General features: G+C 62.4%; 51 protein-coding genes, 1 tRNA gene and 1 pseudogene (2 of these 53 running past the window's edge). 28 read left to right on the top strand and 25 right to left on the bottom strand.

Annotation, left to right across the window (positions count from 1 at the left end; translation table 11 throughout):
• From K3725_RS08130 to K3725_RS08105, 6 genes are all read right to left on the bottom strand, one after another.
• Window positions 1-581, bottom strand: partial view of a SufD family Fe-S cluster assembly protein gene (locus K3725_RS08130; RefSeq protein WP_260018279.1) — the start only. Its footprint begins 700 nt before the window's first position; only the first 581 of its 1,281 coding nucleotides appear in the window; its start codon is at window positions 579-581; its stop codon lies off the left edge, out of view.
• Window positions 582-1,337 (bottom strand): Fe-S cluster assembly ATPase SufC, encoded by a 756-nt coding sequence (gene sufC / locus K3725_RS08125; RefSeq protein WP_260018278.1) that lies wholly within the window; start codon window positions 1,335-1,337, stop codon window positions 582-584.
• 76 nt (window positions 1,338-1,413) lie between these two features.
• Complete coding sequence (locus K3725_RS08120) at window positions 1,414-1,728, bottom strand: heavy metal-binding domain-containing protein (RefSeq protein ID WP_008560327.1); 315 nt, start codon at window positions 1,726-1,728, stop codon at window positions 1,414-1,416.
• Window positions 1,729-1,995: 267 nt separating this feature from the next.
• On the bottom strand, window positions 1,996-3,519 hold the full coding sequence (sufB, locus tag K3725_RS08115; RefSeq protein WP_260018277.1) for a Fe-S cluster assembly protein SufB: 1,524 nt from the start codon (window positions 3,517-3,519) through the stop codon (window positions 1,996-1,998).
• A 14-nt stretch (window positions 3,520-3,533) separates the two neighbouring features.
• Window positions 3,534-4,577: a cysteine desulfurase family protein gene (locus K3725_RS08110; protein ID WP_260018276.1), complete on the bottom strand. Its 1,044-nt coding sequence runs from the start codon at window positions 4,575-4,577 to the stop codon at window positions 3,534-3,536.
• 129 nt (window positions 4,578-4,706) lie between these two features.
• Window positions 4,707-5,165, bottom strand: coding sequence for an Rrf2 family transcriptional regulator (locus tag K3725_RS08105; RefSeq protein WP_260018275.1), 459 nt, complete (start codon window positions 5,163-5,165; stop codon window positions 4,707-4,709).
• A 186-nt stretch (window positions 5,166-5,351) separates the two neighbouring features.
• On the opposite strand from K3725_RS08105, the gene K3725_RS08100 reads away from it, so the two are divergent.
• From K3725_RS08100 to K3725_RS08090, 3 genes are read left to right on the top strand one after another with little or no spacing between them, the layout of a single operon-like run.
• Window positions 5,352-6,005, top strand: coding sequence for an alpha/beta hydrolase (locus tag K3725_RS08100; RefSeq protein ID WP_019296279.1), 654 nt, complete (start codon window positions 5,352-5,354; stop codon window positions 6,003-6,005).
• Window positions 6,005-6,247: a hypothetical protein gene (locus K3725_RS08095; RefSeq protein WP_260018274.1), complete on the top strand. Its 243-nt coding sequence runs from the start codon at window positions 6,005-6,007 to the stop codon at window positions 6,245-6,247. Before K3725_RS08100 ends, K3725_RS08095 begins: the two co-directional genes overlap by 1 nt.
• Window positions 6,244-7,413: an HD domain-containing protein gene (locus tag K3725_RS08090; protein WP_260018273.1), complete on the top strand. Its 1,170-nt coding sequence runs from the start codon at window positions 6,244-6,246 to the stop codon at window positions 7,411-7,413. Before K3725_RS08095 ends, K3725_RS08090 begins: the two co-directional genes overlap by 4 nt.
• 32 nt (window positions 7,414-7,445) lie before the next feature.
• Here the strand turns inward: K3725_RS08090 and K3725_RS08085 are convergent, their stop codons facing one another.
• On the bottom strand, window positions 7,446-8,228 hold the full coding sequence (locus K3725_RS08085; protein ID WP_260018272.1) for a class II glutamine amidotransferase: 783 nt from the start codon (window positions 8,226-8,228) through the stop codon (window positions 7,446-7,448).
• Window positions 8,229-8,479: 251 nt separating this feature from the next.
• On the opposite strand from K3725_RS08085, the gene K3725_RS08080 reads away from it, so the two are divergent.
• Complete coding sequence (locus tag K3725_RS08080; protein ID WP_065267269.1) at window positions 8,480-8,815, top strand: multidrug efflux SMR transporter; 336 nt, start codon at window positions 8,480-8,482, stop codon at window positions 8,813-8,815.
• A gap of 93 nt (window positions 8,816-8,908) precedes the next feature.
• Window positions 8,909-10,729 carry a translational GTPase TypA gene (typA, locus tag K3725_RS08075; RefSeq protein ID WP_260018271.1) on the top strand — a complete coding sequence of 607 codons (1,821 nt, stop codon included), beginning with the start codon at window positions 8,909-8,911 and terminating at the stop codon, window positions 10,727-10,729.
• Between the two features lie 55 nt (window positions 10,730-10,784).
• Here the strand turns inward: typA and K3725_RS08070 are convergent, their stop codons facing one another.
• From K3725_RS08070 to recA, 4 genes are all read right to left on the bottom strand, one after another.
• A complete protein-coding gene (locus K3725_RS08070) occupies window positions 10,785-11,168 on the bottom strand; it encodes a hypothetical protein (protein WP_260018270.1) in 384 nt (127 codons plus the stop codon).
• A gap of 243 nt (window positions 11,169-11,411) precedes the next feature.
• Entirely contained in the window at window positions 11,412-11,699 is a 288-nt protein-coding gene (locus K3725_RS08065; RefSeq protein ID WP_260018269.1) for a DUF1330 domain-containing protein, read from the bottom strand.
• Between the two features lie 77 nt (window positions 11,700-11,776).
• Entirely contained in the window at window positions 11,777-14,428 is a 2,652-nt protein-coding gene (gene alaS / locus K3725_RS08060; RefSeq protein ID WP_260018268.1) for an alanine--tRNA ligase, read from the bottom strand.
• 156 nt (window positions 14,429-14,584) lie between these two features.
• Window positions 14,585-15,652: a recombinase RecA gene (gene recA / locus K3725_RS08055; RefSeq protein ID WP_260018267.1), complete on the bottom strand. Its 1,068-nt coding sequence runs from the start codon at window positions 15,650-15,652 to the stop codon at window positions 14,585-14,587.
• Between the two features lie 192 nt (window positions 15,653-15,844).
• On the opposite strand from recA, the gene K3725_RS08050 reads away from it, so the two are divergent.
• The gene (locus K3725_RS08050) at window positions 15,845-16,444 is read left to right on the top strand and encodes a sulfotransferase family 2 domain-containing protein (protein WP_260018266.1); all 600 of its coding nucleotides are present in this window, start codon (window positions 15,845-15,847) and stop codon (window positions 16,442-16,444) included.
• 35 nt (window positions 16,445-16,479) lie between these two features.
• On the opposite strand, the gene K3725_RS08045 is transcribed toward K3725_RS08050, so the two are convergent.
• The 3 genes from K3725_RS08045 to guaB all read right to left on the bottom strand — a co-directional run bounded on the left by K3725_RS08045 (window position 16,480) and on the right by guaB (window position 21,560).
• The gene (locus tag K3725_RS08045; RefSeq protein WP_260018265.1) at window positions 16,480-18,795 is read right to left on the bottom strand and encodes a PAS domain-containing hybrid sensor histidine kinase/response regulator; all 2,316 of its coding nucleotides are present in this window, start codon (window positions 18,793-18,795) and stop codon (window positions 16,480-16,482) included.
• Window positions 18,796-18,887: 92 nt separating this feature from the next.
• Window positions 18,888-20,063 (bottom strand): RsmB/NOP family class I SAM-dependent RNA methyltransferase, encoded by a 1,176-nt coding sequence (locus K3725_RS08040; protein ID WP_260018264.1) that lies wholly within the window; start codon window positions 20,061-20,063, stop codon window positions 18,888-18,890.
• Window positions 20,064-20,111: 48 nt separating this feature from the next.
• Window positions 20,112-21,560, bottom strand: a complete 1,449-nt coding sequence (gene guaB, locus K3725_RS08035; protein ID WP_260018263.1) for an IMP dehydrogenase — start codon at window positions 21,558-21,560, stop codon at window positions 20,112-20,114.
• Between the two features lie 186 nt (window positions 21,561-21,746).
• On the opposite strand from guaB, the gene K3725_RS08030 reads away from it, so the two are divergent.
• The 4 genes from K3725_RS08030 to K3725_RS08015 all read left to right on the top strand — a co-directional run bounded on the left by K3725_RS08030 (window position 21,747) and on the right by K3725_RS08015 (window position 25,882).
• A complete protein-coding gene (locus tag K3725_RS08030) occupies window positions 21,747-22,913 on the top strand; it encodes a CaiB/BaiF CoA-transferase family protein (protein ID WP_260018262.1) in 1,167 nt (388 codons plus the stop codon).
• 146 nt (window positions 22,914-23,059) lie between these two features.
• Entirely contained in the window at window positions 23,060-25,108 is a 2,049-nt protein-coding gene (locus K3725_RS08025) for an ASKHA domain-containing protein (protein ID WP_260018261.1), read from the top strand.
• Between the two features lie 73 nt (window positions 25,109-25,181).
• Window positions 25,182-25,255: transfer RNA gene (locus K3725_RS08020), tRNA-Gly, on the top strand.
• Window positions 25,256-25,399: 144 nt separating this feature from the next.
• Window positions 25,400-25,882 (top strand): hypothetical protein, encoded by a 483-nt coding sequence (locus K3725_RS08015; protein WP_260018260.1) that lies wholly within the window; start codon window positions 25,400-25,402, stop codon window positions 25,880-25,882.
• A 47-nt stretch (window positions 25,883-25,929) separates the two neighbouring features.
• Here K3725_RS08015 and pgi read toward each other — a convergent pair whose 3' ends face one another.
• From pgi to zwf, 3 genes are read right to left on the bottom strand one after another with little or no spacing between them, the layout of a single operon-like run.
• On the bottom strand, window positions 25,930-27,537 hold the full coding sequence (pgi, locus tag K3725_RS08010) for a glucose-6-phosphate isomerase (protein WP_260018259.1): 1,608 nt from the start codon (window positions 27,535-27,537) through the stop codon (window positions 25,930-25,932).
• A gap of 17 nt (window positions 27,538-27,554) precedes the next feature.
• Complete coding sequence (gene pgl, locus K3725_RS08005; protein WP_260018258.1) at window positions 27,555-28,226, bottom strand: 6-phosphogluconolactonase; 672 nt, start codon at window positions 28,224-28,226, stop codon at window positions 27,555-27,557.
• Complete coding sequence (gene zwf / locus K3725_RS08000) at window positions 28,223-29,698, bottom strand: glucose-6-phosphate dehydrogenase (protein ID WP_260018257.1); 1,476 nt, start codon at window positions 29,696-29,698, stop codon at window positions 28,223-28,225. Before zwf ends, pgl begins: the two co-directional genes overlap by 4 nt.
• 139 nt (window positions 29,699-29,837) lie before the next feature.
• Between zwf and K3725_RS07995 the strand changes: the two genes are divergently transcribed.
• Together K3725_RS07995 and K3725_RS07990 are read left to right on the top strand one after the other, a co-directional pair.
• Window positions 29,838-30,791 carry a radical SAM protein gene (locus tag K3725_RS07995; RefSeq protein ID WP_260018256.1) on the top strand — a complete coding sequence of 318 codons (954 nt, stop codon included), beginning with the start codon at window positions 29,838-29,840 and terminating at the stop codon, window positions 30,789-30,791.
• Between the two features lie 73 nt (window positions 30,792-30,864).
• Window positions 30,865-32,424 (top strand): caspase family protein, encoded by a 1,560-nt coding sequence (locus K3725_RS07990; protein ID WP_260018255.1) that lies wholly within the window; start codon window positions 30,865-30,867, stop codon window positions 32,422-32,424.
• 20 nt (window positions 32,425-32,444) lie between these two features.
• Here K3725_RS07990 and K3725_RS07985 read toward each other — a convergent pair whose 3' ends face one another.
• On the bottom strand, window positions 32,445-32,714 hold the full coding sequence (locus K3725_RS07985; protein ID WP_065267285.1) for an usg protein: 270 nt from the start codon (window positions 32,712-32,714) through the stop codon (window positions 32,445-32,447).
• Between the two features lie 194 nt (window positions 32,715-32,908).
• On the opposite strand from K3725_RS07985, the gene gyrA reads away from it, so the two are divergent.
• On the top strand, window positions 32,909-35,647 hold the full coding sequence (gyrA, locus tag K3725_RS07980; protein ID WP_260018254.1) for a DNA gyrase subunit A: 2,739 nt from the start codon (window positions 32,909-32,911) through the stop codon (window positions 35,645-35,647).
• 138 nt (window positions 35,648-35,785) lie between these two features.
• Window positions 35,786-36,136, top strand: coding sequence for a DUF6614 family protein (locus K3725_RS07975; RefSeq protein WP_260018253.1), 351 nt, complete (start codon window positions 35,786-35,788; stop codon window positions 36,134-36,136).
• A gap of 195 nt (window positions 36,137-36,331) precedes the next feature.
• On the opposite strand, the gene K3725_RS07970 is transcribed toward K3725_RS07975, so the two are convergent.
• The 3 genes from K3725_RS07970 to K3725_RS07960 are packed head-to-tail and all read right to left on the bottom strand — an operon-like array spanning window position 36,332 to window position 39,763.
• On the bottom strand, window positions 36,332-37,801 hold the full coding sequence (locus tag K3725_RS07970) for a carboxypeptidase M32 (RefSeq protein ID WP_260018252.1): 1,470 nt from the start codon (window positions 37,799-37,801) through the stop codon (window positions 36,332-36,334).
• A gap of 3 nt (window positions 37,802-37,804) precedes the next feature.
• On the bottom strand, window positions 37,805-38,950 hold the full coding sequence (ctaA, locus tag K3725_RS07965; protein ID WP_260018251.1) for a heme A synthase: 1,146 nt from the start codon (window positions 38,948-38,950) through the stop codon (window positions 37,805-37,807).
• Window positions 38,951-39,010: 60 nt separating this feature from the next.
• The gene (locus K3725_RS07960; RefSeq protein WP_039183257.1) at window positions 39,011-39,763 is read right to left on the bottom strand and encodes an RNA methyltransferase; all 753 of its coding nucleotides are present in this window, start codon (window positions 39,761-39,763) and stop codon (window positions 39,011-39,013) included.
• A gap of 166 nt (window positions 39,764-39,929) precedes the next feature.
• Here K3725_RS07960 and K3725_RS07955 point away from each other — a divergent pair, with 166 nt between their 5' ends.
• Window positions 39,930-40,562 carry a thiamine phosphate synthase gene (locus tag K3725_RS07955; protein WP_260018250.1) on the top strand — a complete coding sequence of 211 codons (633 nt, stop codon included), beginning with the start codon at window positions 39,930-39,932 and terminating at the stop codon, window positions 40,560-40,562.
• Window positions 40,563-40,574: 12 nt separating this feature from the next.
• On the opposite strand, the gene K3725_RS07950 is transcribed toward K3725_RS07955, so the two are convergent.
• Window positions 40,575-41,726, bottom strand: a complete 1,152-nt coding sequence (locus K3725_RS07950; protein ID WP_260018249.1) for a HupE/UreJ family protein — start codon at window positions 41,724-41,726, stop codon at window positions 40,575-40,577.
• On the opposite strand from K3725_RS07950, the gene K3725_RS07945 reads away from it, so the two are divergent.
• The 4 genes from K3725_RS07945 (at window position 41,725) to K3725_RS07930 (ending at window position 45,192) form a co-directional block, all read left to right on the top strand.
• Entirely contained in the window at window positions 41,725-42,534 is an 810-nt protein-coding gene (locus K3725_RS07945; RefSeq protein ID WP_260018248.1) for a DUF4198 domain-containing protein, read from the top strand. The two genes, K3725_RS07950 and K3725_RS07945, sit on opposite strands and share 2 nt — an antisense overlap.
• Window positions 42,535-42,575: 41 nt before the next feature.
• Window positions 42,576-43,484: a PfkB family carbohydrate kinase gene (locus tag K3725_RS07940; RefSeq protein WP_260018247.1), complete on the top strand. Its 909-nt coding sequence runs from the start codon at window positions 42,576-42,578 to the stop codon at window positions 43,482-43,484.
• Window positions 43,481-44,395, top strand: a complete 915-nt coding sequence (locus K3725_RS07935; protein ID WP_260018246.1) for a pseudouridine-5'-phosphate glycosidase — start codon at window positions 43,481-43,483, stop codon at window positions 44,393-44,395. The genes K3725_RS07940 and K3725_RS07935 overlap by 4 nt, the downstream gene beginning before the upstream one ends.
• 80 nt (window positions 44,396-44,475) lie before the next feature.
• Window positions 44,476-45,192 carry a DUF502 domain-containing protein gene (locus K3725_RS07930; RefSeq protein ID WP_260018245.1) on the top strand — a complete coding sequence of 239 codons (717 nt, stop codon included), beginning with the start codon at window positions 44,476-44,478 and terminating at the stop codon, window positions 45,190-45,192.
• Here K3725_RS07930 and K3725_RS07925 read toward each other — a convergent pair.
• Window positions 45,189-46,217: a patatin-like phospholipase family protein gene (locus K3725_RS07925; protein WP_260018244.1), complete on the bottom strand. Its 1,029-nt coding sequence runs from the start codon at window positions 46,215-46,217 to the stop codon at window positions 45,189-45,191. The genes K3725_RS07930 and K3725_RS07925 overlap by 4 nt on opposite strands.
• Window positions 46,218-46,318: 101 nt before the next feature.
• Window positions 46,319-47,092 carry a 3-hydroxybutyrate dehydrogenase gene (locus K3725_RS07920; RefSeq protein ID WP_260018243.1) on the bottom strand — a complete coding sequence of 258 codons (774 nt, stop codon included), beginning with the start codon at window positions 47,090-47,092 and terminating at the stop codon, window positions 46,319-46,321.
• Between the two features lie 428 nt (window positions 47,093-47,520).
• Here K3725_RS07920 and K3725_RS07915 point away from each other — a divergent pair, with 428 nt between their 5' ends.
• The 5 genes from K3725_RS07915 (at window position 47,521) to K3725_RS07895 (ending at window position 51,655) form a co-directional block, all read left to right on the top strand.
• Window positions 47,521-49,236 (top strand): extracellular solute-binding protein, encoded by a 1,716-nt coding sequence (locus K3725_RS07915; RefSeq protein WP_260018242.1) that lies wholly within the window; start codon window positions 47,521-47,523, stop codon window positions 49,234-49,236.
• 73 nt (window positions 49,237-49,309) lie between these two features.
• Window positions 49,310-50,143: a helix-turn-helix domain-containing protein gene (locus K3725_RS07910; RefSeq protein WP_260018241.1), complete on the top strand. Its 834-nt coding sequence runs from the start codon at window positions 49,310-49,312 to the stop codon at window positions 50,141-50,143.
• A 21-nt stretch (window positions 50,144-50,164) separates the two neighbouring features.
• Window positions 50,165-50,641 (top strand): arsenate reductase ArsC, encoded by a 477-nt coding sequence (locus K3725_RS07905; RefSeq protein ID WP_260018240.1) that lies wholly within the window; start codon window positions 50,165-50,167, stop codon window positions 50,639-50,641.
• Window positions 50,638-51,294, top strand: a complete 657-nt coding sequence (locus K3725_RS07900; RefSeq protein ID WP_260018239.1) for an MIP/aquaporin family protein — start codon at window positions 50,638-50,640, stop codon at window positions 51,292-51,294. Before K3725_RS07905 ends, K3725_RS07900 begins: the two co-directional genes overlap by 4 nt.
• A gap of 169 nt (window positions 51,295-51,463) precedes the next feature.
• Complete coding sequence (locus K3725_RS07895) at window positions 51,464-51,655, top strand: hypothetical protein (RefSeq protein ID WP_409201592.1); 192 nt, start codon at window positions 51,464-51,466, stop codon at window positions 51,653-51,655.
• A 9-nt stretch (window positions 51,656-51,664) separates the two neighbouring features.
• Here K3725_RS07895 and K3725_RS07890 read toward each other — a convergent pair whose 3' ends face one another.
• A complete protein-coding gene (locus K3725_RS07890) occupies window positions 51,665-52,288 on the bottom strand; it encodes a helix-turn-helix domain-containing protein (RefSeq protein WP_039145837.1) in 624 nt (207 codons plus the stop codon).
• A 64-nt stretch (window positions 52,289-52,352) separates the two neighbouring features.
• Here K3725_RS07890 and K3725_RS07885 point away from each other — a divergent pair, with 64 nt between their 5' ends.
• The 4 genes and pseudogenes from K3725_RS07885 to K3725_RS07870 all read left to right on the top strand — a co-directional run.
• The gene (locus tag K3725_RS07885; protein WP_260018238.1) at window positions 52,353-53,858 is read left to right on the top strand and encodes a class I adenylate-forming enzyme family protein; all 1,506 of its coding nucleotides are present in this window, start codon (window positions 52,353-52,355) and stop codon (window positions 53,856-53,858) included.
• Between the two features lie 5 nt (window positions 53,859-53,863).
• Window positions 53,864-54,520, top strand: coding sequence for a DsbA family oxidoreductase (locus K3725_RS07880; RefSeq protein ID WP_260018237.1), 657 nt, complete (start codon window positions 53,864-53,866; stop codon window positions 54,518-54,520).
• Between the two features lie 151 nt (window positions 54,521-54,671).
• Window positions 54,672-55,895, top strand: a complete 1,224-nt coding sequence (locus tag K3725_RS07875) for a multidrug effflux MFS transporter (protein WP_260018236.1) — start codon at window positions 54,672-54,674, stop codon at window positions 55,893-55,895.
• Window positions 55,896-55,954: 59 nt separating this feature from the next.
• Window positions 55,955-56,388 (top strand): annotated as a pseudogene (locus K3725_RS07870) (tetratricopeptide repeat protein); its annotated part runs 385 nt beyond the window's last position; the annotation flags it as partial.

Below are 56,388 nucleotides of genomic sequence, written 5' to 3'. Positions count from 1 at the left end.
AGAACAGTTACCTCTGCACCGCTTTCCACGCGGATCACATGGTGCAGGATCGCGTCGGAGTTTTCGTCCGAGTGCACATAGGTGAAGTTCAGCGGTTTGGAGACCTTACCGGTCACCCGGATCGCCACGCCATCGGTGGCAAAGGCGGTGTTCAACGCCGCCAGCGGACGTTCCACCGGGGTCTGGCCGCGCGCCTCAAGAACGCCGTACAAGTCTTTGGCCCAATGGATGTCTTTGCAGCAGATATCCTCGATCCGGTCGATGGTCAGGCCTTCAAGCTCCAGATCATCGGAGGCTTCCGCGTCGAACACGCCATCCACAAAGACGATATTCAGACGCTCAAACGCGTTGAACATCGGTGCTTGGTCAGCGTGAAACACAGCCGCCTTGGGCGCATCCGCCTGCACCAGCGTGTCCGGCTTGGTGTATTTCCAGTATTCGTCGCGGCGCGACGGCAGACCCATGGTCTGGACCCGCGACAGCGCGGCCTGGCGGGCCGCCTTGAGGCAGCCGCTCTCTGGCAGGGTCAGCGCCGACAGCCGCGCCTCAGTTGCACTTTGCTTGACTTCAGGCAGGGCCATTTACGCCTCCTCTGCCAGGATGCCGGCGTAACCGTTGTTCTCAACTTCCAGCGCCAGCTCCGGGCCGCCGGTCTTGACGATGCGGCCGTTTGCCAGGATGTGCACCACGTCGGGTTTGATGTGGTCCAGCAGGCGCTGGTAGTGGGTGATCACCAGGAAGCCGCGGCCTTCGTCGCGCAGGGCGTTGACGCCTTCGGCCACCAGCTTCATTGCGTCCACGTCAAGGCCGGAGTCGGTCTCGTCCAGAATGCAGAGCTTCGGCTCCAGCATCGCCATCTGCAGGATCTCGTTGCGCTTCTTCTCACCGCCGGAGAAGCCGACGTTGACCGGGCGCTTCAGCATTTCGGCGTCGATCTTCAGGGTCTTCGCCTTGGCACGCACTTCCTTCAGGAAGTCGGAGGCCGACAGCTCTTCCTCGCCGCGCGCCTTGCGCTGTGCGTTCACCGCGGTGCGCAGGAAAGTCATGTTGCCGACACCGGGGATTTCCACCGGGTACTGGAACGCCAGGAACATGCCCGCCGCGGCGCGCTCTTCCGGCTCCAGCTCCAGAATGTCTTCGCCATTCAGGGTGGCGGAGCCTTCGGTCACTTCATAGCCATCGCGGCCCGACAGCACATAAGACAGGGTGGATTTGCCCGAGCCGTTCGGCCCCATGATGGCATGCACCTTGCCGGCCTCGACCTTGAGATCCAGACCTTTCAGGATCTGCTTGTCTTCATCTTCAAGCTTGACTTGCAGGTTCTTGATTTCGAGCATTTTCTTCCTCGTCTCACATGTCTGGCGGGCCTATGGCCCGCGATATTCCCATGGCCCCTGCGGGGCCGATTCATTCCTAACCCAGCACCACCGCGGTGCCGCTGGCCGAGACCATCAGCATGGACTGCCCGACCACTTCGTAATCCAGGTCAACGCCCACCACGGCGTTTGCGCCCTTGGCCCGGGCGCGGTCTTCCAGCTCCGCCAGCGCCGTTTCGCGCGCATCCTGCAGCTTGCTTTCATAGGCGCCGGAGCGGCCGCCGACGATGTCGGTGATAGAGGCAAAGACATCTCGCACCACATTGGCGCCCATGATCGCCTCACCCACCACGATGCCCTTGTATTCGGCAATCTGGTAGCCTTCGACATTTGGTGTGGTTGTTACGATCATTTCTTCCAATACTCCAAAACTTTCGATCCCTGTTGCGAGGTGAAAAGCCACAAGAGAACGAATGGTCCACCGAACACCGCCAAACTTAAGAGACCGGCAGCAACACCGTTAACAGCAAAGGCTGCTACTACAAGGATTGCAAAAATTGCGAATAGAGGGCCTGCAATTCGGCGCAAAAACCAAATGAACGCGACAGCGCGAAACCTTCCTTCGCGTTGTACTCAAAGGTTTTAACCTCTGCATCTGTCCTCTTATCCACGCTCACGCTTACCCCACAGACCCTTCCAGCGAGATCGCAACCAGCTGCTGCGCTTCCATGGCGAACTCCATCGGCAGCGCCTGCAGCACGTCTTTGCAGAAGCCGTTCACCACCAGGGCCACCGCCTCTTCCTCGTCCATGCCGCGCTGGCGGCAGTAGAACAGCTGGTCGTCATCCACCTTGGAGGTGGTCGCCTCGTGCTCCACGCGCGACGAGTTGTTCTTGACCTCGATATAGGGAACCGTGTGCGCCCCGCATTTGTCACCGATCAGCAAGCTGTCGCATTGGGTGTAGTTGCGCGAATTCTTGGCCTTCGGGTGCATCGACACCAGCCCGCGGTAGGTGTTCTGCGCCTTGCCGGCGCTGATGCCCTTGGACACGATGCGCGACTTGGTGTTCTTGCCCAGATGCACCATCTTGGTGCCGGTGTCAGCCTGCTGCATGTTGTTGGCGATAGCGATCGAGTAGAACTCGCCCTGGCTTTCCTCGCCGCGCAGGATGCAGGAGGGGTATTTCCAGGTCACGGCAGAGCCGGTTTCCACCTGGGTCCACATCACCTTGGCGCGGTCGCCGCGGCAGTCGGCGCGTTTGGTCACGAAGTTGTAGATGCCGCCCTTGCCGTTCTCATCACCCGGATACCAGTTCTGGACGGTCGAGTATTTCACCTCGGCGTCTTCCTCGATGATGATTTCCACCACCGCGGCGTGCAGCTGCGCTGTGTCGCGCTGCGGCGCGGTGCAGCCTTCCAAGTAGCTGACATAGCTGCCTTTATCGGCGATGATCAGGGTGCGTTCGAACTGGCCGGTGTTTTCCGCGTTGATGCGGAAATAAGTCGACAGCTCCATCGGGCAGCGCACGCCCGGCGGCACATAGACAAAGGAGCCGTCCGAAAACACGGCCGAGTTCAGCGTCGCATAGAAGTTGTCGGAGACCGGAACAACGGTGCCGAGGTATTTCTTCACCAGTTCGGGGTGCTCGCGGATCGCCTCGGAGATCGAGCAGAAGATGACACCTGCTTCTTTAAGCTCCTTCTGGAAAGTGGTGCCGACGGAAACGGAGTCGAACACCGCATCCACGGCAACCTTGCGGCCTTCTTCCGGAGTCTCGCCTGAGCCTTCGACGCCAGCCAAAATCATCTGCTCTTTCAGCGGGATACCCAGCTTTTCGTAGGTCGCCAGCAGCTTGGGGTCGACCTCATCCAGCGACTTGGGCTTGGTTTCCATCGATTTCGGGCGGGCATAGTAATACTGGTCCTGGAAGTCGATTTCCGGATAGCTGACCATTGCCCAGTTCGGCTCGTCCATCTGCTCCCAGCGCTCAAAGGCCTGCAGACGCCATTCGGTCATCCATTCAGGCTCTTCGTTCTTTTCCGAGATCAGCTTGACGATATCGGGGTTTACGCCCTTGGGCGCGTATTCCATCTCGATATCGGTTTCCCAGCCGTATTTATAAGCACCGCCGACCTCGCGCACCGCATCAACGGTTTCCTGGTCAACACCTTCCTTGACTTGGGTCTGGTCCAAAGCGGCCATTGTCATCTCCTCACTCACGCCGCGCGGGCGCGATGTTTCTTTTCTTTTTGCAGCCACGCCTCGGCAAAGCGCAGCACATCTTCTTCCGTTGTCTCGGGCCCCAGCGACACCCGTACGGCGCCTTGGGCTGTGGCCTCGTCATATCCCATCGCGGTCAGCACCGAGCTGGCGCGCACCTTGCCGCTGGAGCAGGCACTGCCGGCACTGATCGCAAAACCTGCAAGGTCCATCTGCATGACCTGGGTTTCGCCCTTCCAGCCCGGCGTTGCAAAACACAGGGTGTTCGGCAGCCGCCTCTGATCCTTCCCGACAAAAATAGTATGGCTTGCGCCAGACACAAGCGCCTTTTCTAGAATATTTCTAAGTTCTGCAACCCTGTCCCAGACACCATTTGCCAGATCTTTTGCGGCTGCTTCAGCTGCGGCTCCGAAGCCCGCGATTCCAATGACATTTTCGGTTCCGGACCGGCGCCCCATTTCCTGACCGCCGCCCCTGATCTGGGCCGGCAGATCGGTGCCGCGTTTCATCACAACAGCGCCAATGCCCTTTGGGCCACCAAGCTTATGCGCTGAAATCAGTGCCATTTGGGCCCCCAGCCAATTGAAAGCTACTGGAAGTTTGCCAAAGGCCTGGGTCGCATCAGTGACCGACAGCCCTTCCGGCAAGCTCTGCACAATGCCGGTCTCAGAATTGGCAAGCTGAAGTGTGGATTGCGCGGGGTCGCTAATTTGAACACTCCCCTCGCCCGAGACCTGCAAGTCCTCGACAGTCCAAGCCCGCACCGCATCATGCTCCACCGGCGCGCCATGCAGGCCGCGTCCGGCCAGTGCCAGCGCCGCGCCTTCGGTTGACCCGGAGGTGAACACGATATCCGCCCCGTCCGCGCCAAAGGCCGCAGCCAGCTGCGCCCGCGCCTTTTCCACCAGCGCCTTAGCGGCCCGGCCCTCGGCATGCACCGACGACGGGTTGCCGCAGACCTCCATCGCCGCAATCATCGCCGCCTTCGCCTCAGGGCGCAGCAGTGCAGTGGCATTATGGTCGAGGTAAACACGTTTCATAGAGTCATCTTTTCGCGGGCAGCTGCCGCGTCATAAGCCGCTGTGCAGCAATTGGCAAAGCTTCCGCGCAGTTTTTGTGCGGATTGCGCCCCGACTTGATAGGCTGATGTGTGCTGCTTGTCCCCCACCTCAGTCATCCACCACCGCAAACAGGCTGGGCACAGCCGGGCAAGGAGCCAGATCGTTCTTAATCACATCCGACAGACGGGTCTGGTGCAGGAACACATATACATGCGCGCTCAGGCCCTCCCACAGGCGGTTGGTCAGCGATTGCGCACGGCTGCCGGACAGGGCGCCGGAGGCGCCTGCCCCCTTGTGCATGGCATCCACCGTTTCATCCACGGCCGACAGAACATCCACGATCCGCACTTCTGACGGGGGTTTGGCGAGGCGGTAACCGCCGCCCGGGCCGCGCACCGACTCGACCAGCCCGGCGCGGCGCAGCTTCACAAACAACTGCTCAAGATACGGCAGCGAGATATCCTGGCGCTTGGAGATATCGCCAAGCGGCACCAGATCGCCCTGCGGCTGCAGTGCGATATCCGCCAGCGCAACCATCGCATAGCGCCCTTTGGTGGAAAGCTTCATAATTTATCCCTCGAAACCAGGGCGCGAGTGCGAAAACATTGACCTTCCCTCCGACTGTGCGTATCTCAGCCTGACGGTGTATGGCGAGGCCAGCGCCCGTGATTAGAACTGTTCTAAGATGCCTGACCGAACCCGTCAAGTATTCTGCCGGCAGACCCGACAACGAGAGTAGGATTTTAACCGCCCATGCCCGAGGTCATCTTTCCTGGACCCGAAGGCCGCCTCGAAGGCCGCTATCACCCGCAAAAAGAAAAAGACGCCCCGATCGCCATCGTGCTGCACCCGCATCCGCAGTTTGGCGGCACCATGAACAACAAGGTGGTCTATAACCTCCACTATGCGTTCTACAACATGGGCTTCACGGTTCTGCGGTTCAATTTCCGCGGCGTCGGCCGCAGCCAGGGCGAATACGACCAGGGCGTGGGCGAGCTTTCAGATGCGGCCTCGGCGCTGGATTACCTGCAGTCGATGAACTCCAACTCCAAGCATTGCTGGGTTGCGGGCTTCTCTTTCGGTGCCTGGATCGGCATGCAGCTCTTGATGCGCCGACCGGAAATCACCGGTTTCATTTCTGTTGCGCCGCCAGCCAACATGTATGACTTCTCCTTCCTGGCACCCTGCCCGTCCTCGGGCCTGATCATCAACGGCACCGCCGACCGTGTGGCACCGCCCGCGGACACTGCCAGCCTGGTCGGAAAGCTGCATGAGCAGAAGGGCATCACCATCACCCATACTGAGGTGGAAGGCGCGGATCACTTCTTCCAGGAACCGCATATGGACACGATGATCGGCACGGTTTCCGATTACGTGAAGCGCCGCCTGACAGAGAACACCCGCTGATGGGCACAATCGAAACGCTGGCCCAGAAACTGGCGGTCGATACCCTCAAGGTACAGGACGCCAGTGGCGAAGAGCGGTTTTATGTGGAGGTGGGCCAAGTTCTTGGCGCCGCCTCCCAATCGCTTGAAGAGGCATTTCTGACCGAAATCCGCGTGCGCCTTGCTGAACGCAAGGCGCGCGACTTCCTCAACAAGAAAGTCGCCGACCTGCAAGCCCAGCTTGGCGCGAAAGGTGACGCGTGAGCGCCCGCCTGGAGGCACAGTTTGCCTTTCTGCTGGAAGCCGACAAGCTGCGCCGGGTTGAGCGTCAGAACCTGATCATCGATTGCAGCCGTTGCGAGAACTCCGCTGAACACAGCTGGCACCTGGCGCTTTATGCGCTGGTTCTTGCTCCCTTTGCTGCGCCGGAAGTGGACGTGCTCCGCGCCATCCGGATGCTGCTGCTGCACGATCTGGTCGAGATCGACGCAGGCGACCACCCGATTACCGATGACGTCGACTGGCAGGCGGTGGCAAAGGCAGAGCAGGCGGCGGCGCAGCGGCTGTTTGGGCTGCTGCCAGCCGATCAGGGCGCTGAATTCTTGTCCCTTTGGCACGAATTCGAAGCCGCAGAAACGCCCGACGCTCAATTTGCCAAACGGGTGGATCACTGCCAGCCGATCTTTCAGACGCTCTATGGCGTTGCTCCGCTGGACTGGCATGTTGACGTGGTCCGGCAGAACCTGTTCGGCGGCCGGGCGGCAGCACTGGAACAGCACCTGCCTGAAGCCTTCCACCACGCGCTTTCGCTGCTGGGGGAGGACACTGGCTATGACTGCAGTCGGCTGACCGCCCGCCTGCCCTTCCTCAATGAGGCCGACAAGCTGAAGCTGGTCACCCGCGCGTCCAAGCTCGGCGACGGGTCGCGGCATGAGAACTCGGCAGAGCACAGCTGGCACATCATGCTGTATGCTTGGGTGCTTGCGGAACACAGCACTGCGCCGGTTGATGTGGATCGTGTCCTGCAAATGCTGCTGCTGCACGACCTGGTGGAAATCGACGCTGGCGATGCGCCGATTCACGGGGTGATTGATCCCGCAGCGCTTGCTGCCCTGGCCGCCGAGGAACTGGCTGCTGCCGACCGCCTTTTCGGCATGCTTCCCGCCGTGCAAGGCCAGCCCATGCGGGCGGTCTGGGAGGAGTTCGAGGCCGCGGAAAGCCCGGATGCGGTCTTTGCAAAGTCCGTCGACCGGGTTCAGCCGGTACTCCTGAACCTGCTGAACGGCGGTGGCAGCTGGGTCGACTATGACGTCAGCCTGCCGCAGCTGGAGGCTCGAGTCGGCGTCAAAGTCAGCCGCGGCGCGCCGGAAGTCTGGACCCATGTCCGCGCGCAGATCGCACCATGGTTCCGCGAAGCAGGCCGCCTGTAGACAGTAAGGCAGCCCCGCTACGGGGCTGCGCTTTATTGCAGAAAGGGCTGAAACGGCTGTGTTTCCGCACCCCTGGACGTCAGCGTCAGGAATTCCCCGGGTTTCAGCTCATTCCAAGCCTCCCCGGTGTCTTCCAGCGGCTCCGACACCACGGCCCAGCCTTGCATGCTCTGGCTCCACCGGTAGTAGACGGAAGGCGCAATGCTGTCCGAGGAATAACGGGCAGCGTATAGTGCGGTACCATCCGACATCGCAACCGAGAGCCGCATGTGCGGCGTGGTGCCCCGCGCCCGCGACAAGCCTTCCATCCGCGCCACCGCACGTTCCAGCGCCCCTTTCGGATCCGCGTCCAGCCCCTCACGCAAGGCCAGCAGAAACAGCACTTCGCTGTCGGTTGCGCCCTTGCGGTGCTCATACAGTTCATCCGGGATGCACATATCGGCATGGCGGCGGAATGTCTCGAACCCGCCGACCTGCCCGTTGTGCATGAAGCTCCACTTTCCGGCCGTAAACGGATGGCAGTTGTTGCGGCTGGTGGCAGAGCCGGTGGAGGCCCGCACATGGGCCAGGAACAACCTGGATTGCACCTGGTGCACCAACGCACTAAGGTTACAGTCAGACCAGGCCGGATAAACATCGCGGTACAGTCCCGGCTCAGCCCGCTGGCCGTACCAGGCAATCCCGAACCCGTCGCCATTGGTGGCAGTCTTGCACTCCACCGCTTTCTGGCTTTGCGCAATCAGCGAATGCGCAGGTATTGATATGATGTCTTCCAGGAAAACGTCGGCACCCGTGTAAGCAGCCCAGCGGCACATATGGAAATCCCCATTTCGATTCCAGGAATCAGACCACTATTTCGGTCCAACCCTTATTATTGGGACGATCTCCTAATAATTGACCAATTAATAGTAAAGTGTGCCTGCGCACAGTGACGTGTTCATTCAGCGGCGCTTGCGGAAACCGGCCTGCCGCTGCCGCATCGGGACTTCCCCGGCCCAACCAGATCGGATAGGCGGGTGGTTAGACCTGCGGGTTTGCCCGCGGCCAGCGTTAGAGGGAGGCAGAGATGCCGGTTCACTACGTCTACCTGATCATCGCGGTGGCAGCAGAGACCATCGGCACCACTGCGCTGCAGGCCAGCCAGCAGTTCAGCAAACTTGGCCCGTCTCTGATCGTGCTCGTCGCCTATGCCTTTTCTTTCTACATGATGGGGCTGACGCTCAAATTTATGCCCGTGGGCATTGTTTACGCCATCTGGTCCGGGCTTGGCATTCTGCTGATTGCAGTCATTGCGTTCATCGTCTTCGGGCAAAAACTGGACCTGCCTGCCGTCATCGGCATGGTGCTGATCATGTCCGGAATCGTCATAATCCACCTGTTTTCCAAGTCCTCGGGTCACTGATCGCCATTTGAAGCGGCCCGCGGCGGTTTTCCTCTGGCCTTTGTGCGGGGTTCGGGCTATGCGCGGCCCAACTTCCTTACAAAGGCGAACGTCATGGATATGCGCAACATTGCGATCATTGCTCACGTTGACCACGGCAAGACCACCCTGGTTGACGAGCTGCTGAAACAGTCCGGCGCCTTCCGCGAAAACCAGGCTGTGGCGGAACGCGCCATGGACAGCAATGATCTGGAGCGCGAGCGCGGCATCACCATTTTTGCCAAACCGACCTCGGTGGAATGGCACGGCACCCGTATCAACATCGTCGACACCCCCGGCCACGCCGATTTCGGCGGCGAAGTTGAACGGATCCTGTCGATGGTCGATGGCGTGGTGCTGCTGGTGGACGCCGCCGAAGGCCCGATGCCGCAGACCAAATTCGTGACCTCCAAGGCGCTGGCCCTGGGTCTGCGTCCGATCGTGGTTCTGAACAAGGTCGACAAGCCGGACGCCGAGCCTGACCGCGCGCTGGACGAATGCTTTGACCTCTTTGCCTCGCTGGACGCCACCGAGGACCAGCTGGACTTCCCGCATATGTATGCCTCCGGCCGGAACGGCTGGGCCGACAATGAGCTGGACGGCCCCCGCAAAGACCTGAGCGCGCTGTTCAACCTGATCGTGAACCACGTGCCTGAGCCCAAGCAGGTGAAGAAGCAGAACGACGATTTCCGCATGCTGGCAACTACCCTGGGCAGCGACCCGTTTGTCGGCCGCATCCTGACCGGCCGGGTTGAATCCGGCAAGCTCAAGGTTGGCGCCACGGTGCAGGCGATCTCCCGCATCGGCCAGAAGATCGAGCAGTTCCGCGTCACCAAGATCCAGGCCTTCCGCGGCCTGGCCCAGCAGGACATCGAAGAAGCACAGGCAGGCGACATTGTCTCCATCGCCGGCATGTCCAAGGCCACTGTGGCCGACACCATCTGCGCTCTGGCCGTGGATGAGCCGCTGGACGCGCAGCCAATCGACCCGCCGACCATCACCGTGACCTTCGGCATCAACGACAGCCCGCTGGCGGGCCGCGACGGCAAGAAGGTTCAGTCCCGCGTCATCCGCGACCGCCTGATGAAAGAGGCCGAATCCAACGTCGCCATCAAGATCCAGGACACTCCCGGCGGCGAGGCGTTCGAGGTCTCCGGCCGCGGCGAACTGCAGATGGGCGTTCTGATCGAGAACATGCGCCGCGAAGGCTTTGAACTGTCGATCTCGCGCCCGCAGGTGATCATGAAGGAAGTCGACGGCACCCGCATGGAGCCGATCGAAGAAGCCACCATCGACGTCGATGACGAATACTCCGGCGCGGTGATCGAGAAGCTGACTGGCACCCGCAAAGGTGAGCTGGTCGAGATGAAGCCCGCAGGCGCAGGCAAGACCCGCATCATCGCTCACGTCCCCTCGCGCGGCCTCATCGGCTATCACGGCGAGTTCCTGACCGACACCCGCGGCACCGGCGTGCTGAACCGCGTGTTCCACGGCTGGGCGCCGCATAAGGGCGCAATCCCGGGCCGCCGCGCCGGTGTGCTGATCTCGATGGAGAACGGCCAGTCGGTGGCCTATGCGCTGTGGAACCTGGAGGAGCGCGGCAAGATGATGATCGGCGCCCAGGCCGACGTCTACACCGGCATGATCATCGGTGAGCATTCGCGCGACAACGACCTGGAGGTGAACCCGCTCAAGGGCAAGAAGCTGACCAACGTGCGGGCCTCCGGCACCGATGACGCGGTCCGGCTGACCACCCCTATGTCGCTGTCGCTGGAGGAGGCCATCGCCTACATCAACGATGACGAGCTGGTTGAGGTGACTCCGAACACCGTGCGCCTGCGCAAGCGCTACCTGGACCCGCATGAGCGCAAGCGGATGTCCAAGGCCAGCCAGTAAGAACAACAAAGGCCGCTCAGCAGAGCGGCCTTTTCCTTGACAGGCCAGCCGCCCCTCAGACCCGGATATCCATAATCGGCTTTGACGGGTCATGGCCGGCCGCAGCCAATTGCGTCCTCAGTTCTGCGCGGAATTCATCATCTGACGATGTATTGCTCAAAACATCCTCCAGCACTTTCAAAGCGTCTTCATTGATACCGCTCGTGCCGCCGCCTTTGGGCTGCTGATTAAGCGCGGACTGCAATTCGGCATTACGCCCCCGGCCTGCATCCGGCACAGCCAAAACCACCATGGACGCCGCCGCGCTGCTTGGTATTTGGGAGGCAGGTTGCGCGGAAAACAGTCTCTCGTCCGAGCGTTGGGCCTGCTGAGCTTGCAGCGCCTGCTGCGGGCCAGGTTGCGGACCCGGCTGTGCACCGGAGATAATGTGAACAATCATGGCACGGCTTCCATCTTGCGTTGACCATGATCCAGCAGATCACAAGCTCATCCGCATAACTTTCTTGGGAAAACTCCCGTGAATTCGCCGTTCTGGTCTCTCGCTATCAACACGGCAGCACACACACCGCAATGGTGTTCAGACGCTCATGCAACCCTTCCCCTCTAACACGAAAACCCCATTTGGCAGAACGCCAAATGGGGTCAATTTTTGTCAAACAGAATATCTCTGCCTGCCCGGCGCTTACTCGCTGGTTTCCACCACCATCAATTCGCGCTCAGACGCGCCGCGCGCGTGGTTTAGCGCCTCCTGGTATTCCGGGCTGTGATAACAATCCACCGCAGCTTCGACACTGGGGAATTTCGCCACCACATTGCGCGGGCGCTCCTTGCCTTCCAGCTGCACGAACCGGCCGCCGCGGGCGATGAATTCGCCGCCATGCTTGGCAACGGCAGGACCAGCCAATTCGGCATATTTGCCATAGGCGTCAGCGTCGGTAACGGTCACATGTGCAATCCAAAGTGCGGGCATCGGAGCCTCCCTAGTGATGATCTTTCCGGCAGCTTAGGCAGATTGCCGGAAAGACCAAGTGTTTTTTGACCAAATGGTCAGCCGGCCAGAAGTGCCTCCGCAGCTTTGATGGCTTCCTCGGCGCCGGAGAAATCCTTACCGCCACCCTGTGCCATATCCGGACGGCCGCCGCCGCCCTTGCCGCCTACGGCAGGAACCGCGGCCTTCAGCACGTCAACGGCAGAGATGTCGCCGGTCAGATCGTCAGTGACACCGGCTGCCACGGCCACCTTGCCGTCTTCTTCGGCGATCAGCAGGATCACCCCGGAACCGATGTTCTGCTTGTGCTTGTCGATCAGCCCGCGCAGGTCCTTGCCGGAAACGCCCTGAAGCGCCTGTGCCAGGAACTTCCTGCCATTCACGTCCTTGGCCTCGGCTCCGCCGCCGGAACCACCGCCCATGGCGATCTGCTGCTTGAGGTTGGAAATCTCGTTCTGCAGCGCCTTGCGCTCATCCATCATTGCCTTCAGGCGGTCCAGAACCTCCGCGGGCTGTGCCTTCAACGCACCTGCGACTTCAGCCATCCGGCCCGCTTCACGCTCCAAGTGCTCAACCGCCGCCGCACCGGTCAGCGCCTCGATCCGGCGCACGCCGGCAGAGGACGCGCTGTCACCCAGGATGACAAATGTGCCGATGTCGCCAGTCTGCTTCACATGGGTGCCGCCGCACAGCTCGATCGAGTAGGTATCGCCGTCGTGGCCCTTGCCGGTCGGTGCGCGGCCCATGGAGACAACGCGGACCTCTTCGCCGTATTTCTCGCCGAACAGCGCCTGGGCGCCGAGCTCGCGCGCGTCATCCGGGGTCATGATCCGGGTCGACACGGGAGTATTTTGACGAATAAAATCATTCACTTCCGAGCCAACCTTGGCCAGTTCGTCCGCGCTCATCGCCTTGTTGTGGCTGAAGTCGAACCGCAGCCTGTCTTCTGCGTTCAGCGACCCCTTCTGCGCCACATGCTCCCCCAGCGCGTTGCGCAGCGCTTCGTGCAACAGGTGGGTGGCCGAATGGTTGGCACGGATCTTGCTGCGGCGTGCGTGATCCACTTCCATCGCCGCGCCCTTGCCCACGGAAATCTCGCCTCCGGTCACTTCGGCAATGTGCAGGAACAGGCCCTCCACCTTCTTGGTGTCGGTGATGCGGGACGCGCCGCCCTCAACTGTCAGCACACCTGTGTCGCCCACCTGGCCGCCGCTTTCACCGTAGAACGGTGTCTGGTTCAGGATAACCTGCACGGTGTCGCCCTTGGCCGCAGATTGCACCTGGGCGCCGTCCTTGACGATGGCGACGATCTGGCCCTCGGCCTTCTCGGTTTCATAGCCGAGGAAGTCAGTTGTACCGGCGGCGTCCACGATGTCGAAGTAGACCTTCACATCCGCCGCTTCGCCCAGGCCAATACCGCCTGCGCGGGATTTCTCTTTCTGCTCTTTCATCGCAGCGTCGAAACCGCCGGTGTCGACCTCGATCTCCTTGGCGCGCAGGGCGTCCTGGGTCAGGTCGAGCGGGAAGCCGTAGGTGTCATAGAGCTTGAACGCAGTCTCGCCCGGCAGAACGTCGCCCTTGCCCAGACCGGCGGAGGCTTCGTCCAGCAGTTTCAGACCCCGGTCCAGGGTTTTGAGGAAACGGGTTTCCTCCTGCTCAAAGGTCTCCTCGATCAGTGCCTGGCCCTGGCCAAGCTCCGGATAGGCCGCACCCATTTTCTGGACCAGCGACGGCACCAGCTTGTGCATCACCGGATCGGTGGCGCCCAGCAGGGACGCATGGCGCATTGCGCGGCGCATGATCCGGCGCAGCACATAGCCGCGGCCTTCGTTCGAGGGCAGCACGCCTTCGGCAATCAGGAAGGAGCAGGACCGCAAGTGATCGGCGATCACCCGGTGATGCACGTTCTGGTCACCAAACGGATCGGTGTTGGTAACGTTGGCCGAGGCTTCGATCAGCGACTTGAACAGATCGGTTTCATAGTTGTCGTGGGTGCCCTGCAGCAGCGCTGCAATCCGCTCCAGCCCCATGCCGGTGTCGATGGACTGCATCTCCAGGTCCACCATCGAGCCGTCCGCGAACTTCTCGTTCTGCATGAAGACGAGGTTCCAGATCTCGATGAAGCGGTCGCCATCTTCCTCCGGCGAGCCCGGAGGGCCGCCCCAGATGTGGTCGCCATGGTCGTAGAAAATCTCGGTGCAGGGGCCGCAGGGGCCTGTGTCGCCCATCTGCCAGAAATTGTCGGAGGTCGCGATGCGGATGATCCGCTCCTCCGGAACGCCCATCTTCTTCCAGATATCAAAGGCTTCGTCGTCGGTATGATAGACGGTGGTGTACAGCCGGTCTTTCGGAATGTCGAATTCCTTGGTGATCAATTCCCAGGCAAAGGGGATCGCCTCATGCTTGAAGTAGTCGCCAAAGGAAAAGTTGCCGAGCATCTCGAAGAAGGTGTGATGACGCGCGGTGTAGCCAACGTTGTCGAGGTCATTGTGCTTGCCGCCGGCGCGCACGCATTTCTGCGAAGTGGTCGCACGCTTGTAGTCGCGGGTTTCCACTCCGGTAAAGCAGTTCTTGAACTGGACCATCCCGGAGTTGGTGAACATCAGGGTCGGGTCGTTGCGCGGCACCAGCGGGCTGGAGTCGACAACTTCATGCCCCTGTTTGGCAAAGTAGTTCAGAAAGGTAGAGCGGATATCGTTGAGCGTCGGCATGTGCGGGATCTCTTGCGGGCTTAAAACAAGCGTTCCGGGCAGGTTTACCCCCGCGCCCGGGCGCTGTCCACAGCGGTAAGCGGCATCGCCTGCGAAAAAGGGCGCAGCCTGCGCTACGCCCTCACCCTTTCGGGATTTGATCAGATTTTCCGGCGCTTAAGCCTCAAGTATGTCATCTGCATCGCCCACGTCAGGGCGCTCGAACTCCAGGCCATGCGATGCGCGGATCTTGTCCTCGATGTCGAAAGCGATGGCCGGGTTTTCCCTCAGGAAAGTCTTGGCGTTCTCACGCCCCTGCCCGATCCGCTCGTCCCCGTAAGAGAACCAGGCGCCGGACTTGTTGACGACACCGGCGGCCACGCCCAGATCCAGCAGTTCGCCCATCTTGGAGATGCCTTCGCCATACATGATGTCGAATTCCACCTGCTTGAAGGGCGGTGCCACCTTGTTCTTCACCACCTTGACGCGGGTTGCGTTGCCGACCACCTCGTCCCGGTCCTTGATCGAGCCGATGCGGCGGATGTCCAGCCGGACAGAGGAATAGAATTTCAGCGCGTTGCCGCCAGTGGTGGTTTCGGGGGAGCCGAACATCACGCCGATCTTCATGCGGATCTGGTTGATGAAGATCACCATGCACTTGGAACGGCTGATGGAGCCGGTCAGCTTGCGCATTGCCTGGCTCATCAGGCGGGCCTGCACGCCGACGCTGCTGTCGCCCATGTCGCCCTCAAGCTCCGACTTCGGGGTCAGTGCTGCCACCGAGTCGACGATCACCATGTTGACCGCGCCGGAGCGCACCAGCGTATCGGTGATTTCCAGCGCCTGTTCACCGGTGTCAGGCTGCGAGATCAGCAGCTCATCCAGATCAACGCCCAGCTTGGCCGCATATTGGGGGTCCAACGCGTGTTCCGCGTCGACAAAGGCGCAGACGCCGCCCTTCTTCTGCTGTTCTGCAATGCAGTGCAGGGTTAGCGTGGTTTTGCCTGAGCTTTCCGGGCCGTAGATTTCAATGATCCGGCCCATCGGCAGGCCGCCGATCCCCAGCGCAATGTCAAGCCCCAGAGAGCCGGTTGAGCTCGCCTCGATCTCCTGCATGGCATTGCCGTCGCCGAGCTTCATGATCGAGCCTTTGCCGAACTGCCGCTCAATCTGGGCAAGCGCGCTGTCGAGCGCCTTTTGCTTGTCACCGCTTACTTTATTTTTCATGGTCAAAAGATCCGCCATAGTCCCTTGTCCTTTTCTATGTGTCACACACCGGGGCGCGCGGCAATCACTGCTTTGTTCACCTCTTGTTCTATATGAGATCAAAAAGAGAACATTGCAACAAGTTTCTGGTGTACCCACTTCGGGACAGGGGTGTTAAAGATTGGTTTATGGTTAATCGGCAGCAAGATTATTTACCGGGCAGTTAACGGAATGATGATTTTTTTTAAGGAACGGCTGGCACTTCTGTCTGTTCCCAAAACCGGCACCACCGCGTTTCAGGCGGCCCTGCGAGACCGCGCCGATCTGGTGATTTCCGATCCGCCGGAGCTGAAACACGCGCCGCTCTACCGCTACAACCGCTGGATCCGGCCGATGTTCGAAAAGGTTTGCGGGGCGGAATTGGAGGTTGCAGCAGTGATACGGGAACCCGTCAGCTGGCTCGGCAGCTGGTACCGGTACCGTCAGCGGCCTGCACTTGACGGTCAGCCGAATTCAACCAAGGGGATCAGCTTCGACGACTTCCTGCACGCCTATTGCAAGGGCAAACCGCCAGCCTTTGCCAATGTCGGCAGTCAGGCAAAGTTCCTGGAGACGCAGCCCAATGGCTGCAGGGTGAACCATCTGTTCCGCTACGAGGATCAGGAAGCGCTGACAACGTTTCTCGAAACCCGCCTGGACACAGAAATCCGTCTGGAGCGCAAAAACGTGAGCCCTCAGGCTGCCACGGAGCTCAGCCAGGAGACAGAAGCGCACCTGCGGCGCAAACGCGCGGCGGAGTTCGAGCTCTACAACAGCATCACGGCCCGCTGACGGATACGGTCCGCCGGCAACGGCGGTTCACCCCCTCAATGCAGTTGCGCGTGCACCGTCTCGGTCAACTGGTTGAGAGAGAAAGGTTTTGGCAGGAAGACAGAGTTCGGCACATCCGGCTCTGCTTCGCCAAAGGCGCCCTCTGCATAGCCGGAAACAAAAACCACGCGAGTGTCCGGCCGCTCCTTCAGCGCTTCGCGCACCCAGCTGGGGCCGTCCATGCCCGGCATCACCACGTCTGTCACGAACACGTCCACCGTCAGACCGGGATCTTCCAGCGTGCGCAGGGCATCCTCAGCCGATTCTGCCTCCAGCACCGTGTAGCCGCGCATCCGGAGCGCGCGGGACGCAAAAGCACGCACCGGCGCCTCGTCTTCGACCAGCAGAACGACACCTTCACCATGCTGAGCAGCGGCAGCCTTGTCGGCGCCTGCTTCCGGTTTTTCCGCGGCCAGCTGCTCAGCCTGCTGCTTGTAGACTGGAAAAAACAGGGTGAACTGCGTTCCATGGCCTTTCACCGAATCGACAAAGATATAGCCGCCGGTCTGCTTGATGATACCGTAGGCCGTGGACAAGCCCAGGCCAGTCCCCTCACCCGTGCGCTTGGTGGTATAGAACGGCTCAAACACCTTTTGCAGCTTGTCCGGTGCAATCCCGACACCCTCGTCTGACACTTTCACCGTCACCCAGTCACCAGCGGGTACAGTTGCCCGGTTCCGTTCCAGCGGCTTGTCGAGCGAAACGACCTCGGTCTCGACCCGGATCTCACCGCCCTGAGGCATCGCATCGCGGGCGTTCACCACCAGGTTCATCAGCACCTGCTCCAGCTGCCGCTTGTCGGCCCGGATCGATTTCATCACCGGATCGTGGCTAAGCGTCAGTGTGACCTTCTCTCCTACCAGGCGGTTCAGAAGGTGGGTCAGATCGGACAGCGTATCCCGAACATCCAGAGTTTCCGGCTGCAAGGTCTGCTTGCGGGAGAACGCCAGCAGCTGGCTCACCAGCGACGCCGCCCGGTTAGCATTTTCATGGATCTGGATCAGATCGCCATAGTCCTGATCGCCCTGGTCATGGCGCAACAGCAGCAGGTCGCAATGGCCGGATATCGCCGTCAGCAGGTTGTTGAAGTCATGCGCAACCCCGCCTGCCAGCTGGCCGATCGCCTGCATCTTCTGGCTTTGGACGAATTGCGCCTCCAGCGTCTTCAGCTCAGTTGCGTCATTCAGAACGGCGATCAGCAGCGGCGTCCCGTCTTCCACCACGCGGGTCAGCGTGACCTGTACAAAAACCTCTTTGTCAGAACGCGACAGACGGAGGAATTCCGATTTATTCGGAGCCAGCCCGTCCGCGGTATCGCGCAGCCAATCCGACATCGGGCGGCCAAGGCCTTCCATAAGCTGGCCCAGTTTCAGACTGGCGCAGCTGTCGACCCCAAGAAGCCGGAGCGCCATCCGGTTGCTGCTCAGGATCTCACCCGACGGCGCCACCTTGAGGAAGGGCACCGGAAGCGCCTCGAACCCTGCCTGGGCGGATTCAAAACTGCTTTCATCCACTTCCATCAGAAACAGTTCGCTGCGCCCCTGGCTGCGGTTCTGCTCGCTCACAAGCACCTGCACCGGCCCCCTCTTGGTGCTGAGCGTGTTGATCTGCCCCGGCAGCACCGGAAGCGCCGGAAACAGCCGGTCCGTGGACTTCACCCGTTCGCCGATCAGGCTGCGTGCGGCCTCGTTCATAAACAGCACCGCGCCCGTGCGGCCCACGGTAATCATCGGCACCGGCAGCGCATCGGCACCACGGCCATTGCCGCCCCGGTCCAGGATATCCTCGACCCGCCACAGGAAACTGCCGCCGCTCATCTGGTGCACCGCCAGACGCACATGGCCACGGCGGGTAACGATATCCTCACGTGCCGCACCATCGACACGGGCGCGGCTTTGCAGCCGGTAGAGCACTGCAGAAGGGTTGGCGAGGATCGATCGCAGCGAGCCTGCCAGCGTTTCGCGGCCCGCGTCTTCAAACCGTTTAACGGCAGCGCCATTGCACGCGTGGATCATTCCGTCACCGTCGGTGACAAAGCTGGGGGTCGCATCCTTTTCAATGAAGCCGGTCAGCAGCTCCGCCGCCATCGCCCGCGCGTTCAGCCGCATCCGCGCCTGCACCACCAGAAGCGCTGCAACCGCCGCCAGCGTCAGCCCCACCATGACCAGGCCGCGGCCCATCCAGTGCGGCAGCGGAAGGATCCAAGGTGCAGCCATCAGCATCACCGCCAGCAGCAGGGTTGCCGCCAGCCGGGCATGTTCAGGTGCGTAAACGCGCAGTTCCGGGACGGAGGATTCAAGGCGACCGGACATTGCGGCTCCATGGTCAGTGCAGTTTGCCGCCATAACGCGGCGGTTTAGGTTAAAACCACGTTAAGAAACACAAAGGTTCTACGGTCCAAACCCTAACAACCGCGTTTCGCACGCGTCAACATGGCAACATAGAACCCATCGGTGCCGTCCTGCACTTGCCAACCGTGTTGACCCTCCAGCTGCCAGTCCGGACTTTCCTCGATAAACCTCTGAACTTGCGCGCTGTTTTCACCATCAAGCATGGAACAGGTCGCATAGGCCAGCACCCCGTCCGGCGCCACCAGCCCCGCCGCCTTGCGCAGGATTTCTCCCTGGAGGCGTTGCAGATCCGCCAGCCCTTCGGCGGTCAGACGCCATTTACCTTCCGGCGCCCGCCGCCAGGAGCCTGAACCGGAACAAGGCACGTCGCACAGAACCAGATCAAACGGGCCGGAGCGGTCCAGATCTGAGGTTGAAACCAGCGAAACCCTTGCTCCCGCCCGCGCAGCACGCTCTGGCAGGTCCTTCATCCGCCGCGGGTCGGCGTCATGTGCAAAACTCTGGAGGCTGGCCCTGGCCGCCATGGCCAAAGACTTGCCGCCGCCGCCGGCACAATAGTCCAGGACCTTCATGCCATCCTTCAGCGGCAGACGGTCCGTCACCGCCTGACTGGCTGCGTCCTGCAACTCCACCAGGCCATTCTGATAGGGCTTGGCATTGCGCAGTTTTCGCGCGCCTTCGGTCACTTCCAGAGCGGTTGCCGCTGCAAGATGCGCCACGGTCTGGATACCTTCGCCGGCCAAGGCCTTCACTGCCTGTTCAACTGTTCCGCGTGCGGTGTTCACCCGCAGATGCACCGGCGCCCGCCTGCGCAGCGCCAGTGCCGCAGCCTCAGCCTGATCTCCCAGGCTGGCGCTGAACTCCGGCCAGAGCCAAGCAGGAACATCCAGCGCTTCCGGCCCCACGGGCGCAGGCGGTTGCACCCGCTCGGCATCGGTCAGCGGTGCGGGCGCATGTCCCTGGCCGGTGAAGAACTCATCGGGGTCCTGTCCCGCCTCGCGCAATGCGCCCAGAATCAGCCCGCGTCCGCTGCGGCTGCCGCCAAGGGCAGCATGCGAGCGCAGGCAGCGCACCGCATCAAACACATGATCGCGCACTGCTGCCCGGTCCTTGGACCCGGCAAAGCGGCTGCGCCGCCCCCAGGAAGTCAGCGCCTTTTCGGCGGGTTCCCCCGCCAGCACCTGATCCAGGATTTCGATGGCCGCCTGCAGGCGGGCGGCGGGGGTCATGCCCCTGCCCCGTATTCCGCGTTCTTTTCACAAGCGGCCATCATGGTCTCAGCCCACCCGGTAGTTCGGCGCTTCGCGGGTGATCTGTACGTCATGGACGTGGCTTTCCTTCAGCCCGGCGCCGGTGATGCGGACAAAGTTGCAGTTCTTGCGCATCTCATCGACGGTTGCACAGCCGGTATAGCCCATAGCGGCACGCAGCCCGCCCACCAGCTGGTGGATCACGGCCCCGGCACCGCCTTTGTACGGCACCTGGCCTTCGATTCCTTCGGGCACCAGCTTGTCGCTGGCGGCGTCCTTCTGGAAATACCGGTCGGCAGAACCGCGCGCCATCGCGCCCATGGACCCCATGCCTCGGTAGGATTTGAAGGAGCGGCCCTGATAGAGGATCACTTCACCGGGGGACTCATCGGTGCCGGCGATCATCGAGCCGACCATGGCGCAGGATGCACCCGCTGCAATCGCCTTGGCAAAGTCTCCAGAGAACTTGATACCGCCATCCGCGATGACCGGCACATCGCCCGCCGCTGCGGCGCAATCCATGATCGCGGTCAGCTGCGGCACGCCGACGCCTGCCACCATGCGGGTGGTGCAGATCGAGCCCGGGCCGATGCCAACCTTGACCGCATCGGCGCCTGCGTCGATCAGCGCGCGGGTCGCCTCTCCCGTTGCCACGTTACCGGCAATCACCTGGATGCTGCTGTACTGCGCCTTGATGCGCTTCACCGCGTCGATCACGCCTGCGGAATGGCCATGTGCGGTATCCACCACCACAACGTCCACACCCGCATCAATCAGCGCTTCAGAACGCTCATAGCCGCTGTCACCGACGGAGCTGGCAGCCGCAACGCGCAGGCGGCCCAGTTCGTCCTTGCAGGCGGTTGGGTTCAGAACCGCCTGTTCCGAATCCTTGAGGGTCAGCAGGCCGGTCAGCTTGCCGTTCTTGTCGGACACCAGCAGCTTTTCGATCCGGCGCGCCTTCATCAGCGACTTGGCCTCTTCCAAATCGGCCGGTTCCTGCAGCATCGCCAGATTGTCCGAGGTCATCATCACCGAAACCGGGGTGCTGGCATCGGTGGCAAAACGCATGTCGCGGTTGGTGACGATGCCAACCACACGGCCGGATCCATCAACCACCGGAAAGCCGGTGACGCGATAACGTTCCTGCAGCGTCTGGGCATCCGCCAGGGTCTGATCCGGGGTCAGGGTGATGGGGTTGTAAACGATGCCGGACACGAACCGCTTCACCCGGCGCACTTCGCGTGCTTGCTCCTCAGTGTTCAGGTTCTTGTGGATCACACCCATGCCACCGGCCTGCGCCATCGCAATCGCCATTCGCGCCTCGGTCACGGTATCCATTGCCGAGCTCAAGAGCGGGATATTCAGGGCGATCGACTGGGTCACCCGTGTGCGCGTATCCGCGGTATTGGGCAGAACGCTCGACGCGCCTGGCACCAGTAGAACATCATCAAAGGTGAGAGCCTCACGAATCTGCATTGGTCGTCCTCATGCATAACCCCGTTTGGCGGTGACCCTATGGCACAGAAGCTTGCGGGTGGAAAGAGGCCGGCACCAAGAATTCCTGCACCGCAGCAATTCTTTGGCAGCAGGCTGATCTGTGTCAAAGCGCGCAGCGCTGCCCCGGCTATCAGTAAAGCTGCAGAAATGATTCAGGATTTCGCCATGTCCGCCCCCTTGGAAAACATCACCGTTCTGGACCTGACCCATGTTCTGGCAGGCCCCTATTGCTCGATGATCCTGTCGGACCTCGGCGCCAGGGTGATCAAGGTGGAACGGCCCGGCGCAGGCGACGACACCCGCGCCTTCCCGCCCTTCAAGAACGGCAGCAGCGCTTATTTTGCCACCATCAACCACGGCAAACAAAGCATTGCGCTGGATCTGAAGGCGCCGCAGGACCGTGAAATCTTCGAACGCCTTCTGGGCCAGGCAGACGTTCTTTTGGAAAACTACCGTCCCGGCGTGATGCAGCGGCTGGGCTACGGCTGGGACGACCTGCACGCCCGGTTCCCGCGGCTGATCTACGGCGCGGTCTCGGGCTTCGGGCACACCGGCCCCGACGCCCTGAAACCGGCCTATGACATGGTGGTTCAGGCGCGCGGCGGCGTCATGTCGATCACTGGCGAGAAGAACCGCGAGCCGGTCCGGGTCGGCGCCTCCATCGGGGACATCGTTGCGGGCATGTTTCTCGGCCACGGCATCCTCGCCGCGCTTCTGGACGTGCAGAAAACGGGCCAGGGCCGGTTCATCGACGTCGCCATGCTCGACAGCCAGCTGGCCCTCTTGGAACACGCCATCGCCATCACGTCCGTCAGTGGCAAAGCGCCCCAGCCTTCCGGTGCGCGGCATCCGTCAATCACCCCGTTTGAGACCTTCCACGCTGCGGACGGGCTGTTCGTGATCGCGGCAGGCAATGACGCGCTGTTTGCCCGGCTCTGCGAAGCCCTGCAGCTGCCGCTGGCCGCAGACCCGCGCTTTGCCACCAACCCGGCGCGCTGCGAGAACGCCCGCCTTCTGAAACGCTTGATCGAAGCGATTACTCTGGATCAGCCCAAGGATCACTGGATTGCAGTGCTGAGCGAGGCCGGCGTTCCTACCGGTCCGATCCAGACCGTGGATCAGGTGCTGCGCGACCCGCAGATCCTGGCCCGCAACATGGTTGTTGACGTTCTGGACAAGGACGGCCGCCCGGAAAACCTGTCTGCCGGCAATCCGATCAAGATGAGCGGCCTGCCGGACCCGGCAACCCGCCGCCCTGCCCCGCGGCTTGATGGCAATCGGGCACAGATTCTGGCGTGGCTTGAAGAAGTTGAAGAGCAAACGGAAGATTGACCTGAAGCCCGCCCTGAAAACGCATTTGAAACTCATCAATTCGTCAAAAATGGCGTCAGCAGACGGGAAAATGCCGCCCATCGCCTTTCGCTTGCCGCAAAAGCCCATATGCTCCGCCTAAATTGCGGAATGAGAAGGCCACAGGCATGACTGACGAACCCCTCGTTGTGTTTACCCCCTCCGGCAAGCGCGGGCGTTTCCCCGCGGGCACGCCGATCCTGACCGCTGCGCGGCAGCTCGGCGTCGATCTCGACTCGGTCTGCGGCGGCCGCGGGATTTGCTCCAAGTGCCAGATCACCCCTTCCTACGGCGAATTCCCCAAGCACGGCGTGACCGTGTCCGAAGACGCGCTGAGCGAGTGGAACAAGGTCGAGCAGCGCTACAAGGACAAGCGCGGCCTGATCGACGGCCGCCGCCTCGGCTGCCAGGCCACTGTGCAGGGCGACATCGTCATCGACGTGCCGCCGGAAAGCCAGGTCCACCGCCAGGTGGTGCGCAAGCGCGCAGAGGCCCGCGACATCGCCATGAACCCCTCCACCCGGCTGTATTATGTCGAGGTGGAAGAGCCCGACATGCACAAGCCCACCGGCGACATGGAGCGTCTGATCGAGGCGCTGGACCAGCAATGGAACCTCAAAGGTGTCAAGACCGACCTCCATATCCTGAATGTGCTGCAGCCTGCCCTGCGCAAGGGCGGCTGGAAGGTCACCGTCGCGGTGCACTTGGGCGACGAAAACCACCCGCCCAAGATCATGCACATCTGGCCCGGCTACTATGAGGGCTCGGTTTACGGCCTCGCGGTCGACCTTGGCTCCACCACCATCGCCGCGCACCTGTGTGACCTGAAAACCGGTGAAGTTGTTGCCTCATCCGGCATCATGAACCCGCAGATACGCTTTGGCGAAGACCTGATGAGCCGGGTGTCTTATTCGATGATGAACAAGGGCGGTGATCAGGAGATGACCCGCGCGGTGCGTGAGGGCATGAACGCGCTGTTCACCCAGATCGCGGCTGAGGCAGAAATCGACAAGGCGCTGATTGTGGACGCGGTGTTTGTCTGCAACCCGGTGATGCACCACCTGTTCCTGGGCATTGATCCGTTCGAGCTGGGCCAGGCGCCGTTTGCGCTGGCAACCTCCAACGCGCTGGCACTGCGCGCGGTGGAGCTGGAGCTGAACATCCATCCAGCCGCCCGCGTCTACCTGCTGCCCTGTATCGCCGGGCACGTCGGTGCCGATGCCGCCGCAGTCGCCCTGTCAGAGGCACCCGACAAATCCGAGGACCTGGTCCTGGTTGTCGACGTGGGCACAAACGCCGAGATCCTGCTGGGCAACAAGGAAAAGGTTCTCGCCTGCTCTTCCCCCACCGGCCCGGCGTTCGAAGGCGCACAAATCTCCAGCGGCCAGCGCGCCGCGCCTGGCGCCATCGAACGCGTAGAAATCAACCCGGAGACCAAGGAGCCCCGCTTTCGGGTGATTGGTTCCGAAATCTGGTCGGACGAGGACGGGTTCGCCGAAGCCATCGCCACCACCGGCATCACCGGCATCTGCGGCTCCGGCATCATCGAAGCGATTGCCGAAATGCGCCTTGCAGGCGTGCTGGACGCTTCCGGCCTGATCGGTTCGGCTGAACAGACCGGCTCTTCCCGCTGCATCCAGGACGGGCGCACCAATGCCTACATGCTGTGGGACGGCTCCGCCGAGGGCGGCCCGACCATCACCGTCACCAACCCGGACATCCGCGCCATCCAGATGGCCAAGGCCGCGCTCTACTCCGGTGCACGCCTGCTGATGGACAAGTTCGGCGTCGACACCGTGGACCGCGTGGTGCTGGCCGGTGCCTTTGGCGCGCATATCTCCGCCAAACACGCGATGGTGCTGGGCATGATCCCCGACTGTGTGCTGGAGAAGGTCACTTCGGCCGGCAACGCCGCAGGCACCGGCGCCCGCATTGCGCTCTTGAACACCGAGGCGCGCGGCGAGATTGAGGAAACCGTGCGCCGGATCGAGAAGATCGAAACCGCCGTCGAGCCCCGCTTCCAGGAGCATTTCGTGAACGCCTCCGCGATCCCGAACTCGGCGGAACCCTTCCCGATCCTGGAAACCGTGGTCACCCTTCCGCAGGTGAATTTCAACACCGGTGGCGGTGATGGCGACGGCGCGGGCGGCGGCCGCCGCAGACGCCGCCGCGGCTGATCCTGTCCGGCTGAAAATTCCGCTGCGGCGCCCTTGACCTTACCGGCGCCGCAGCATAATCCTGCCCCCACGAGCGGGTATGGTGAAATGGTATCATGCGAGCTTCCCAAGCTTAAGGCGCGGGTTCGATTCCCGCTACCCGCTCCAGCCTTCCATATTTTTCAAACACTTGCCGAGCACGCTAACGGCGCAACCCTTTGACTGCGCTGGTCAAGCACCAGCCGGCTGTTTGTGCTAAACTGGTATCGCAGGCCCGCGTGGTCCGGGCTGTTTGTTTGGGAGGGTACTAGTATGACACGTCATTATTTTGCCGCCGCACTCCTGTGCGCCTTCAGCGCCGGAACCGGAGGTGCGGGCACAACCTGGGAACAGGGCGGAACTGGTACCGGCACCGCAAGCAATTCCCCCACCGAAATTGGCGACGGCCACATGGTGATCCAGACCAGCAGTTCTTATGAGAATGTTGAAATGGAGGACGCTGATCACCCGATGAACGGTGCCGCAGGCCCCTGTTTCGGCGCAGTTGAAGCCGCACCAGCCGGAGTGACCGGCGGCGGCATATGCGCCTTCACGGACAAGGCCGGGGATAAGGTCGTGCTGCATTGGCACGCCGAGGGCATGGACGCCTCCGGCGCCCTGACCGGCAGCTGGAAACTGAGCGGCGGAACAGGCCCTTGGGCCGGCGCGGAAGGCGGCGGCACATTCTCGTCACTGACGGACCCGGCAAGCGGACACTTCGTCAACACAATCACCAGCAGCGTCACGCTGCCCTGATCATAGCCGCGGGGCGCGCTCCCGCCCCGCCGCCACATAAACCGGGATCAGCCGCTGGCGCTGCGTATATAGTCGAGCAAAGCGCAGGTTGATCCGTCTTTGCCGTCTGCGGTCTTCTCCCCGGCCAGCAGCGGCGCCAGCGTGTTGGCCAATTCCTTGCCTAGTTCAACGCCCCATTGGTCAAAGGAATTGATGCCAAGGATCACACCCTCGACAAACACCCGGTGCTCATAAAGGGCAATGATCTGACCCAGCACGTGCGGCGTCAGCTTGGGATAGACCAGTGTGGTTGAGGGCCGGTTGCCCGGGAACACCCGGTGCCGCGCCTGGCGTTCCAGCTCGGCACCCTCAAAGCCCTTAGCCCGCATCAGCGCGCAGGCTTCCTCCAGGCTGCGGCCCAGCATCAGCGCCTCGGACTGGGCCAGGCAATTGGCCACCAGCAGCTTGTGGTGATGCGCCAGTTCCGGCTCATGCCCTTGGGCTGCCACCAGAAACTCGGCAGGAATAACCGACGTGCCCTGGTGCAGCAGCTGATAGAACGCATGCTGGCCGTTGGTTCCGGGTTCGCCCCAAACCACCGGGCCGGACGGATACGGCAGCACCGAGCCATCCATGGCCACAGACTTGCCGTTTGATTCCATTTCCAGCTGCTGCAGATAGGCCGGCAGCCGCCGCAGCCGCTGGTCATAAGGCAGCACCGCCCGGGTCGGGCAGCCGCAGACCTGATTGTGCCAGATGCCGGTCAGTGCCAGCATCACCGGCATATTCTGCTCCCACGGGGCGCTGCGGAAATGGTCATCCATCGCCTTGCCGCCCGCCAGAAAGGCACGGAAATCTTCCGGTCCCACAGCCAGCATCAGGCTCAGCCCGATCGGCCCCCAGACCGAATAGCGCCCGCCAACCCAATCCTCAAACCCGAACACATGCTTGCGCGGAATGCCAAAGGCTGCCGTTTCCTCCTCGGAGGTCGACAACGCAAGGAACTGCTGCGCCGGATCGCCGCCGCCGGCCTCAACCCAGCGCCGCGCTGTTGCCGCGTTGGTCATGGTCTCAATGGTGGTGAAGGTCTTGGACGCGACAATCACCAGGGTCGTCGCCGGATCAAGCCGTTGCAGGATGTCGTGAATATGCGCACCATCCACGTTGGAAACAAAATGGCAGCGCGGCCCGTCATGGTAAGGCGCCAGCGCAAGCGTCGCCATCACAGGCCCCAGGTCAGACCCGCCAATGCCGATGTTGACCACGTCGGTAAACATGCCGCCCGGCCCCCGCATCACGCCAGAGCGGACATCGGCGGCCAGTTTCTCCATCCGCTCAAGCGTCTGGCGCAGGGGCGCCCGGATATCTTCACCGTCAACCAGCAGCTCCGGTCCGTCGGGATCGCGCAGGGCTGTGTGCAGAACCGCGCGCTGCTCGGTTTCGTTGATTCTGCAGCCCCGGAACATTGCCTCGCGTCTGGCAGCCACGTCCCGATCCCCGCACAAACCCGTCAGGGCGCTGCGCACATCCCCGGTGATCAAGGTCTTGGAGTAGTCAAACAGAAGATCCCCGAAGCTGACGCTGAATGCTTGCGCGCGGCCCGGGTCCTTATCAAACAAATGAACAATATCTTCGCTGCAAAGCTTGGAATGCAGCGCCTTCAATTCAGTAAACATTTCTACCTTTCCAGTATTCAAGGCGCCCAATGGACTGACGCCTCGGACAGAACAGCTTGAATGGGGGCGTCTTCCGGCGGCAGCGACATCGCCCGCTCCAGGGCCTTGCGCTTGGCATCGCCGAAGATCACCAGATGCTTGGCAATGGCCTCATCCAGCACCCTGGCCGTAAGACTGATCCGCGCCTCCGGCTGACTGTCCGGCCGCATCACTGCCAGCGGCGGCGCGTCCGTGGCCAGCGCCGCCTCAATCCCTGCAGCGCCGGGAAACAGCGAAGCCGTGTGCATATCCTCGCCCATACCCAAGAGCAGCACCGACAGCGGCAGTTCCGGCACAATCTGGCTTTCAAGTTCTGCCAGCACATCCTCGGGTTCCCGCTCCGGCACATGGAACGCAAGGAACTGCGCGCTCGCAGCCCGGTTCTGCAGCAGCCGCTTCCGGATCATTGCCGCGTTGGAACGGGCATGCTCCTGCGGCACCCAGCGCTCATCCGTCGCCATGACGTGCACCCGGTCCCATTCGATATCCGCAGCACAAAGATCGTCAAAGATCAGCCCCGGCGTGGTGCCGCCCGCCACAGCAAAGGACGCGGAGTCATGGTGCAAAAGGTGGGTCTTCAAATCACCTGCGATACGGTTTGCAACTTCGATCGCCAGCATGTCCAGATCAGGGTATTCGTTGAATTTCATGGGTTGATCCCCCTCCATTCCCGCCCGTCGCGGCGCATCAGCAAATTGGCATCCTCCGGCCCTGTGGTACCGCTAACGTAGGGTTTAGGCACATCGCCGCGGGATTTCCAGCCCTCAATTACCGGATCGGTCCAGGCCCAGGCGGCTTCGACCTCGTCGCCCCTCATAAACAACGTCTGGTTGCCGCGCACAACATCCATGATCAGCCGTTCATAGGCATCCGGCGGATCGCCGCCCTCCGGCCCCAGTGCCTCCGCAAAGCTCATGTCCAGCGGCACATCGATCAGCCGCATCCCGCCTTGCCCTGGCTCCTTGATGGTCACGCTGAGCGTGATGCCCTCATTCGGCTGCAGACGGATCTTCAGGTGGTTGGCATGCCGCCCGGCCTCAGCCCCGAAGATCGAATGCGGCGCGTCCTTGAACATCACGTTGATCACAGAGGACCGGTTCACCAGACGCTTGCCGGTACGCAGATAGAATGGTGTGCCCGCCCACCGCCAGTTGCTGATATGCGCCTTCAGCGCCACATAGCTCTCGGTGGTGCTGCGCGGGTTGCCGACCAGCCCGCGGTAGGACGGATGCGGCGCCTCCGGGTCCAGGCTGGCCTGGTACTGGCCGCGCACGATATGGTGGGGTTCCACCGGCTCCATCGCCCGGATCACCTTCAGCTTCTCATCCCGAACCGCATCGGGGTCGAACTTCGCAGGCGGCTCCATCGCAATCAGGCACAAGAGCTGCATCAGGTGGTTCTGCATCATGTCGCGCATGGCGCCCGCGCGCTCGTAGTATTCCTCGCGCCCCTCCACCCCGACGGTCTCCGCCACGGTGATCTGGATGTGATCAACATACTGGCTGTTCCACAATGGCTCAAACAGCATGTTGCCGAACCGGACCGCCATCAGGTTCTGCACCGTCTCCTTGCCCAGATAGTGGTCGATCCGGTAAATCTGGCCTTCTTCAAAATGGCCCGCCAGCGTCCGGTTCAGCTCTCTGGCCGTCTCCAGATCACGGCCAAAGGGTTTTTCCACAACGATCCGCGTATCCGCATTGGCCAGCCCGTGCCGGTGCAGGCGCTCTGCCAGCGGTCCGAACAGGCCCGGTCCGACCGAAAAATAGAACACTCGGACCGGCACATCTTCAGCCGGGCGCAGCTGGCGGCTCAGTTCCGGCCAGCCCTGCTCACCCAGGGCATCCAGCGCCACATAGCTCACCCGCTGCAGAAACGCCTCGAGCGCGCCGCCGCCGCACGCCTTGGGCCCGGCATGGGCGCGCAGCGCTTCCGCCACAACCGTCCGGTATTCTTCGCTGGTCAGGCTGGTGCGCGCGGCACCGATAATCCGCTCATCGCCGGACAGCTGGCCGGCGCAATGACGGCGGAACAGCGCCGGCAGGATCTTGCGCTGCGCCAGATCGCCGGTGCCGCCGAAAATCACCAGGTCAAACGGATCGACCGGTATGACACGCGAAACCATGTTGCTCTTCCTGTTTCCGCCAATGCAGGCGCAGCACACCGCCGCTCACATCCCTGTCATGTGCCTGCCCGGCCGCTTTCATTTCCCGCCCAGTATAAGGTAGCTTGCCGCGAAAGGAACTGCCCCAAAGGACATCCGCATGAAAGACCTGCAAAAATCTGCCGCCAACCTAGGCAAGTTCCAAGACGCCTATGTGACGGCAGACGGTCAAAAGCGCGCCTCTGTGCCGCTCAGCCATCCGGAAACCCTTTGGTTCAATACCGGCACCCTGTGCAACATCGAATGCAGCAATTGCTATATTCTCAGCTCCCCCACCAATGACGCGCTGATCTATCTGAGCGAAAGTGACGTGAAGGACTACCTGAACCAGATTGCGGCGCGCAACTGGCCGGTCCGGGAAATCGGTTTTACCGGCGGCGAGCCTTTCATGAACCCAGAGATGATCCATATGGCCCGCGCCGCGCTGGAGCGGGGGTTCGAGGTTCTGATCCTGACCAACGCCATGCGCCCGATGATGCGCAAGACCGTCAAAGCGGGCTTGCTGGCCCTGCACAAAGATTTCGGGGACAAGCTGACGCTGCGGATCTCGGTCGACCATCACCGCGCCGAACTGCATGACAAGGAACGCGGCGCGGGCAGCTTTGCCAGGACCATCGAAGGCATGGAATGGCTGCGGGACAACGGTTTTGCAATGGCCGTGGCAGGCCGCACCGTCTGGGGCGAGAGCGAAGCCGAGGCCCGCGCGGGCTATGCCGCACTGTTCGAACAGCACGGCTTTGCCATCAACGCGCAGAACCCGGGCCAGACCGTCCTGTTCCCGGAGATGGACGAAACCGTCGAAGTCCCAGAAATCACAAGCGCTTGCTGGGGCATCCTGAACAAGTCGCCGGACAGCGTGATGTGCGCCTCCTCCCGCATGGTTGTGAAGCGCAGGGGCGCGGATGCACCGGCTGTCCTGGCCTGCACCCTGCTGCCTTACGCGCCGGAGTTCGAAATGGGCGCGACCCTGGCCGAGGCCGAACGCCCTGTGCAGCTGAACCACCCCCATTGCGCAAAATTCTGCGTCCTCGGCGGCGCCAGCTGTTCGGCCTGAAATCACTAGACGCTTTGACCTGTACGCGGCGGGATGGCACCATGGTTCCATATTGTCCGCCGGGTGTTGTGTCATGCGTTTGCTTCTTGCTCTGCTTCTTTGCCTCCTTCCCCTCTCCGCCGCCGCGCAGAACCGGATGGCGCTGGTCATTGGCAACAACAGCTATTCCGACGTCCCCGTTCTGGCAAAGGCCCGCGCGGATGCGCAATCCATTGGAACAAAACTGAATGAGCTGGGCTTCACCGTCACCACAGCGCTTGATCAGGACCGCCGCGGCCTGAACCGGAAAATCTCCGAATTCACCGCCCGGCTGGAACCCGGCGATGCGGCCTTTGTCTTCTTTGCCGGCCACGGGGTGGAAATCGATGGCGAGAACTACCTGCTGCCCACCGACATCGCCGCCCCCAGCGCGGGCGGCAGCGATTTTGTGAAGTCCGAATCCATCGCTTTGTCGGATCTTCTGGACCGTGTCCGCAAAACCGGCGCCCGCTCCGCCGTGGTGGTCATTGACGCTTGCCGCAATAACCCGTTCGAGCTGGTCGAGGGCCGCAGCATCGGCACCACCCGTGGCTTGGGCCGTATTGCGGCCCCGCAAGGCACCTTCGTGATCTTCTCCGCCGGGGCCGGCCAGCTGGCACTGGACCGGCTGAACGAGGCGGATACCGCAGAAAACTCCGTCTTCACCCGCGCGCTGCTGCCGCTGCTGTCCGAACCGGGGCTGGAGCTGCGCACGCTGGTTGCCGGACTGCGGCGCGAGGTGCGTGATCTGGCTCTGACCGTGCAGCATCGCCAGGTGCCCGCCTACTATGATGAAATGTTGGGGGAGTTCTATTTCACGCAAGCCGCCCAGCCAGTGGAAGCGGCGCCCGCGCCGGCAGGCACGATGCAAACAGACTTTGAGATTGCCCGCTCCATCGGAACACCTCAGGCGCTCGACAGCTTTCTGGAACGCTACACGGGCCGCAAAAACGAATACACCTACACGGTCGCCCTGCAGCTGCGGCAAGGCTTGGAGCCCACGCAGCCCTTGCCGGAAGCAGCCGCTGAACAATTGCCGGAACCGCCTGACGTTCCAGTCATCCCGGATTCCAAGGCAGTGATGCGGGAAACGCAGGCAGCGCTGAACGGTATCGGCTGCCAGGCTGGCCGCCCGGACGGTATCACCGGCCCCCGCACCCGCAGCGCCTTTGCCGCCTATCTGGCAGCGTCGGACAGCACCCTCGGCGCTGATGATCTGGGCACCGCCCACGCACTGGAGGAACTGCGCCAGAAGTCCTGGGAAATCTGCAAACCTGCGCCCAAACGCGCCTCCGCCCCTGCCCCGGCAAGCTCAGCGGCGGCGGCCCCTGTTTCATTGGCGGGCGCCTGGAAGTTCAAGGCCACCTGTGCCCTGGTGGTCAAGGTTACTGGGAACGTCCACTACACCCATGCAGGCGGCAATAAATACCATGGGCGGCTCAGCGACTCCCTGGGCCAGAATGCCAACACAGAGGTCTACCTGAACGGTCAGCAGATCAGCGGTACCGATTTTTTCCCTGGTATCACCGTCACCTGGCGCGGCCGCCTTGCTGCGGACGGGCGCAGCTTCACCACCAGCGGCTCCACCGGCTGCGCGGTCTATGCCTGGCGCTGATCCCGCTCAATGGGAACTGGTCAGTGGATCTGGAACTCTCCGACCACATTGCGCCATTCGCCGGGGCCGATCATCTTGCGGTGATTGAACCGCACAGAATGCAGCGGCCCCTCGATCTCGCGCTGCCAGAATTCGATGAACTCAAACAGCCGCGGGTGATCCGGCGCAAGGTCATACTGCTGCCAGACAAAGGTGTTCAGAACATGGATATGATCCGGCATGTGATAGGTGAATTCTGCCGTGGTCAGCCCGTATCCCTTGAGCATCAGCTCGGTTTCGCTGGTCTCCATCTCTAGCCTCCAATTCTTACCGCCTCTGATTGATGCTAGGCTGCAATTGGTTAATTTCCTCAAAAACAGTGCGTTACCGATGCGTGAACGACTGGTTTCCGGCTTTCGGGGGCTGTGTGCTTGCGCCCCATATACGGTCTCTGATAGGGTGCGAACACAATATATAGACCCAGAAGAAAGAGCGGGCAGCCAACGTGAGCGATACGCCGGAAACTCCTGAAAACATGGACGAAAACCTGCCGGAACGCCCGGCCTATGACGGCCCGACCGTTTCCATCGAAGCCGAGATGCGCAATTCGTATCTCGACTATGCGATGTCGGTCATCGTCAGCCGTGCAATTCCGGACCTGCGGGACGGTCTGAAACCGGTTCACCGCCGCATTCTCTATGCGATGCACGAATCCGGCAACACCCACGACAAGGCCTACCGCAAGTCGGCCCGCCCCGTGGGCGACGTGATGGGTAAATACCACCCGCACGGCGACAGCGCGATCTATGACGCGCTGGTTCGGATGGCGCAGGACTTCTCGATGTCGCTGCCGCTGCTGGACGGCCAGGGCAACTTCGGCTCGATGGACGGCGATAACCCGGCGGCCATGCGTTACACCGAGGTCCGCATGGACAAGCCCGCTGCTTTCCTGCTGTCGGACATCGACAAGGAAACAGTCGATTTTCAGGACAACTACGACGGCAAGGACCGCGAGCCGACCGTGCTCCCGGCCCGCTTCCCGAACATGCTGGTCAACGGCGCCGGCGGCATCGCGGTCGGCATGGCCACCAACATCCCGCCGCACAATCTGGGCGAAGTGGTCGACGCAACGCTGGCGCTGATCGAGGACCCGGACCTGACCAGTGAACAGCTGATCGACTACATCCCCGGCCCCGACTTCCCGACCGGCGGTGTGATGCTGGGCCGTTCCGGCGCCCGCAAGGCCTATCTCGAGGGCCGCGGCAGCGTGATCATCCGCTCGAAAACCCGCGTCGAGGAGATCCGCAAGGACCGCTATGCCATTGTCGTGGACGAGATTCCCTATCAGGTGAACAAGGCCGCGATGATCGAGAAGATCGCCGAGCAGGTCCGCGAGAAGAAGATCGAAGGCGTGGCCCATGTGCAGGACGAATCCGACCGTAACGGCGTCCGCGTGGTGGTTGAACTGAAACGCGACGCCACGCCCGAGGTGGTGCTGAACCAGCTGTTCCGCTTCACCCCGATGCAGACCTATTTCGGCTGCAACATGCTGGCGCTGAACGGCGGCCGGCCGGAACAGCTGACGTTGCGCCGGTTCCTGACCTCCTTCATCGATTTCCGCGAAGACGTAGTGGCCCGCCGCACGGCGCATCTGCTGCGCAAGGCACGGGAACGCAGCCACATCCTGTGCGGCCTGGCGGTTGCGGTGACCAATATCGACGAAATCGTCACCACCATCCGCCAGTCCACCGACGCCGCAGAGGCGCGCGAAAAGCTGATGACCCGCCGCTGGCCGGCCCAGCCGATCCTGGAATACATCGCGCTGATTGACGATCCGACCCACACGGCTAACGACGACGGGACCTATAATCTGTCGGAGACCCAGGCCCGCGCCATCCTGGAGCTGCGCCTGCAGCGCCTGACCCAGATCGGCGTGAAGGAGGTCACCGACGAGCTGGAAGAGCTGGCCCGCAAGATAAAGGAATACCTGGAAATCCTGTCCTCGCGCGAGCGCATCATGGGCATCATCAGCGATGAACTGCGCGAAGTCCGTAACAACTTCGCCGTGCCGCGCCGCACCGAGATCGTCGACTGGTCCGGCGACATGGAGGACGAGGACCTGATCGAGCGCGAGGACATGGTGGTGACCGTGACCTCCGGCGGCTACATCAAGCGCACACCGCTGGCCGACTTCCGCGCCCAGAAGCGCGGCGGCAAGGGTCTGTCGGGAATGCAGACCAAGGAAGAGGATGTGGTGACCACGCTGTTTGTGGCCAACACCCACACCCAGCTCCTGTTCTTCACCACCGACGGCATGGTCTACAAGCTGAAGACCTGGCGCCTGCCGCAATCGGGGCGCACCGGTAAGGGCAAGGCGATCGTCAATATCCTGCCGATCCCCACAGGCGTTTCCATCGCTGCCATCATGCCGGTCGATGTGCCGGACGAAGAATGGGAAAACCTGCAGGTGGTCTTTGCCACCTCCGGCGGCGACGTGCGCCGAAACCGCCTGTCGGACTTCACCAACGTCCGCCGCAACGGCAAGATCGCGATGAAACTGCCAGAGGATGGCTCCGTCAAACTGGTGAACGTGCGCATTTGCTCGGAAGATGACGATGTAATGCTGTTCACCAACTCCGGCCGCGCCATCCGCTTCCGCTCCACCGACGTGCGCGTGTTCAACTCGCGCGAATCCACCGGTGTCCGCGGCATCAGGCTGACCGGCGAGGACGATGTCGTCTCAATGTCGGTGATCCGCCACTCCAAATACACACCGGAGCAGCGCACCGCCTACCTCAAGATGCGCCGGGCGATGGCCGGACTGACCGACGATGCCGAGGCTTCGGATGAGGACGCACCGGAGGATCCGAATTTCTCCACCGAACTCTATGCAGAGATGTCGGCAGCCGAGAACCTGATCCTGACCATCACCACCGGCGGATCGGGCAAGCTGTCGTCCTCGCATGACTACCCGGTGCGCGGCCGCGGCGGCATGGGTGTCACCGCGATGGACAAGGCCATGCGCGGCGGTGAGATCGTGGCGTCCTTCCCCGTGGAAATGGACGACCAGATCATGCTGGCGACTTCCAAGGGCCAGTCGATCCGGGTGCCGGTCGACGGCATCTCGTTCCGCTCGCGCTCTGCCGGCGGTGTGCGGGTGTTCAACACCGGCAAGGGAGAGGAAGTGGTCTCTGTCGCCTGGATTGCCGAAAACGGCGAGGATGAGGACAGCGGCGAGGAATAAGCACCTCCAAGCCCCATCCCATTGGAAACATTGAACGCCGTCCCGTTGCCGGGGCGGCGTTCGCTTTGTTAACGGCCCCCTAACGGATCTTGGCTATTGTTACGGCAAGTTCTGATTTCTCATGAAGGGGATGCCCCAATGAACTTGTACCACTGCTCCATCGACTTGCAGCACGAGGCCAAGGCGCTGAGCTTCGCCAGCGCGGTCGATCAATGGATGGGATATTTGCAGGAACGCGGCGTGGTCCAGGGCTGGCGCCTGCTGCGGCGCAAGCTGGACATGGCCAGCGACAATTGCCGTGACTTCCTCTTGGAAATTGAATTCAAGGACATGACCCAGCTGGATCAGGCCTTCCGGGTGCTGGGCGAGCATGACGAGGAGGTTGAAAAACTCTACTCACACGTCAGGGCTTTGATCGCCACGGCCGACATCGGCCTCTACCGGCCGTTCCCGGATCCGGAACGGGCGGAGCGGATGGCGCTGATCTGACGGGCATATGCCTCAGACCAGGGTGGCTCCCAGCACATAACTTGCAAAGATCAGGTAGGCGACGGCTGTATGCATCAGTTTACTCTCTTACTCACACCCCCATGAGTTTAAGAGAATACCGTTAAAATATGGCCTTTCCGGGGCAGCGGAATTTCCGCTGCCGCCAGAGGGCCTTAGCCGTAATGCACTGCCGACTCAGAGGTCGTAAAGCAGGCTGAACTTCTCTTCGAGATAAGCCAGCAGCGGCGCGTGCCCCGGTTCCATGCCTGAGGCGTGCCTGATGGTATCGCGCGGGCTGCGCAACCCGCCATGCTGCTGGAGATTCTCCTTCAGCCAATTGGTTGCGCCATCGGTGTTGCCTTCAGCCACCTCTGCATCCAGCCCCGGCACATCCCGGCGCAGCGCCTGATACAGGCAGCCGGCATAGACATTGCCCAGCGTGTATGTCGGGAAATACCCGAACAGGCCCACCGACCAGTGCACATCCTGCAAACAGCCGTTGGACGGTTTGTCCACAGCATAACCGAAATCTGCCTCGAACCGGTCGTTCCAGGCCGCTTCCAGATCCTTCACCGCCAGATCGCCGCTCATCAGTGCGCGCTCCAGGCCGAACCGCATCATGATATGGAGGTTGTATTGGAGCTCATCCGCTTCTGTCCGGATATAGCCCTTATGCACCGTGTTCACGGCGGCATAAAACGCATCCGCATTCGCAACACCAAAGTCGCCAAAGGCGTCTTTCATCTCCCCAAACAGCCAGCCGGTAAAGGCACGGCTGCGGCCGATCTGGTTTTCATAGATCCGGCTCTGGCTTTCGTGCACCCCCATCGACACGCCGCTGCCCAGCGGTGTCAGCAGGTAATCGCGGCTGATGTTCTGCTCATAGGCCGCGTGGCCGACCTCATGAATGGTGGAATAGAAGCAGTTGAACGGATCACTCTCGCTGGTCCGCGTGGTGATCCGCACATCCAGGCCCGCGCCGGAGCAGAACGGATGCACCGCCTTGTCGACCCGGCCGTGGGACATGTCATAGCCGAACTGCTTGGCGAGCTTTCGGGTCAGTTTCATCTGCGCGGCTTCGTCAAAAGTGCCGGTCAGCCCTTTCGGCGCAGGTTTCTCCAGCACCTTCGCGCGCAGCTCCACCAGCCCGGGGCGCATGGCATCAAAGATACCGGCGATCTCAGCCCCGCTCATGCCCTGCTCATAATCCTCGACCATGGCGTCATAGACATCACCGCCCGCCGCCAGAGCCAGGCCTTCTTCGCGTTTCAGCGCGACGACTTCTTCCAGCACCGGCACAAAGGCTGCCACATCCTCATCCGCCCGCGCCGCAGCCCATTGGCCCTGCGCCACGGAAGTCACCTGAGCGATCTTCTTGGCCAGATCGGCGGGCACCTTGACGGTGCGTTCATAGCTGCGGCGGATCTCCCGCAGCTGGGCTTCCCCCGCCTCATTGGGCGCCACTGCCTGCTCCAGCCACTCCGCCACTCGCGGGTCGCTGCGGCGGGCGTGCAGCACGGCCTCCATCGCGGCCATCTCCTCGCCCCGCTGCGGCGCCGCCCCGCGCGGCATCATGGTTTCCTGATCCCAGCCCAGACGGCCCGCAATCTGCCCCAGCGCCTGGGTTTCGCGCTGGAAGGCCATCAATTCGTCAAATGCGCTCATGATTCAATGATCCTTGATCGAGGTTGCAATGGGATAGGCAGACAGGAAGCGGGCGCGCAGGATCAGCACCCAAACGCCCACAGCCACCAGCTGGTGGGTAATCGCGGCGTGCAGCGGCGCGGCATAAACCACGGTGATGATCCCCAGCAAAACTTGCACGGAGAGCGCCGCAAAAACGGCATTGAACGCGAAACGGGTGCGCGCGTGGGCCGAGTTGCGTCCGCGCAGCCAGGCGACCACAGCAAAGGCAAACAGCAGATAGCCTGCCACCCGGTGAATGAACTGCACCAGCCCGGGGTTTTCAAAGAAATTCTTCCAGACAGGTTCAATCATGAACGGGTTCGGCGGGATCACCTGCCCGCCCATCAGCGGCCAGTCGGTATAGGAGCGGCCCGCGTCAATGCCCGCCACCAGCGCCCCCAGCAGGATCTGCAAAAAGGCAAAATGCATCAGGCCCGTAGACAGGCTGAACAGCTTGGCTTCCTTGGCGCGGCGTGCCTGCATCAGCTCGCGCTCCTCGCGGCCCAGCATCAGCACATACCAGGCAATGAAGCCAAGGATCACGAACGCCAGCCCCAGATGCACGGCCAGCCGGTAGGAAGCCACCGCTGTCATCCCCTCGCCCTGCGTGACGCCAGAGGCCACCATCCACCAGCCGATGGCGCCCTGCACACCGCCAAGGATGCCAGGCAGCAGCAACCGGCCGGTCCAGCCCGCCGGGATCTTGCGTGCGGCGAGGAAACCGAAGAACCCAAGCGCCCAGACCACGCCGATGAAACGGCCCAGCTGGCGGTGGCCCCATTCCCACCAGTAGATCGATTTGAAATCAGACAGTTCCATCCACTGGTTCTGGATGCGCCACTGGTCGATTTCCTTGTACTTGTCGAACTCTGCCTGCCACTCGGCTTCCGACATCGGCGGGACAGCTCCAGTCACGGGGCGCCATTCGGTGATCGACAGGCCGCTGTCGGTCAGGCGCGTCAGCCCGCCCACTACGATCATTGCAACCACCAGCGCAAACAGCACCATCAGCCAGGCGCGGATCGCCTTGCGGGCGCCGCCGCGGCCGCGGTCGATCAGTCCCGGCTGCACCGCGGGGGCGTCCGTCTTCTCGCCCTCGACCTCTTCGAAAATGCTGCGCTTGCTCATGCTTGCCTCTTTGTCTGTGGTGCCAAGCTAGGGGCGGGTTATTCAAAGGTCCAGAGCAGCTTACTCGCCGCCGCGTTCTTTCCAGCGGACCATCTGGCGCATGATGCCGTGCAGCATCTGCACGTCGGAACGGGTCATCCGCATCCGGGACCACAGGTTGCGCAGGTTGGTCTTCATGCCCTCGGCCTTTTCCGGCGGGAAGAAGAAGCCGGCTTCATCCAGCCGGTCCTCGTAATGCTCCACCAGTTTCTCGACCTCAACGCCGGTGGCCCATTCGCCCTTGCGGCCCAGATCGGTGGTTTCATGCAGCACTTCGCTGGACTGGCGCATCCATTCGTATCCGGTCAGCAGCACGCACTGGCCGAGGTTCAGCGAGGCATAGAGCGGGTTCACCGGCACCGAAATGATGGCGTTCGCCTTAGCGATATCCTCGTTTTCCAGCCCGGCACGTTCCGGGCCGAACATCACCGCGACTTTCTCACCCGCGGCGATTTTCTCTGCCGCGATCTGCATCGCGCGCTCGGGGCTGTAGACCGGCTTGGTCAGGCCGCGCTGGCGGGCGGTGGTGGCGAACACATAGGTGCAGTCGCCCAGCGCCTCCGGCACGTCGGCGCAGAGCTGCGCCTCGTCCAACAGGCGGCCCGCGCCCGAGGACATCGCCACCGCCTTGGGGTTCGGCCAGCCGTCGCGCGGCGCCACGATGCGCATCCGGTCGAGGCCGAAGTTCCACATCGCCCGCGCCGCGGCACCGATATTCTCGCCCATCTGCGGGCGGACAAGGACAAAGGCGGGCTGGGGCGTATCGGTGGGCATCGTGTTCTCCGGCAAAATCGGCACTGCTGTACTGCCCGCGCGGCGGCGGGGCAAGGTCCAGCGCGGGTTCGGGCTGCATTTACCGGGTCTTCACCGCCGCAAATCCTTGCGTCCGGCCGGAAATCGGCTAAACACCGTCAAACCGCCTGAACAATGGAGCACCGCCATGGGAAGCCCTGCTGACGCATCCGAGCAGCCGCAGCTCTACCTGATCTCCCCGCCGAGTTTCGAGCTGGGCAAATTTCCCGGTCAGCTGGCGCGGGTGCTGGATGAAGTGGACGTGGCCTGTGTGCGCCTGGACATGGCGAGCCGCGATCAGGACACCCTCAGCCGCGCAGGCGATGCGCTGCGCGAAGTGACCATGGCGCGCGACGTGGCGCTGGTGATTTCCGACCATCAGATTCTGGCGGAACGGCTGGGGCTGGACGGGGTGCATCTGACCGATGCGTCCAAATCCATCCGCACCGCGCGCAAGGCGCTGGGGCCGGATGCGATTGTCGGCTGTTTCTGCGGTGCTTCGCAGCACGACGGCATGGTGGCCGGTGAAGCGGGCGCGGATTACGTGAGCTTCGGCCCGGTGGGCACTTCCGGTCTGGGGGATGGCGCGCAAGCAGAGGCCGATCTGTTCCAGTGGTGGTCGCAGATGATCGAGGTTCCGGTTGTGGCCGAGGGCGGCCTCACTGAGGATCTGGTGCGGGGCATCGCGCCCCATACAGACTTCTTTGGCATCGGTGATGAGATCTGGCACGCGGAAGACCCGCTGGCGGCGCTGAAGGTGCTGATGCGGGCAATGGGCTGACGCGTTACTCGCTCACAAGAACACCCGCTCCACAAACCAGTAGCCGCCGATCATCGCAATGGTGACAGAGGCCGGGATCGCCACCCGGCCACGGTATTTCGGGTGCCGCCCGAACCACAGGCGCACACCGAGGTAAGCGGCGGCAATCACCGCCAGCTGGCCGAACTCCACCCCAACGTTGAATCCGATAAGCGCGGGCAGGAACTGGTTTTCAGGCAAGCCGAACTCCCCCAGCACGGAGGCAAAGCCCAACCCGTGCAGCAGCCCGAATCCAAAGATCACGAAACTGCGCCATGTGTGCAGCTTGCGGGCAAAGATGTTCTCGACCGCAACAAACACAATCGACAGCGCAATCATCGGCTCGACGATGGCGGGGTTCACGTTGACCATTCCCAGCGCGCCCAGCGCCAGGGTGATGGTATGGGCCACGGTAAACAGGCTCACCTGAAGCAGAAGCGGCTTCACCCGCGGGCTGAGGAAGAACAGCCCAAGCACAAACAGGATATGATCCAGACCCTTGGGCAGGATGTGAGTGAAGCCGACAGGGATATACTCCATAAAGGCCTCAACCGGCGTTTTGGCCGCGCCGCCCCCTAATGGGATCGGCGGTGAGGTCTCTCCGCCTTGCAGGTACCCCGTATAGGGCTCATCTACCCCGTTCTGCCGAAGCACCACGCCGCCGGACCCATTGGGCCAGGTGATGCGGAGACTGCCTGTTCCCGGTGGAATGTCTCCGGCCAGTTCCAGGAAGGACGCCCGCGGCAGGCTGGCGTCGCCGACCTCCGGGATAGTGATCCCTGTAACATCCAAATCAACAGGCTCCGCCGCCTGGATGGAGAAGGTTTCCAGCCACTCCTCGGCAAAGAGCGTCACCATTGGGGTCAACGCGTCCGGCGGCAGCGCGCGCAGCTCGTCATAATCGGCGGCCTGCGCGGTCTGGTTGGTATCAGAGAGGCCATCCAGGTTAATTCCTGCAACAAAGGCCTCCACGTTCAGACGCAATTCCAGCGTGATCTGCCCGTCCTTCACCGCGAAATCTGCAATCGCCGGCGTGACCTCATGCGCGCGGGCTGGAGCTGCTGCTATTGCAACCACACAGAACAGCAGCGCAAATAGGCCGTGCAGCCAAGTAGCGCCGCGCCTGACAGCCAAGGACCTTTCCATGCAATTCCGCCTGTTCTGCTCTATTGTCTGTGCCGGGCTGACCCTAGGCGCCGCGCCGGTTCTCTCTCACGAGTTTTGGATTGAGCCGGAGAAATATCAAGTTAAATCCGGGGAAACCATGGTGGCAAAGCTGCGCAACGGTCAGGAGTTCAAGGGGGCGGAGCAGCCCTACTTGGATCACCGCATCGCCCGGTTCGAGGTGTTTCAGAGCGGAACCGCCCTGCCCTACATTGGCCGCATGGGGGATATGCCGGCCTTCAGCGGCGATCCTATGCCAGACGGGCTGGCCGTGCTGATCCACCAGACCCGGCCGCAGACCATCACCTACGACAGCTGGGAGGAGTTTCAGGCCTTCGTTGATCACAAGGCCTTTGGCGACATCCAAACGCAGCACCGGGCGCGCGGGCTGCCGGATGCGGGGTTTACTGAGCAGTACACCCGCCATGCCAAGGCGCTGGTGGCAATCGGGAGTGGCAGCGGGGCGGATCAGGCCGCCGGGCTGGAGACGGAGATTGTCGCCCTGGCCAATCCCTATACGGATGACATGGCGGGCGGGCTTCCGGTCCGGGTGCTGTACCAGGGCAAACCCCGGCCGGAGGCCCAGATCGAAGTCTTTGACAAATCCCCGGATGGCGCCGTTACCATCAGCACCCAACCAACGGATGAAAAGGGGGAGGCAATCGTCAGTGTCGCCCCCGGGCACAGCTACCTGCTGGACGCCGTGGTTCTGCGCCCTGCCCCGGCAGGCGAGGATTACGTTTGGGAAAGCCTTTGGGCTGCCCTGACATTCGCGGTGCCCACCCGGTGATGCCGCTTGCAGAGGCCTGCCAAAGGCGGCAATAGGTCATTATGACACAAGCCCCAAACTCTCAGACACCCGCCATCCTGTGCATCGGGTCGGTCCTGTGGGACATTATCGGACGCTGCACCAGTGAAATGCAGCGCGGATCGGACATGCCCGGGCGCATCACCCGGCTGCCCGGCGGCGTTGCCATGAACATCGCCATGACCCTGTCGCGCTTTGGCGTGAAGCCGGCTCTGCTGACTGCCGTCGGCCGCGACCCCGAAGGTGACGAGCTGATCCATGCGTGCGGCCACTTCGGCCTGATCACCGATCACATCTACCGCTCCGAGGACCTGCCCACCGACCGCTACATGGCTGTCGAGGGCGCCAACGGGCTGATTGCCGCCATTGCCGACGCGCATTCGCTGGAAGCTGCAGGCGACAAGATCCTGCGGCCGCTGTCCGATGGCTCGCTGGGCACCGAGGCCGCACCCTATGAGGGCCAGGTGGCGCTCGACGGCAACCTGACCCTGTCGCTCTTGGATGACATCGTCGCCAGCCCGGCCTTTGCCAAGGCCGACCTGCGCGTGGCGCCTGCTTCGCCGGGCAAGGCGGAACGGCTGCGCCCCTTCCTGACCCGCACACGCGGCACGCTCTATGTGAACCTGGAAGAGGCCGGCATCCTGTGCCAGGCGGAGTTCACCGACAGCGAAACCGCCGCTGCAGCGATGCTGGACCGTGGTGCCGCACGGGTGCTGGTCACCGATGGCGGTTCCTCTGCCACCGTGGCCGATGCCGAAGGCACCATCACCCTGCACCCGCCCCGCGTTACCGTCGCCCGCGTGACCGGCGCAGGCGATACCTTCATGGCCGCCCATATCGTTGCCGAGGCACGGGGCGAAGACCGCAAGACCGCTTTGGCCTCAGCCCTCAAGGCTGCGGCGACCTACGTTTCAGGAGAACCCCCGCTTTGATCGACATTCAGTATTCGTCAGAGGTTCAGGCCGCCAAGGCCGAGAACCGCGCTATTGTTGCGCTGGAAAGCACCATCATCACCCACGGCATGCCGTACCCGCAGAATGTCGAGGTCGCAGCACAAGTGGAGCAGGACATCCGCGATGCCGGCGCCGTGCCGGCCACCATGGCAGTGATTGATGGCGTGCTGCATGTAGGTCTGGAACCCGATCAGCTGCAGGCGCTGGGTCAGGCCAAGGGCGTTGCCAAGATCTCCCGCGCGGACATGCCTGCCTGTATCGCCACTGGCGGCACAGGCGCGACCACCGTGGCAGCAACCATGATTGCGGCGCGGCTGGCCGGCATCTCCGTCTTTGCCACCGGCGGCATCGGCGGCGTCCACAAGGGGGCTGAGACCACATTCGACATCTCCGCCGACCTGCTGGAGCTGGCGCAGACCCCGGTGACCGTGGTTGCCGCAGGCGCCAAGGCAATCCTTGACCTGCCGAAGACGCTGGAAGTGCTGGAAACCCAAGGCGTGCCAGTGATTGCCTACGGGCAGGACAGCTTCCCCGCCTTCTGGTCGGCCCAGTCGGAGCTGAAAGCACCGCTGCGCATGGACACGCCTGAGCAAATCGCCCGCGCCCATGCCACCCGCCATGCCATGGGCCTGCCCGGCGGCCAGCTGGTCGCCAACCCGATCCCGGCAGACGCCCAGATCGCGGCAGAGGAACTGGCACCGGTGATTGCCCAGGCCCAGTCCGAAGCAGATGCCCAAGGCGTCGCAGGCAAGGATGTGACCCCCTTCCTGCTGTCCCGCATCTTCGAGCTGACCGAAGGCCGCTCGCTTGCTGCGAACATCGCACTGGTGCGCAACAATGCGCGGCTGGCGGCAAAGATCGCACAGGAACTCAACAATCTCGCACAATGAGTTGATTTTTGGGGCGGAAACCATTGCTCCGCCCCAAAACAGTGCCTAGGTTCCACGCGGAAATCCTGGAAAACTGATCTATGACCACGCCCTTCGACGAAGAACCCCAACGCCGCCGCGGCCTGTTCGCCAGCCTGCGCGCCTCCTTCTTTACGGGCATCGTCGTGATCGCGCCGGTGGGGCTGACCATCTGGCTCTTGTGGTCTGTCATGGGCTGGATCGACAGCGTGGTGCTGCCGCTGGTGCCGCACACCTTCCGGCCCGAACAGTATATCGGCATCAACCTGCGCGGCGTCGGGCTGATCATCTTCCTGCTGTTCACCATCATCGTCGGCTGGATCGCCAAGGGCATCATTGGCCGCTCGCTGATCACCTTTGCCGAAAGCCTGGTGGACCGGATGCCGGTCGTGCGCACGGTCTATTCCGGCATCAAGCAGATCTCCGAGACCGTCTTTGCCCAATCCGAACGCAGCTTTGAAAAGGCTTGCCTGGTGCAATACCCGCGCAAGGGCATCTGGGCCATCGGCTTCATCTCCACCCATGCCAAGGGTGAGATTGCCAAGCGCGCGGAAACCAGTGGCGGGCTGGTCAGCGTCTTTCTCCCGACCACGCCGAACCCCACATCCGGCTTCCTGCTGTTTGTGCCGGAGGAGGACGTGATCGAACTGGACATGACGGTGGAGGACTCGGCAAAACTGGTGATCTCAGCGGGCCTCGTCTACCCGAACCCCAAGGACCCCACCAAACCAGTGGAGAACGGCAAGAAGCCGAAGGTCCTGGAAAAAGAAGACGCCTAGCCGAACATTGCCGGCAGATCAGCCGACGAACGCACCCCAAGGTTTTCCCGGTTCTGGGTCAGAAACCCCTCTGCCGCATCCCGCCCTGCCTGCTTCAGCCGTGCCAGGATCTGCGGCACAGGGAACAGCTTGGTGGTGACCGACAGCTGCGTCATCAGATCGTCATCCGCGATCATATGCACCCGCACCTCTTTCATCCGCCCCTGCTGAATGGTGCCATCGGCCAGCAGCCGCTGCACGAAGTTGATCGCCCTGAGCTCCCGCAGCAGCGAGGAATTGAAGCTGATCTCGTTCACCCGGTTGCGGATCTGCTGCGGGGTCTTGGGGATCTCGTCACGCTCCAGCGGGTTGATGTTGACGATCACCACATCCCCCGGCAGGTCCTCGCGGAACAGCGGAAACAGCGCCGGGTTGCCGGTATAGCCGCCATCCCAATAGGCCTCCAGCCGGCCGGTCTCCGGGTCTTCGATCTCCACCGCCTGAAACAGGTCCGGCAGGCAGGCAGAGGCAAGAATCGCATCGGTGCTGATCTCCTCCCCCTCGAAGATGCGGATCTTGCCGCTGCGGACGCAAGTGGCGCAGATGAACAGCTGCGGGCCTTCGCCGGCGCAGACTTCGGCAAAGTTGAACTTTTCCACCACTTCCCGCAGCGGGTTCTTGTAGAACGGGCCGTAGTGATAGGGGGAGATCACCTGGCTGAGGCTTTCCAGCGGCGAAAACGGCATCGCCGCTTCCAGTGCGCCCGCCCAGGCCACCGCATCGAACCGCGTCAGCCAATGATTGAACCGCATGTCGCCAACCCCGCCCATCCGCGCCCAGAGCCCGTCCAGCGCGGCCTTGGCACCCGAACGCCCGTCCTGAACCATGCCGGCCTTGAAGGCCGCCCCGTTCAGTGCCCCGGCAGAGGTCCCGGTGATGCCCGCGACCTCAATCCCCTCTTCCTCCAGAAGCCGGTCGAGCACACCCCAGGTAAACGCGCCATGCGCGCCGCCGCCCTGCAGAGCCAGATTAATCCGTGTCACCAAACGCCACCTGCCTGTTTCACCTTTGTGAAAATACTCCGGGGGTGATTGCCCCCTTGGGGGGCAAGAGGGGGCCGGCCCCCTCCCGCCGGTTCCTCTACCGTTTACAGCGCGGTCCAGCCGCCATCGACGCTGATGGTGGTGCCGGTGATCTGCGCGGCTGCGTCCGAGCACAGGAACACGGCGGTGCCGCCCAGCTGCTCCACCGTGGCGAACTCGCGGCTCGGCTGGCGCTCCAGCATGACCTTCTTGATCACCTCTTCCCGGTCCATGCCGTATTTCTCCATTGTGTCGGGGATCTGCGCCTCGACCAGCGGCGTCAGCACATAGCCCGGGCAGATCGCATTGCAAGTAATCGGCTCCTCCGCGGTTTCCAGGGCAACCGTCTTGGTCATGCCCACCACGCCGTGTTTGGCGGCCACATAAGCGGCCTTGTAGGGCGAGGCGGTCAGCCCGTGCGCTGACGCAATGTTTACGATCCGGCCCCAGCCTGCCGCACGCATCCCGGGCAGTGCAGCTGCCATGGTGTGGAAATTCGAATTCATGTTGATCGCAATGATCGCATCCCACTTTTCCTGAGGAAACGCGTCGATCGGCGCCACATGCTGAATGCCTGCGTTGTTCACCAGGATATCGCAGGCCCCTGCCTTTTCGATCAGCGCGCGGCAGTCGGCGCCCTTGGACATATCGGCCTGAACGTACTGGGCCTTGACGCTGAACTCACGGGCGAGTTCTGCTGCCAGCGCGTGGTCCTCCTCCCGGTCGGTGAAGGAGTTCAGCACCACATTGGCCCCTGCCCGTGCCAGCTCGCGGGCCACCCCCAGGCCGATGCCTGAATTCGATCCGGTGATAACGGCGGTCTTTCCTTGCAAGGTCATCGCGTCCTACCTCATGACTGACTGAATCTGCCATCACTGTGCCATGCTGCAGATGCAAAAGAAACGCGTAAGACTACGGATGCCGCAGAGGTCATTCCTGCCATTTTCACCACTTGTAAAAAGAGAGAAACGGGCAGAAAAAAACGCCCGCACAAGGCGGGCGTTAGTTATTGAGGCAGGTTTCATACAGGCAAGAAACCTATCGAGCAGTGATCCCTTTATAAGCAATTTCCGGCTTTCGTCCAAGCTAAAAGTTTGAAAAGACGAAAAAGCGCACGTAGCGTGCGGAGGCAAGAAAATAAGGGCAGAGCGGGATTGTTGTGAATCAGCGAAAAGAAAATTTCCGGACTCTTCACGCGGCACTGGCTGGAATCACCCTGGCAATTACCGCGAATTATGCGCTGGCAGAATCGGCCCATGGCATAGCTATGTACGGCGACCCCGCACTGCCACCGGATTTTGTGTCTTTACCCTATGCGAACCCGGACGCGCCAAAGGGCGGCAAAGTTGTGTTCGGCAACACCGGAGGCTTTGACAGCCTCAACCCGTTCACCCTCAAAGGGACCTCTCCGTGGCAGCTGAGGTTCTGGGGATACGAGAGTCTGATGGGCCGCTCCTGGGACGAGCCGTTCACCCTTTACGGTCTTTTGGCCGAATCGATTGAGGTGCCCGAGGACCGTTCCTGGGTAGAATTCACCCTGCGGCAGGAGGCCCGATTCTCTGATGGCAGCCCGGTGACCGTCGAAGATGTGATCTGGTCCTATGAGACATTGGGCACCAAAGGCCACCCGCGCTACCGCGGGTTCTGGACCAAGGTGGAGAGCATCGAACAATCCGGACCGCGCAGCATCCGCCTGACCTTCAACGTTGAGGACCGGGAACTGGCGCTGATCGCCGGCCTGCGCCCGATCCTCCAGAAGGCGCAATGGGCGGATAAGGAGTTCGGCACAGACGAAGCGGCAGGGGCGCCAATAGGCACCGGTCCCTATACGGTGGCTGAATTTGAACCCGGCCGCTTTGTCACCCTCACCCGCAACCCGGACTATTGGGGCAAGGATCTGCCCCTGCGCCGCGGCACCCAGAATTTCGATGAGCTGCGCATCGACTTCTTTGGTGATGAAACGGTTTTGTTCGAGGCCTTCAAGGCGGGTGAACTGAGCGCATTGCGCGAGTTCAATGCTGACAAATGGGACAGCGTCTACAGATTCCCCGCGATCATCCGCGGCGACGTGGTCAAGAGCGAGATCCCGCACCAGCGCCCCTCCGGCATGACCGGGCTGGTGATGAACACCCGCCGCGCGCCGCTGGATGACTGGCGGGTGCGAGAGGCGATGCTGCTGGCCTTCAATTTCGAGTACATCAACGGCACCGTGACGGGTGGCGCCCAGCAGCGCATCGCCTCCTATTTCTCCGGCTCGGCTCTGGGAATGCGGCCCGGGGCGGCAGAAGCCAAAGTGCGCGCGCTGCTGGAACCATTCCAGGACAGCCTGCTGCCCGGCACTCTGGAGGGATACACCTTGCCCCAGGGCGACGGCAGCAAGCGCAACCGCGGCAACCTGCGCAAGGCGATGAAACTGCTGGAGGACGCTGGCTGGACCGTCACTGGTGGCGTGCTGCGCAACGCAGAAGGCACACCGCTGGAGCTCAGCGTTCTGATCCGTCAGGGCGACGGCGAGATGAAAACGGTCACCGAAATCTACGCCCGCGCGCTGGAGCGGCTGGGCATCACACTGACGGCCGAGACCGTGGACAACGCGCAATATGCCGAACGGGAGAACACCTATGACTTCGACCTCACCCGGTTCCGCCGGGAACTGTCGCTGAGCCCCGGCAACGAGCAGCGCTATTACTGGGGCAGTGGCGGTGTGGATCAGCCCGGCAGCCGCAACCTGATGGGCATGGACAGCCCGGCGGCAGAGGCGATGATTGACGCAATGCTGACCGCAACCGAGCCTGAGGATTTCACCGCAGCGGTGCGGGCACTGGACCGGGTGCTGACCGCCGGGCGCTATGTCATTCCGTTCTGGAGCTTTGATACCGGCCGTATCGCCCACATCAAGGAAATGCGGTTCCCGGACAGGCTGCCGATCTACGGCGATCGGACAGAGTTCATGCCAGACGTCTGGTGGTATCAGGCCGACTGACCTCCTGAGGATGCGCTGCAGCCCGCGCTAAGGTCCATTGACAGCGGCCTACTATTTCCATAATTCGTGAACTATGGAAATGGAGCTTTCGGATAAACTCGCTGCTCTGGCGCACCCGAAGCGGCTGGCGCTGTTCCGGCTGCTGATGCGCCGGTACCCGGACGGCGTGCCGGCGGGTGAAATAGCACAGGCGCTGGAATTCAAGGCGAACACTGCCTCAGCCTATCTGTCTGCTCTCAAGAAGGCCGGCCTGATCTCCCAGCAGCGCAGCGGCACCTCGCTGATGTATACCGCCGACCTGCCGGGCCTGCGCGGCATGTTTGACGGGCTGCTGTCCGGCTGCTGCCGGAACCGGCCCGACATCTGTACCCCTGTCAACAGTGAAGCGGAAACCATGCCGACTACGGAACGCCCGTTCAATGTCCTGTTTGTCTGCACCGGCAACTCTGCCCGCTCCCTGTTGGCCGAGGCCATTTTGAACAGCGAGGGCGGCGGCAGGTTCCGCGCCTATTCTGCAGGGACACAACCCTCTCCGGGGCCCCGACCTGAGGTGATGTCGCTCTTGCGGGCCAAGGACATTGATACCAGCAGCCTGCGTTCCAAGGACCTGGATGAATTTTCCGCGCCGGATGCGCCGCAGATGGATTTTATCTTCACCGTCTGCGACCACGCCGCCAATGAGGAATGCCCGGCCTGGCCCGGCCAGCCGATGAGCGCCCATTGGGGTCTGGCTGACCCGGTCAAGACCGAAGGCAACGACGCCGAACGCCGCCTTGCCTTCCAGCAGGCCTATGGTCTGCTCAGAAACAGGATCAGAACCTTTGCGGCGCTGCCCTTTGAAACACTCGACCGCCTGTCGCTTCAGCATCAGGTTGACGATATCGGCCGCCTGAACTCCCCCGACTGAACAAAAGCACGGACACACCACATGAACATTCTGGTCCTTTGCACCGGCAACTCCGCCCGCTCCATCCTGCTGGAGTCGATTTTCAATACGCTGGGAGGGGGCCGAACCCGGGCCTATTCCGCCGGCTCCAACCCGACCGGCAAGGTGCATCCGCAGTCATTGGTGCTGCTGGAGGAGCTGGGCCATGACACCGCCGGCGCGCGGTCCAAGAGCTGGGATGAATTTGCCGGTGCCGAAGCACCGGAGATGGATGTGGTCATCACTGTCTGCGCCTCTGCCGCCGGCGAGACCTGTCCGGTATGGCCTGGTTCGCCGGTGCGCGCCCATTGGGGCGTCGAGGACCCGGCAGCAGCAGATCAGCCGGACTGGGACACGGCATTCCGCACCGCTTATGTCACGCTGGAGAAGCGCGCCAAGGCGCTGCTTGAACTGCCGATTGAAACCATGTCCTCCACCGATCTCTCGCAGCAGCTCAAGCGGATCGGAGAGATCCCATGACCGGACAGAAACTGCTGGCCGAAGGGCTGGGCACAGCCATGCTGCTGATCGGCGTGGTCGGTTCCGGCATCATGGCCGAGACTCTGGCGGACGGCAACGTGGCCTTGGCACTCTTGTCCAATGCCATCGCCACCGGTTGTATGCTCTACGCCATCATCACCACGCTGGGCCCCGTATCCGGCGCCCATTTCAACCCGGCGGTGACGCTGGCCTTTGCCCTGCGCGGCGAGCATTCCTGGAGCACTGTTGCCCCTTATGTCCTGGTGCAGATCGGCGGCGGCATCCTCGGCGTCTGGGCCTGCCATGTGATGTTCGACCTTGCAATCCTGCAAAGCTCGGCCACCATGCACCGCACCGGCACTGCGCAGTGGTTTTCCGAGGTCCTGGCAACATTCGGCCTCTTGTTCGTGATTTTCGGCGGCTTGCGCTCAAGACCCGAAGCCGTGCCGGCACTGGTCGGCCTTTACATCACCGGCGCCTATTGGTTCACCTCCTCGACCAGCTTCGCCAACCCTGCCGTCACCATAGCGCGCGGCTTCAGCGACACCTTTACGGGCATCTACCCGGGCCACATCCCGATGTTCATCCTGATGCAGCTCATTGCGGTTGGAATTGGCCACCTGGTGCTGCCCAGGCTGTTTGCACCGCGCTGACAACCAGCAAAAAACCGCTTACACCCACCGCCCCAGGCCGGCACCTTGGGGCGGACGTTACAAAAACTCACAAAAAGTGTTAGGATGGGGGTCCGAAAACCATAATCCGTTTGTCAGGGAGTGCCCCCCAATGCCTGTACAAGCAGCAGCTGCCAGCTGGATTGACAGGATGCCCCGCATCAAACAGCGCTTTCCTCATCTGAAAGCCAGCAACGCGCCGTCCTTATTGGATGACCGGGACAAATTCGTGGCTTATCTGGCCCGCACCCACCATCTCACCTTGAATGAAGCCAAGGAAGAAGTGGACGATTTCCTGTATATCGAAAGCCTGCTGAGAGAGCTGGACGGTCGCAAGCACTAGCCCGGAACGTCAGGCCAGCGACGTCACCCAGAGGATTGTTGCGTCCTCGGGGCTGACGGAAATCACGTTGTGGCCCATCGCTGCGTCATAATAGGCGCTGTCGCCGCGGCGCATTTCCACGGGCTCATAGAATTCCGTATAGAGCTTGACCACACCCGTCAGCACATAAAGGAATTCCTCGCCGTCGTGGCGCACCCAGCCGTCAAACTCTTCCATCGACCGCGCCCGCACCCGCGCACGGTAGGGCAGCATCTGCTTGCGCGTCAGCCCGTCGGCCAGCAGTTCATGCTCATATGTCGCGGTGGCGTGCGCTGAACCGTCACCGGATTTGGTCACTGTCATGCGGCCGTTGACCTGGTCCCGCTGCGGCGGTGTGAACAGCTGCGGAATGGAAATCTCGAGCCCCTCGGCCAGCTTCTTGAGCGCCTCGTAAGTCGGTGACATCTGGCCATTTTCGATCTTGGACAGGGTCGAACGCGCCAGCCCGGCCTGATTGGCCGCATGTTCCAGCGTCCAATCGCGTGCCTTGCGCAGCTCGCGCACGCGGGCGCCCAGGTCCAGGGGTTCTGCTTGATCGTCACCGCCGTTGGCACGGGCAATGGTGATCAGGGATTTCGGATCGCGGCTTTTCATGAGGACTCTATAAGCCGCACCCGCGCGCCTTGCAACGCAGGACAGCGCGGGCTAGCCATTTGCCATGCTGTCAGTTTTTGATCAGGGGCCCTATCCGCCCTGCCCTTCGCCTTTCAATCTTGCGGCCCATGTGCTGCGCCATGCCGCGCGGCTGGCCGGTAAAACAGCGCTGTCGGTGCTTGACGGCGCGGGCTGCGATGATTGGAGCTATGCCCGGCTGGAGGCCGCCGTGCGCGGCACCGGCACCGGGCTGCTGCGGTCTGGTCTGAAGCCCGGGGACATTGTTCTGATGCGGCTCGGGAACACGGTGGAGTTTCCGGTTGCCTATCTCGGCGCCATCGCGGCCGGCCTGGTTCCTGTGCCAACCTCCTCGCAGCTGACAGACGCCGAAACCGCGCGGATGCTTTCGGATCTTCAGCCCGCGGCCGTGCTGCGTGATCCGGCAGTGGCCTGTGCGAGTCACCCGCACCAGATCACCACTGCTACGCTGCTGGCAATGCATGATCTGCCTCCTTGTGAGTACGCCTTTGGCAGCCCGGATCAACTGGCCTATGTGGTCTATACCTCCGGCACCAGCGGAAATCCGCGTGCAGTCGCGCACGCCCACCGGGCAGTCTGGGCGCGGCAGATGATGGTGGAGGGCTGGTACGGGCTGCGCGGGGATGACCGGCTGCTGCATGCCGGCGCCTTCAACTGGACCTACACCCTCGGCACCGGGCTGATGGATCCCTGGGCGGCAGGCGCCACCGCGCTGATCCCCGCCGCTGGCACGCCTCCGGAAGAGCTGCCCGCCCTCTTGCGCCGTCACCGTGCCACGATCTTTGCCGCAGCCCCCGGCGTCTTCCGGAAATTCCTGCGCGGCGGCATTTTGGACCTGCCGGATCTGAGGCACGGGCTTTGCGCAGGTGAAAAGCTCTCACGCCATCTTCACGACGCCTGGGAAGCCGCGACCGGCTGCTGCCTATACGAGGCATTCGGGATGTCGGAATGCTCGACCTTCATCTCTTCCTCGCCCGCGCACCCGTCACAGGACGGTGCCCTGGGCCGGCCGCAGCCGGGCCGCCGGGTGGCAATTGCCGGCCCCGGCGGCCCGGTGCCGATGGGCGAGGAAGGCACCATTGCCATTCACCGCTCCGATCCCGGCCTGATGCTGGGCTACCTCAACGCAGCCGAAGAAACCGCCGCCCGTTATCAGGGTGACTGGTTCCTGACCGGTGACCAGGGGGCGATGTCGGCGGACGGCCAGATCCGCTATCTGGGCCGCAGCGACGACATGATGAATGCAGGCGGCTACCGGGTTTCGCCGATTGAAGTCGAAACCGCGCTGGCCGCCCATCCCGGTATCACTCAGGCAGGAGCCGCAGCGGTAGAGGTGAAGGAGGACACTTATGTCATCGCCGCCTTCTATACCGGTCCCGAAGAGTTGAAGGCCGAAGACCTGCAAGCCTTTGCATCCCGGCGCCTGGCCCGCTACAAGCAGCCCCGCGCTTACGTCCATCTGGACGCGCTGCCCATTGGCGCCAACGGAAAACTGCTGCGCCGCGCCCTGCCTGCCCTGTTCAAAGGATGACCTTAATGCCCGCCGTCAAGCTCGACATCCTGTCCGACCCGATCTGCCCCTGGTGCTATATCGGCAAGACCCATCTGGACAAGGCGCTGGCGGAGGTGCCGGACCATCCGTTTGTCATCGAGTGGCACCCCTTCCAGCTGAACCCCGACATGCCACGCGAGGGCATGGACCGGCGCGAATATCTGGAGCGCAAGTTCGGCGGCAAGGAGGGCGCAGTCAAGGCCTATGCGCCAGTGGTGGAGCACGCGGAAAAGGCCGGGCTGACGATCAATTTCGAAGCCATGCAACGCACCCCCAACACGCTGGACGCGCACCGGCTGATCCATTGGGCCGGGGTCGAGGGCAAGCAGACGCAGGTCGTGGATGCCCTGTTCAAGGCCTATTTCGTGGACGCCCGGGACATTGGCGATCACGCCGTCCTGGCAGACGTCGCGCAAGAGGCAGGTATGGAAGCGGATGTTGCCGCCCGCCTGCTGGAAGGCGGCAGCGACGTGCAAGCCATCCGCGACCGCGACGCGCATTCCCGCAAAATGGGTGTCAGCTCGGTCCCGACCTTCATTGTTGCCAATCAGCACGCAGTGCCCGGCGCCCAGCCGCCGGAACTGTGGAAACAGGTAATCGAAGACATTCTGCAGCAGTTGAAAGCAGCCGGGACGGAATAACCTGCGGCAAACTGCTTAGCATCGCAACTATGCACAGATTCCTGTGCAGCCGGGCGCTGGCACGGCTGGCAGGTTTATGGTAGCGGAAGCGGACCGCTCCCAGACCGGCCTCATTCCCCGGATCCATCTGAAGAGCTGTTAGAGGTTTCAGATGTCACAGTCCCCCGCCCATGGCATGGCCAAGGCCGAATTCATTGCACTGATTGCGATGATGTTTGCCACCATTGCGCTGTCGATCGACGCCATGCTGCCTGCATTGCCCGAAATCGGCCAGACGCTCAGCCCGGACAACATCAACCGCGCACAGCTGGTGCTGACCTCCTTTGTGCTGGGCATGGGGCTTGGCACCTTCTTCACCGGCCCGCTGTCGGATGCCTTTGGCCGCAAGCCTGTGGTTGCCGCGGGCTGCGCCCTTTATGTTCTCGCCGCGCTGACAGCCTGGCTGTCGCCGTCGCTGGAGGTTCTGCTGATCTCGCGCGTGCTGATGGGCATCGGTGCTGCCGGCCCGCGAATTGTGGGCGTTGCCGTTGTCCGCGACCTCTACTCGGGCCGCGAAATGGCCCGTCTGATGTCGATTGCCATGATGATCTTTATGATTGTTCCGGCCATTGCCCCCTTGATGGGCGCAGGCATCATCGCGCTGTCCGGCTGGCGCGCGATCTTCCTGCTGTTCGCGCTTTTTGCCGCCGTTATTGTGCTGTGGACCAGCGTCCGCCTGCCGGAGACGCTTGCCGCTGACGACCGCCGTGCCTTTCGCGCACCGCTGCTGATGGCTGCGGTCAGGGAGATGCTGACCCACCCCACAGTCCGCCTGTCGATCATGGTGCAGACGCTCTGCCTGGGCATGCTGTTCACCATGCTGACCATGGTGCAGCCGGTCTATGACATCATCTTCGGCCGCGGTGACAGCTTTCCTTACTGGTTCGGGCTGGTTGCGGTGATTTCCGGCACCGCCAGCCTGCTGAACGCCGCCATCGTGGTCCGGATTGGCATGCGCCGTATCGTCACCGTCTCGCTGGCCGCCCAGATCCTGATCACCGGCGCGATGCTGCTGGTCAGCGGCTGGAGCATGCCGGAACCGTGGATGTTCGGCCTGTTTGTCGCCTGGCAAGCCAGCGTCTTCTTCATGGTGGGCACCACGGTCGGCAACCTGAATGCCATGGCAATGGAGCCGATGGGCCATATCGCAGGCATGGCGGCCTCAGTCATCGGCGCGATTTCAACCGTCTTGGCTGCCGCCATTGCCGCGCCGGTGGGGCTGCTGTTTGACGGCTCGCTGGTGCCGCTTGCAGCAGGGCTATTGATCATGGCCTGCATCGCCTTCCTGCTGATGCTGCAAATGGCCAAGGCCGAAGCACGCTTGCCCGCCGAATAAGCGCCTTGCCCGTGCTCTGGACGCTCCCTAACCTTCCCATGTGAATGGGGAGGTTCTTCATGGGCTATGATTACGATCTCGGCAGCTATTCCTGCCCGGTGACAACAGCTTCGCCTGAGGCGCAGCTCTGGTTCGACCGGGGACTGGTCTGGACCTACGGCTACAATCACGAGGAGGCCGTCGCCTGCTTCCGCCGCGCGCTGGAACATGATCCGGATTGCGCCATGGCCCAATGGGGCGTGGCCTATGCGGCAGGCCCGAATTACAACCTGCCCTGGGACCTGCGCGATGACAAGGGCCGCGCCAAGGCATTGGCAGAGGCCCATGACGCTGCCCAGGCCGCGCTGAGCGGTATCGAAGGCTGCTCAGAGGTTGAGCAGCAGCTGATCCGCGCCATTCAGGCCCGTTACCCCCAGCGCGAAACGGTCGAAGACATGCACGCCTGGGACTATGACTTTGCCGATGCGATGCGCGCAGCCTTTGCCGCCTGCCC

Origin of the sequence: Leisingera sp. S132 (assembly GCF_025144465.1) — a bacterium.
Classification (GTDB): Bacteria; Pseudomonadota; Alphaproteobacteria; order Rhodobacterales; family Rhodobacteraceae; genus Leisingera.
This window is presented reverse-complemented; position numbering and strand designations above follow the sequence as displayed.

What these genes read in the sequence shown, in the direction of transcription:
- K3725_RS08110 (WP_260018276.1), bottom strand. Translation starts at nt 4,577, where the DNA reads ATGAAACGTGTTTACCTCGACCATAATGCCACTGCACTGCTGCGCCCT.
- K3725_RS07960 (WP_039183257.1), bottom strand. Translation starts at nt 39,763, where the DNA reads ATGCCCACCGATACGCCCCAGCCCGCCTTTGTCCTTGTCCGCCCGCAG.
- K3725_RS07985 (WP_065267285.1), bottom strand. Translation starts at nt 32,714, where the DNA reads ATGGAGACCAGCGAAACCGAGCTGATGCTCAAGGGATACGGGCTGACC.
- sufC (WP_260018278.1), bottom strand. Translation starts at nt 1,337, where the DNA reads ATGCTCGAAATCAAGAACCTGCAAGTCAAGCTTGAAGATGAAGACAAG.
- K3725_RS07900 (WP_260018239.1), top strand. Translation starts at nt 50,638, where the DNA reads ATGACCGGACAGAAACTGCTGGCCGAAGGGCTGGGCACAGCCATGCTG.
- K3725_RS07990 (WP_260018255.1), top strand. Translation starts at nt 30,865, where the DNA reads ATGCGTTTGCTTCTTGCTCTGCTTCTTTGCCTCCTTCCCCTCTCCGCC.
- K3725_RS07885 (WP_260018238.1), top strand. Translation starts at nt 52,353, where the DNA reads ATGCTGTCAGTTTTTGATCAGGGGCCCTATCCGCCCTGCCCTTCGCCT.
- typA (WP_260018271.1), top strand. Translation starts at nt 8,909, where the DNA reads ATGGATATGCGCAACATTGCGATCATTGCTCACGTTGACCACGGCAAG.
- K3725_RS07975 (WP_260018253.1), top strand. Translation starts at nt 35,786, where the DNA reads ATGAACTTGTACCACTGCTCCATCGACTTGCAGCACGAGGCCAAGGCG.
- K3725_RS08070 (WP_260018270.1), bottom strand. Translation starts at nt 11,168, where the DNA reads ATGATTGTTCACATTATCTCCGGTGCACAGCCGGGTCCGCAACCTGGC.
- K3725_RS08050 (WP_260018266.1), top strand. Translation starts at nt 15,845, where the DNA reads ATGATGATTTTTTTTAAGGAACGGCTGGCACTTCTGTCTGTTCCCAAA.
- K3725_RS07940 (WP_260018247.1), top strand. Translation starts at nt 42,576, where the DNA reads ATGACACAAGCCCCAAACTCTCAGACACCCGCCATCCTGTGCATCGGG.
- K3725_RS07915 (WP_260018242.1), top strand. Translation starts at nt 47,521, where the DNA reads ATGTACGGCGACCCCGCACTGCCACCGGATTTTGTGTCTTTACCCTAT.
- K3725_RS08085 (WP_260018272.1), bottom strand. Translation starts at nt 8,228, where the DNA reads ATGTGCCGCTGGGCTGCTTACACGGGTGCCGACGTTTTCCTGGAAGAC.
- pgi (WP_260018259.1), bottom strand. Translation starts at nt 27,537, where the DNA reads ATGTTTACTGAATTGAAGGCGCTGCATTCCAAGCTTTGCAGCGAAGAT.
- K3725_RS08065 (WP_260018269.1), bottom strand. Translation starts at nt 11,699, where the DNA reads ATGCCCGCACTTTGGATTGCACATGTGACCGTTACCGACGCTGACGCC.
- K3725_RS07895 (WP_409201592.1), top strand. Translation starts at nt 51,464, where the DNA reads ATGCCCCGCATCAAACAGCGCTTTCCTCATCTGAAAGCCAGCAACGCG.
- ctaA (WP_260018251.1), bottom strand. Translation starts at nt 38,950, where the DNA reads ATGAGCAAGCGCAGCATTTTCGAAGAGGTCGAGGGCGAGAAGACGGAC.
- K3725_RS07955 (WP_260018250.1), top strand. Translation starts at nt 39,930, where the DNA reads ATGGGAAGCCCTGCTGACGCATCCGAGCAGCCGCAGCTCTACCTGATC.
- K3725_RS07920 (WP_260018243.1), bottom strand. Translation starts at nt 47,092, where the DNA reads ATGACCTTGCAAGGAAAGACCGCCGTTATCACCGGATCGAATTCAGGC.
- K3725_RS08040 (WP_260018264.1), bottom strand. Translation starts at nt 20,063, where the DNA reads ATGACCCCCGCCGCCCGCCTGCAGGCGGCCATCGAAATCCTGGATCAG.
- alaS (WP_260018268.1), bottom strand. Translation starts at nt 14,428, where the DNA reads ATGCCGACGCTCAACGATATCCGCTCTACCTTTCTGAACTACTTTGCC.
- recA (WP_260018267.1), bottom strand. Translation starts at nt 15,652, where the DNA reads ATGGCGGATCTTTTGACCATGAAAAATAAAGTAAGCGGTGACAAGCAA.
- K3725_RS08105 (WP_260018275.1), bottom strand. Translation starts at nt 5,165, where the DNA reads ATGAAGCTTTCCACCAAAGGGCGCTATGCGATGGTTGCGCTGGCGGAT.
- K3725_RS08045 (WP_260018265.1), bottom strand. Translation starts at nt 18,795, where the DNA reads ATGTCCGGTCGCCTTGAATCCTCCGTCCCGGAACTGCGCGTTTACGCA.
- K3725_RS07890 (WP_039145837.1), bottom strand. Translation starts at nt 52,288, where the DNA reads ATGAAAAGCCGCGATCCGAAATCCCTGATCACCATTGCCCGTGCCAAC.
- K3725_RS07930 (WP_260018245.1), top strand. Translation starts at nt 44,476, where the DNA reads ATGACCACGCCCTTCGACGAAGAACCCCAACGCCGCCGCGGCCTGTTC.
- K3725_RS08030 (WP_260018262.1), top strand. Translation starts at nt 21,747, where the DNA reads ATGTCCGCCCCCTTGGAAAACATCACCGTTCTGGACCTGACCCATGTT.
- K3725_RS08080 (WP_065267269.1), top strand. Translation starts at nt 8,480, where the DNA reads ATGCCGGTTCACTACGTCTACCTGATCATCGCGGTGGCAGCAGAGACC.
- K3725_RS07880 (WP_260018237.1), top strand. Translation starts at nt 53,864, where the DNA reads ATGCCCGCCGTCAAGCTCGACATCCTGTCCGACCCGATCTGCCCCTGG.
- K3725_RS07970 (WP_260018252.1), bottom strand. Translation starts at nt 37,801, where the DNA reads ATGAGCGCATTTGACGAATTGATGGCCTTCCAGCGCGAAACCCAGGCG.
- K3725_RS08015 (WP_260018260.1), top strand. Translation starts at nt 25,400, where the DNA reads ATGACACGTCATTATTTTGCCGCCGCACTCCTGTGCGCCTTCAGCGCC.
- K3725_RS08095 (WP_260018274.1), top strand. Translation starts at nt 6,005, where the DNA reads ATGGGCACAATCGAAACGCTGGCCCAGAAACTGGCGGTCGATACCCTC.
- zwf (WP_260018257.1), bottom strand. Translation starts at nt 29,698, where the DNA reads ATGGTTTCGCGTGTCATACCGGTCGATCCGTTTGACCTGGTGATTTTC.
- K3725_RS07875 (WP_260018236.1), top strand. Translation starts at nt 54,672, where the DNA reads ATGTCACAGTCCCCCGCCCATGGCATGGCCAAGGCCGAATTCATTGCA.
- K3725_RS07995 (WP_260018256.1), top strand. Translation starts at nt 29,838, where the DNA reads ATGAAAGACCTGCAAAAATCTGCCGCCAACCTAGGCAAGTTCCAAGAC.
- K3725_RS07945 (WP_260018248.1), top strand. Translation starts at nt 41,725, where the DNA reads ATGCAATTCCGCCTGTTCTGCTCTATTGTCTGTGCCGGGCTGACCCTA.
- K3725_RS07950 (WP_260018249.1), bottom strand. Translation starts at nt 41,726, where the DNA reads ATGGAAAGGTCCTTGGCTGTCAGGCGCGGCGCTACTTGGCTGCACGGC.
- sufB (WP_260018277.1), bottom strand. Translation starts at nt 3,519, where the DNA reads ATGGCCGCTTTGGACCAGACCCAAGTCAAGGAAGGTGTTGACCAGGAA.
- K3725_RS08120 (WP_008560327.1), bottom strand. Translation starts at nt 1,728, where the DNA reads ATGATCGTAACAACCACACCAAATGTCGAAGGCTACCAGATTGCCGAA.
- K3725_RS08025 (WP_260018261.1), top strand. Translation starts at nt 23,060, where the DNA reads ATGACTGACGAACCCCTCGTTGTGTTTACCCCCTCCGGCAAGCGCGGG.
- guaB (WP_260018263.1), bottom strand. Translation starts at nt 21,560, where the DNA reads ATGCAGATTCGTGAGGCTCTCACCTTTGATGATGTTCTACTGGTGCCA.
- pgl (WP_260018258.1), bottom strand. Translation starts at nt 28,226, where the DNA reads ATGAAATTCAACGAATACCCTGATCTGGACATGCTGGCGATCGAAGTT.
- K3725_RS07905 (WP_260018240.1), top strand. Translation starts at nt 50,165, where the DNA reads ATGAACATTCTGGTCCTTTGCACCGGCAACTCCGCCCGCTCCATCCTG.
- K3725_RS07910 (WP_260018241.1), top strand. Translation starts at nt 49,310, where the DNA reads ATGGAAATGGAGCTTTCGGATAAACTCGCTGCTCTGGCGCACCCGAAG.
- K3725_RS08100 (WP_019296279.1), top strand. Translation starts at nt 5,352, where the DNA reads ATGCCCGAGGTCATCTTTCCTGGACCCGAAGGCCGCCTCGAAGGCCGC.